The following is a 57,147-nucleotide window of genomic DNA, read 5'->3' as shown; positions in this document are numbered from 1 at the left end:
AAACGCCCGTCGCTGGTACCACCGGTGGTGGAGAGTTCGGTGGTGATGCCTGTCTCGGAGGCGATGGCCTGCTGCACGGCGCCCACCAGTTCACCGGGCGTGGTGAGGAAGGGCTGGCCGCCCAGCGTCCAGCGCAGGTCATATTCGAGGCCGTGGCGGTCAAGCACGGCGTGCACGCGCTGCTGCAGCCCCTCTGCCGTCGATTCGGTCGAGAAGCGGAAGTTGAAGTCGATCACCACCTCGCCCGGGATCACGTTGGTGGCGCCGGTGCCGCCATGGATGTTGCTGATCTGCCAACTAGTGGGCGGAAAGAACGCATTGCCGTTGTCCCACATAGTGGAGGCCAGTTCTGCCAGAGCGGGCAGGGCCTGGTGGATGGGGTTGCGGGCCAGTTGTGGGTAGGCGATGTGGCCTTGGACACCGCGTACGCTGAGCTTGCCACTCAAGGTGCCACGACGTCCATTCTTGATCATGTCACCGGTTTTCTCGACCGAGGTCGGTTCGCCCACGATGCAGTAATCAAGCTTTTCGCCACGTGCCTGGAGCTGCTCGACCACGACCTTGGTGCCGTCAACGGAAGGACCTTCCTCGTCACTGGTCAGCAAAAAGGCCAGCTCGATCAGCGGTGCGGGCGTGGCGGCCAGGAACTCTTCCACCGCGACCACAAAGGCTGCGATGGAGGTCTTCATGTCGCTCGCACCCCGGCCATAGAGCTTGCCGTCCTTATGGGTGGGCACGAACGGGTCGCTGCTCCACTGGGCCAGCGGGCCAGTGGGGACGACATCGGTATGGCCTGCGAATACCACTGTTTTGATAGCGGATGAGGCATGATTCACTAGCGCTACCGGTCGCTTTGCCCACAAATTGCTGACACGGAAGTCTGTGGGGCCACTGTCCAGTCGTTCGCACACAAACCCGAGCGGAGCGAGCCGTGTGGCCAGCAGATCCAGGCAGCCGGCGTCCTCCGGCGTGATGGAGGGCAGGGAGATGAGCTGTTCAGCCAGGTGCAGGGTTCGGGACATGGGATGGGGTCAGGGAATGGAGACAGGCAGCCGGGCTGCGATCATGGGTACAGGCATTGGCGCTGCGTGGCCCAGGCCAGAGCCGCCAAGCAAGGGATGCCAAGCACCGAGCGCGTCGTTCCCCTGAGGGAGGGCTCCGCAGGCCGCTCAAGGGGCGTCACATCACGCCGCCGGCTTGACGTCCAGCACGATCTCGGTGAACGACGGTGTATCGTCGGGTGCATCGCGTGCTTCTTTCTGGGCCTTGGCGGCGTTGGCGGCCAGGGAAAAGTCGTTTTGCAGGCGCCACATCAGGTTGGTGGGCGAATCGGCGTAGGCCATGCCTTCCTTGCGGTCGATCTGCGCATCCATGATGAGGCGGGCCAGCGCTTCTTCAAAGGTCTGCGATCCTTCGGCCATGGATTTTTCCATGGCCTCACGGACGCCCGAGAAGTCCCCTTTTTCGATGAGATCGGACACCAGCTTGGTGTTGAGCATGACTTCAACTGCCGGCACCCGGCCGCCGTCGGTCTTGCGCACCAGACGCTGGGAAACCACGGCTTTGAGTGCCGATGCCAAGTCGCCCAGCATGGTGGGTCGTACTTCGACGGGGTAGAACGACAAGATGCGGTTGAGCGCGTGGTAGCTGTTGTTGCCGTGCAGCGTGGCCAGGCACAGGTGACCCGACTGCGCATAGGCGATGGCGGCCGACATGGTTTCGCGGTCGCGGATTTCGCCGATCAGGATCACGTCGGGCGCCTGGCGCAGCGCGTTTTTCAGGGCCGTCTGCAGGGACTGGGTGTCGCTGCCGATCTCGCGCTGGTTGACGATGGATTTCTTGTTCTTGAACTGGTATTCGACCGGGTCCTCGATGGTGAGGATGTGGCCTGTCAGCGCCTCGTTGCGGGTGTCGATCATCGACGCCAGCGAAGTGCTCTTGCCGGAACCCGTGGCACCCACCATCAGGATCAGTCCGCGTTTTTCCAAGATGAGTTCGCGCATCACCGGAGGCAGGCCCAAGGAATCGAACTCGGGAATCTGCTGGGAGATGAAGCGGATCACCACCGCATAGCTGCCACGCTGGCGCATGGCGCTGACCCGGAAGCGACCCACGCCGCTGAGCGGCACACCCATGTTGAGTTCGCCGGTTTCTTCCAGCTCTTCGATACGGTCCGGGGGGACCACTTCGGACAGCAGGTTGCGCGGCGCATCGGGCGGCAGTATCTGGTTGTTGATGGGCACGCACTCGCCGTTGATCTTGATCAGCGCAGGCGCGTTGGCCGACAGATAGACGTCGGAGGCCTTTTTCTCTGCCATCAGGCGAAGAATTCGTTCCATCGTGCTCATGGTGTTTCCCTCTTGTTGTCAGTCTCTGTCGGTGGGGCGAACGGCCCGGGCCGTCCGCAGATCCCCGTCAATCAGTCGCGCAGCAGGTCGTTGATGCTGGTCTTGGAGCGCGTTTGCGCATCGACTTGCTTGACGATGATGGCAGCGTACATGCTGTAGGGCGTGCCGTTGGCGGCCGTCTTGGGCAGGTTGCCGCTGACCACCACCGAGCCCGAGGGCACGCGGCCGTAGCTGATTTCGCCGGTAGCACGGTTGAAGATCGGGGTGCTCTGGCCCAGGTAGACACCCATGCCCAGTACGGAGTTTTCTTCGACCACTACGCCTTCGACCACCTCGGAGCGGGCGCCGATGAAGCAGTTGTCTTCAATGATGGTGGGGCCGGCCTGCAGAGGCTCCAGCACACCGCCAATGCCCACGCCACCCGACAGGTGCACGTTGGAGCCAATCTGTGCGCACGAACCCACGGTGGCCCAGGTGTCGACCATGGTGCCTTCGCCCACGTAGGCGCCGATGTTCACGTACGACGGCATCAGGATCGCGCCCTTGGCGATGAAGCTGCCACGGCGGGCCACGGCGGGTGGCACCACGCGCACGCCGGTGGCTTTCATTTCTTCTTCGGACAGGTGGGCAAACTTGGTCTGCACCTTGTCGTAAAAGCCCAGGTCGCCAGCCTTGACGACCTCGTTGTCCTTGAGGCGGAACGACAGCAGCACGGCTTTCTTGATCCACTGGTGCACTGTCCACTGGCCCACGCCTTCGCGGGTGGCCACGCGCAGCTTGCCATTGTTCAGCTCGGCAATCACATGCTCGACGGCGTCCTGGATCTCCTTGGGGGCGGCGGCGGGCGAGAGGCTGGCGCGGTTTTCCCAGGCGTTGTCGATGAGGGTTTGGAGTTGTTGTGTCATGTTGTTGTCGATCAGATCAGGCAGTACGGGATTGGATGAATTGCACGATGCGCAGCGCAGCTTCCACGCATTCTTCGGCTTCGGCCACTAGGGCCATGCGCACGCGCTGGGCGCCAGGGTTGCTCCCCTGGGCCTCGCGGGCCAGGTAGCTGCCGGGCAGCACCGTGACATTGTATTGAGCCAGCAGGGCGCGCGCGAACTCGGCATCGTCCATCCCCAGGGCTTCCGGTACTTTGGCCCACAGGTAAAAACCGGCATCCGGCAGGGCGACTTCCATCACGCCAGCCAGCAGCGGTGTGACCTGGGCAAACTTCTTGCGGTACAGCGCCCGGTTGTCTACCACGTGCTTTTCATCACCCCAGGCAGCGATGCTGGCGGCCTGCACGATGGGGCTCATGGCGCTGCCGTGGTAGGTGCGGTAGAGCAAGAACGACTTGATCAGCGCTGCGTCGCCAGCCACGAAGCCGCTGCGCATGCCGGGCACATTGCTGCGTTTGGACAGACTGGTGAAGGAGATCAGGTTCTTGAAGTCGCCGCGCCCCAGCTGCGCCGCAGCCTGCAGGCCGCCCAGGGGCGGCTCGTCGCGGAAATAGATCTCGCTGTAGCACTCGTCCGAGGCAATCACAAAACCGTAGCGGTCGCTCAGCTCAAACAGCTTCTTCCACTCGCTGAGCGGCATCACGGCGCCCGTGGGGTTGCCAGGGGAGCAGACGAAGAGCAGCTGGGTGCGTTGCCACACAGCCTCGGGCACTGCGTCCCAGTTCACCGCAAAGTTGCGGCCGGGGTCGCTGGCCGCGTAGTACGGCTGGGCTCCTGCCAGCAAGGCGGCACCTTCATAGATTTGATAAAACGGATTGGGGCAGACGACCAGCGGCTGGCCTTGCGAGGGATCGATGATGGTCTGCGCAAATGCAAACAGTGCCTCACGCGAACCGTTGACGGGCAGCACCTGGGTGCCCGGGTCCAGGGTCAGCGCATAGCGCTGTTGTATCCACTGGGTGAAGGCCTCGCGCAGCTTGGGTTCGCCTGCGGTGGCAGGGTAGCTGGCCAGTCCGCCCAGGTTGTTACTGAGTGCATCTTTAATGAACTGCGGTGTAGGATGGCGCGGCTCACCCATGCCCAGGCTGATGGGGCTGTAAGCCGCCGGGAGTGTGACTCCCGCAAAGAGTTGCCGCAGCCGCTCGAAGGGGTAAGGCTGGAGTTGGGAGAGCAGGGGATTCATGGAGCGACATTATGGGCGAAGGGCATACGCCCACGGCACGGAGCAGGGTGTCGCGCCGTCCATGGCGAGGGGCGGGGCCAGGTGCGGAGTCAAGCACTGTTTACCCCATGCCGAGTTGTCAATCCGACGTAAGAGCGGGCACATAGCATGGCCCACATTCAAAAACGATAACGGAGACAAGATGTCTGGATTCCTACCGCTGCGCCCCGGGCTCTGGTGGATGCGCAGGTGGCACCTGCCGGGCAAACTGGTGACGCTGGGCGTGGTGATGGCTGGCGCCCTGGCGATGGCCGCCTTGGATGCTCCGTGGTGGGCGGTGGCATTGGCAGCCGCCGTGGTTCTGTATGCACTGTGCGCGTTGTATGCGGGTCTGGCATCCGACCTGCAAGGCTTGTCGCATGCGATGGAGCAGACCACACGCGGTGACTTGTGTGCCAGGGCGGGTGTGTATGGACGGGACGAGGTCGGGTCCATGGCCCAGTCGCTGGACCGCATGGTGCTCGCACTGTCGGCCATGGTGGCCGATATCCGCAGCAATGCCGCATTGGTGGCCCATGCGGGACAAAGCCTGGCGCAAGGTAACCGGTCGCTGGCCGATCGCACCGAACAGCAGGCGGCCAACCTGGAGCAGACGGCTGCCAGCGTGGAGCAGCTGTCGTCGGCCGTGCAGAGCAACGCACAGACCGCGCGCAGCGCCGATGCCCGCGCCGCAGAAGTACGCAAGGCAGCCGACACCGGCGCCGAGGCCATGGCCCGCGCCGTGCAGTCGGTGGAGGCCATCCAGCAAAGCGCGCGCCGCATGACCGAGATCATTGGTGTCATCGACAGCATTGCGTTTCAGACCAACATCCTGGCCCTGAACGCTGCGGTGGAGGCCGCCCGTGCGGGTGAGCAGGGCCGTGGCTTTGCCGTGGTGGCGGGCGAGGTGCGCACGCTGGCCAAGCGCTCGGGTGATGCGGCGCGGGAGATCCGCGAGCTGATCGGCGCCTCGGTCAACCAGGTGGAGGCCAGCGCCGGGTTGATCCGATCGGCGGGCGAGGGCATTGCCAACATGGCCAGCGGTATCCGCAGTGTGGCGGCGAGCATGACCGAGATCTCCGGCTCCAGCGCCGAGCAAAGCACGGGACTGAGCGAAGTCAGCTCCGCCGTGCAGCAGCTCGATCAGATCACGCAGCACAACGCCCAGATGGTGGGCCACGCGGTCTCGCAGGCCGAGGCACTGGAGCACCGCGCGTCCACCCTGTCGCAAGCGGTGGCGGCGTTTCGCCTGCAGCAGGGCACAGCCGATGAGGCAGTGGCCTTGGTGAACAAGGCGGTGGCGCTGCACAAGACCAGTTCGCGCGATCAATTCCTGCGCAGCGTCACCGACAAGACCCAGCCCTACCATGACCGTGACATGTATGTGTTTGTGCTGGACGCCGGGGGGACCTATCTGGCCTTTGGCGGCAACCCGGCCAAGGTGGGCACGCGGGTACAAGACATCCCCGGCATTGCCGGCGACCGGCTGGTGAGCGACATCGTGACCCAGGCCGACCGCGCCCCGGGGTGGGTGGAGTACGACATCAACAACCCGGCCACCGGCGCGGTGCAAACCAAGATGTCCTACGTGAGCCGGGTGGGGGACTGGTACGTGGGCTGCGGCGTGTACAAGTCGCTGGCCGCGCGGTAACCCGCAGACAGGCGGTTGCTGGTCCAGCGGACCAGGTGCCGTTCTCAGCGCGCTCCCTTTTCACGCAGTTGCCGTGCGCGCTCCATGGCGGCGGCAATGGCCGCCTTGCGTGCCTCCATGCCCTCGGCGGCCACCGCAGCGGCGGCTGGGCTGTGGGTGGCGGCCGATGTCGAATCGGCCTGCGCTCCGGAGCCTTCGTCCTCTACATCCTCCAGCGGCACCCGCTGACGGTGTTGCTGATACCGCTGTTTGGCTTGGACCGCGAGCGCATCAGACCACGCAGCCCATCCGGTGGCCATGCCGCTGGCGTTGTCGAGCTGGATGCAATCTACCGGGCAGACCGGGATGCACATCTCGCACCCTGTGCAGTAAGGCTCGATGACGGTGTGCATTTTCTTGTTGGAGCCCACGATGGCGTCGGTGGGGCAGGCCATGATGCACAAGGTGCAGCCAATGCACCACGCCTCGTCGATGAAGGCCACGCTGCGCGGTGCCTCCACCCCATGGTCGGCGCTCAAGGGCGCCACGGCATGGCCCGTGATGGCGGCCAGGCGGGCCACGCCCTCAGCACCGCCCGGAGGGCACTGGGTGATGGCCGCCTCCCCCTGGGCGATGGCCTGCGCATAGCTGGCGCAGTCTGGATAGCCGCAGCGTGTGCACTGCGTCTGGGGCAGGGCGGCATCAATCCGCGCTGCCAAGTCGGTGAGGGCAGCGTGGGATGGGGTCGTGCTGGCGGAGGCGGGGTGGCTCAAGCCTTGCGCGCCTTGCTCTTGCTGCCGCTGCGGGTGGATGGCGCCGCTGTGGCGCTGGTCTGGGCCGTGGCCAGATCAGCGGTGGGCGCCTGCGCTGCACCTGTGGGCGCCGCCGCGGGCTGCACCCAGCGGGTGGCCACAGCGGTGGCCGCCACGGGCTTGGCCGCAGCGCGGGCTGGGGCAGGCTTGGCTGCTGCTGTAGGCGCCTTGGTCGGCTTGATCACCTTGGTGGCGGCGGGTTTGGCTGCCGGAGCGGGCTTGCTGGCCACCTTGGCAGGGGCTGGTGCAGGGCTGGCGAGCTTGGGGGCCGGTGTGGGGGCTGTGGCCACAGTGGCGGGCTTGGCAGGCAATTCGTGTTCCAGGATGAATGCGCGCACCTTGGGGTACACGATGTCGCGCCAGCGGCGGCCGCTGAAGATACCGTAGTGGCCTGCGCCCTTGGCTTCCAGGTGGCGCTGCTCCTTGCGTACGATGCCGCTGCACAGGTCGTGGGCCGCTTCGGTCTGGCCCGAGCCAGAGATGTCGTCCAGCTCGCCTTCCACCGTGAAGAGGGCTGTGGTCTTGATGTCTTGCGGACGCACGCGCTCCAGCTTGCCGGCGGGTGAGCGCACATCCCAGGTGCCGTTCACCAGCTTGTAATCCTGGAACACGGTCTGGATGGTTTCGAGGTAGTAGTCCGCATCCATGTCCAGCACGGCGTTGTACTCGTCGTAGAACTTGCGGTGCGCCTCGGCACTTGCGTCGTCGCCCTTGATCAGGTCCTTGAAATAATCGTAGTGGCTGGTCGCATGGCGGTCCGGGTTCATGGCCACAAAACCGGTGTACTGCAAAAACCCCGGGTACACGCGGCGGCCCGCGCCGGGAAATTTCTCCGGCACGCGGTAGATCACGTTGTTCTCAAACCACTCGTAGCTGCGGTTGGTCGCCAGATTGTTCACTGCCGTGGGCGACTTGCGAGCGTCGATCGGGCCACCCATCATGGTCATCGTCAGGGGCGTTTTCTCGCCGCGGCTGGCCATCAGCGAAACGGCTGCCAGCACGGGCACCGTGGGTTGGCACACACTGATCACGTGGCAGTTGCCGTAGATGCCTTGCAGATGGCGGATGAAGTCCTGCACGTAGTTGACGTAGTCGTCGAGGTGGAACTCCCCCTCCGACAGCGGCACCAGGCGGGCGTTCTTCCAGTCGGTGATGTAGACCTTGTGGTCCTTAAGCATGGTGCGCACTGTGTCGCGCAGCAGCGTGGCGTAATGACCGGACAGCGGTGCCACGATCAGCACCACGGGCTGGCCCTTGAGCTTGGTCAGCGTGGCAGGGTCGTCCGAAAAGCGCTTGAAGCGGCGCAGCTCGCAAAACGGCTTGTCGACCTCAATGCGTTCATGGATGGCGACACCGATACCGTCCACGTCGACCGTGTGGATGTCGAAGGCGGGCTTTTCGTAGTCCTTGCCCAGGCGGTAGAGCAGGTCGTAACCGGCAGCCATGCGCTGTGCTGCTGAGGTTTGGCTCAGCGGCGAGACGGGGTTGCTGAACAACTTGGAAGCCGCCTGCGCAAAATCTGTGAAGGGCTCCATCAAGGAGCGCTGGGTTTCGTAGAGGTGGTACAGCATGGGGCGAAACTCCGTTTTGTTGCAGTGCAATATAGCAGCACTTGGTAACAAGCGCATGGAGTAAAACCACCAATGTCCAGTCGCCTATGCGACAAATTGACGTGGCCCCAGGGGCGGCGCGCCGGTTCGGCGACGAAGGCTGCGCAGCTATCAAAAATGATAGCAACTCAGGCAATTAGCACTAGCGCTTGCGCCGATTTTCGCCTCAACCCTGCACTTTGGGCTCCGCGTTGTCGCTCAGCCAGGCCTCGAACGACTCGCGGGCCGAGTTGCGCAGTGCGGGGCGGAACGCCGTCTTGTTACTCAGATACAGGCAGTGCCGGATCACGGTGTACGGGTTGAAGCTGCCCTGCGGGTTTTGCTCTTCAAAGTGCTGCTTGTAGCGTTTGACCACTCCGATCGTCTCGCGCATGAGACTGTTGAAGCGCGCACGTGTCATGCCGGCTGACCAGGCCTGGATGTCGTCCACAAACCCATCGACCTTGGACGGCTCGAATTCGAAGTCCTTGAAAAAATGCGTGGCGATCTTCAAGAACGTGAACGCGTTCAGTTCGCTGCTGGTGGCGGCTGCGCGGGTGGGAGCCTGCAAATCGGCGGCGACATCGGTTGCGGGTTCGGCGGTTTCGTCGGGGGCCTGCAGCAACTCGGCCGCCGTGGCATCGCGGATCTGTCGGAACTCGCGGTCGGCCAGCTCGAACAGGGCGGACAGCACGTTGATGCGCCGCTTGAGCTGGCCCGGGATGGATTTTTTGTACTTAATCTTGTGGTCCAGCACGCTCCACGAGTCCTGGATGATGGTGCGCACCTGCAGCTCGAAGGGCCACTCGGCATAGGCCGCGTGCTCCGGCAGGTCGCGTTCGGCCACGCTCAGCCGCAAGTCCAGGTGCAGCCCTTTGTAGCCAAAGGACGCCTCGGTGCTTTCCACCGCCGAGACCTTGTCGGTCACGTCGATCACCGCAAAATGGGCGCGCACGATCTGGGCAATCTTCTCCAGCTCGTCTTCATACAGGCACACCACCCGCACGCCAATCAGGTCGGTGATGTAAGCCTTTATGTCGTACGGGGTGTTGCTCTCTTCCAGCGCCGGACGGTATTTGCGCACGAACTTGCGCACGCACTCGTCCACATCCTTCACGCGGCCCTCCACCTTGGTGATGTCCACGCCGCCCGCCTGGGTCACCACCGCCGCCACCCGCGCGGTCAGCGCTGCACAGGCGTCTTCCAGCGCAACCGCCTGCGCGGTATACCAGCTGCGAAATTGGGATTCCTCCAGGTCGAAATCGAGCGATGCCATGCCAGGCCTTTGTGATGGGTATTGCCAGGGTTGATACGGGAAGTGGGTGCGGGCGCATAGCCCTTGGCCCAGCGGTGCGAGCATAAACGGCATGTTGGGAGCCGGCCTGTGCAGTTTGCGCGCAAATGCCCCTTTTCGGCGCAGGACAGATGCTCATAATGGGGCGGCACCGCCGGTGCACGATGCCGGTGCATCGAAGTCACACCATCCACCATGACACCCCACCCAGCCCCTGACAACGATGACCTCGCCGCGCCAGGGCAGGCGACATGGGGGTCTGAAGGGGTTGCGGGCACCAGCAACCACCGCTGGTTGCCCGTGGTGCTGCCCCCACTGATCGCGCTGCTGACCTTGGGGCTGACCTTCCTGTACTGGCAGAGCGAAGAAAAGAACACGAGGACCAAGCGCGAGCAGAACTTTGAGGTGGCGGCCGACCAGATTGCTTACAACCTCAAGGACCGCATGGCGACCTACGAGGTGGTGTTGCGCGGCGTCAAGGGCTACTTTGAGGGCTCGGAGCGCATCGACCGCGAGGAGTTTCAGGCCTATGTGAGCGCGCTGCAGCTGCAGGCAACCCGTCCCGGGCTGCAGGGGGTGTCGCTGATTCTGCAGTTTCCTGGCAAGGCGCTCGCTGCCCATCTGGAGGACATGCGCCAGCGCGGTTTTGACCAGTATGCAGTGCGCCCGCCCGGCGAGCGCGAGTGGCTGGCACCCATCACCCACATCGAGCCGCTGGAGGGCCCCAACCTCAAGGCGCTGGGACTGGATGTGTTGACCATTCCCCCTGCCAAGGAGGCGCTGGACCGGGCCCGTGACACCGGAGCGCTGGCGTTGTCCGGGCGACTGACCCTGATGCAAAACGCTGCCCCTGGGCTGGTCATGTACATGCCCCTCTACCGCGCCGACGCTGACAACAGCAAGGTGGAAGGGCGTCGGCAGGGACTGGCGGGCTGGGTGTCCGCTCCGTTTCGCATGGAGGACGTGATCCATGGCATGTCCCGGGAGTTTGACGCGGACATCGGCCTGCAGATCACCGACAGCACCCCGGGCGCGGGTGCGGCATCCCCCGGCACCGGACCAGGAGATGCCGGTGCCGTAGCGGGCGCGCTGCTGTTCAGCAACCTGAAGGCACCGGTCCTGGGCGCTGGCGCCCCGGCGTTGCTGGCGCGGCGCGAGCTGGAGCTGGGCGGGCGCCGCTGGACCTTGCACATGGCCCCACTACCGGGCTTTGCGCAGCGCTTTCAGGACGATGGGCACCACCCGGTGGCCCTGCTGGGCACGGTACTGAGCCTGATCCTTGCATGGTTTACCTGGCTGCTGGCCACGGGGCGCGAGCGTGCCGTGGCACTGGCGCGGGACATGACGGCCGAACTGCGCGCCACCCGGGATGACCTGGAGAGCACGCTCAGCGCCATTCCTGATTTGTTGTTCGAACTGGGGCTGGACGGCTGCATCCACCACTACCGGTCGGCACGATCGGGAGAGCTGGCTGTGCCGCCAGAGATGTTTCTGGGCCGCCTGCTGCGCGATGTGGTCCCCCCCGAAGCCGCTGCCGGCTGCCATGCGGCGCTGCAAGCGGCCCACAAGACCGGGTACTCTTCAGGCCACCAGTTCCGGCTGGAGCTGGGCGGGGTGACCCACTGGTTTGAGTTGTCGATTGCGCGCAAGGAGAGCGCCGCCCCGGGCGACGAACCCCGGTTCATCGCGCTGTCGCGCGACATCACCGAACGCAAGCAGGCCGAGGCGCGGTCGCACCAGCTGGCGTACTTTGACGCGCTCACCGGCCTGCCCAACCGGCGCATGCTGCTGGACCGCATGGAACATGCGCTGGCCAACGCTCTGAAGGCCGCGCAGGTGGGGGCGGTGCTCTACATCGACCTCGACAACTTCAAGCAGATCAACGATGCACGGGGCCACACGGTGGGCGACATGCTGCTCATGCAGGTGGCCCAGCGGCTCACGCAGCTGCAACGCCCGGGCGACACCGTGGCGCGCCTGGGCGGCGACGAGTTTGTGGTGCTGGTCCACAACGTGGCGTCGGACATGGAGTCCGCCGGGCGCGCTGCGCTGCTGGTGGCCGAAGAAATGCGCACAGCACTGGAAGCGCCTTACACCATCGACACCCACCTCTACAGCACCACCGGCAGCATCGGCATCACGCTCTTCCCCAAGCGGGGCGAGGGTGTGGAAGACCTTCTGCGGGAGGCCGACACGGCCATGTACCGCGCCAAGGACCTGGGTCGCAACCGCATCCGCTTTTACGAAGCCGCGATGCAGGCCGACGTGCAGGAGCGCCTGGCGCTGGAGCAGGACCTGAAAAAAGCGCAAACCCTGGGCCAGTTGGCCGCCTTTGTGCAAAACCAGGTGGACGCTGCGGGCAACGTCGTGGGCGGCGAGCTGCTGATGCGCTGGGACCACCCCGTGCGCGGCAACGTCCCGCCCAGCCGCTTCATCCCCATCGCCGAGGCCTCGGGCCTCATCCTGCGCATGGGCGACTGGATGATCCAGCAGGCCTGTGAGACCCTGGCACGCTTGCAGGTGGCAGGGCACGCGCTATCGCTGTCCGTCAACGTGAGCGAGCGGCAGTTCCGCCAGGACGACTTTGTGGAGCGCGTGCGCCACATCCTGGCCCACACCGGCGCCAACCCGGCCCATCTGATCCTGGAGGTGACGGAAAGCCTGCTCATCGAAGACCTGGACGACACCATCGCCCGCATGACCGAGATCGTGCAGCTGGGCGTGCGTTTCTCCATCGACGACTTTGGCACCGGCTATTCGAGTCTGGCCTACCTCAAGCGGCTCCCGCTCTACGAGCTCAAGATCGACAAGAGCTTTGTGGACGACACGCCCGACGACCCCAATGACACGGCCATCGTGCAGTCCATCATCTCGGTGGCCCGCCATCTCAACCTGCGCGTGGTGGCCGAGGGGGTGGAGACACGCGCCCAGGCCGACTTTCTGGTCGAAAGCCAGTGCGAGTGCCTGCAGGGCTACCTCTTCGGGCGGCCCGAGCCGCTGGCGGCCTGGGTGGAGCGGCTGACTAAGTAGTCACGGAGTCCAGTGTTGCGGGCTCAGCGCTGGGCTCCGACGCTCCACTGGCATAGGCCTGCATTGCCAGCGCGTGCACTTCCCGCGCGGGGCGGTCCTTGAGCAGATGGTTGCTCCACACCTGGCGCCAGATGCGAGCGCCGGGCAGGCTGTGGCGCAGGCCCAGCATGTGGCGGGCGATGTGGGGCCAGGGGGTGCCGTGCTGTGCGGCCTCGCGCTCCATGTATTCCACCATCGCCAGCTCCACTTCCTCGCGGGTCAGGGGGCAGGGGGCGCCGCCGTAGTAGAGCTGGTCCCAGCGCGCCAGCCACCAGGGGTTGTGGTACGCCTCGCGGCCGATCATCACGCCGTCCAGGTGTTGCAGCTGCTCCTGCACCACCGCGTCGGCGGTGATACCGCCGTTGATGGCGATGGTGAAATGCGGAAACTCGGCCTTGAGGCGGTGGACCACCTCGTAGCGCAGCGGCGGGATGTCGCGGTTTTCCTTGGGGGAGAGGCCCTGCAGCCACGCGTTGCGCGCATGCACGATGAACACGGTGCACCCGGCCTCGGCCACGGTGCCGACGAAGTCGCGCACAAAGCCGTAGTCCTCCACCTTGTCGATGCCGATGCGGTGCTTGACGGTGACGGGCACGCTAACCACGTCCTTCATGGCCTTGACGCCGTCAGCCACCAGCTGGGGGGCCTTCATCAGGCTGGCGCCAAAGGCACCGCGCTGCACGCGGTCGCTGGGGCAACCGCAGTTCAGGTTGATTTCGTCGTAGCCCCATTCCTCACCCAGCCTGGCAGCCTGGGCGAGCTTGTCGGGCTCGTTGCCGCCCAGCTGCAGGGCTACGGGGTGCTCTTCGGCGTTGAAGCGCAGGTGGCGCTCGGTGCCGCCATACAGGATGCCGCCCGCGTTCACCATCTCGGTGTACAGCAGGGTCTGGCGCGTCAGCAGCCGGTGAAAGTAACGGCAGTGGCGGTCAGTCCAGTCCATCATGGGGGCGACGGACATGCGCCAGGGGCTCAGGGTGGTTTCCACGGGCAAACAGCGAAGGCGGGGAGGGGAATGTTCTGCAGCAGAACGCCCTCTGGTCGGGGGCGCTGCGGGGCTGCAGGTGCGAAACCAGCATTATCCCACTGGCTGCGTGATGGGCACCAGCGGAGGGTTTTGGGTCAAAAAGGGCGCAGGTGCTAGTGCCGATTGTTCTGGGTGCTATCAATATAGGAGTGCTGGAGGTCGCGGGTGTCGGCCCGTAGGGTGCCCGTGCCAGGTCGCCAACGCATCCACACTCGTTCTATCCCAGGTCCTGCAACCCGTATTTCCGCACGATCGCGGCCCGCTGGCGCGGGTCGATGTTGATGTGGGCGGCGTCGCGCCCCACCTGGGCCAGCAGGCGCGGGTCCATCACGCGGCGCCACAGGGGCGGCACATAGGCCAGCGTGAACATGCCGAAGTAGCCGATGGGCAGCTGCGGCACATCGTCAAAGTGCCGCAGCGACTGGTAGCGGCGCAGCGGGTGCGCGTGGTGGTCGGAGTGCCGCTGCAGATGGAACAGGGCCCAGTTGGAGAATACGTGGTTGCTGTTCCACGAATGCTGGGGGCGGCAGGGTTCGTAGCGGCCGCTGGCGTCCTTTTGCCGCAGCAGCCCGTAGTGCTCGACATAGTTGGCCGAGGTGAGCTGAAAGTTGGCCCAGAACGATGCCACCAGCAAAAACGGCAGGAGGACCACGCCCAGCCAGAGTGCCAGACCCGCCCAAAGCAGCGCCGTGATGAGCGCTGGCTGCAGGATCTCGTTGTGCCACGACAGCAACGGCAGGTGCTGGCGGGCCAGGCGGTCTTTTTCCAGCGCCCAGGCGCGGCGTGCGGCGCCGGGCATCTCGCGCAGCACAAAGCGGTAGATGGACTCGCCCATGCGCGACGAGGCCGGGTCGGGCGGGGTGGCCACATCGCGGTGGTGGCCCCGGTTGTGTTCGATGAAGAAGTGCCCATACGCCGTGGGCGCCAGCACCAGCTTGGCCAGCCAGCGCTCCAGCGGCGTGTTCTTGTGGCCCAGCTCGTGCCCCAGATTGATGCAGAACCCGCCCACCGTGCCCGTGGTCAGCACCATCGCCAGCACGCCATGCCAGGGCAGGGGCTGCGTGGCCACCCACCAGGCGCTGAAGATGAAGGCCGCCCAAAGCACCGGCACCAGCAGGAAGGTGATGCGGCGGTAGTAGCGGTCGTCTTCGAGCGCAGGCACAGCGGATTCGGGCGGGTTGCTCTGGTCCACGCCCAGCATCCCGTCGAGTAACGGGGCGACGAGGTAGAAAAACGCCACCGGCGCCCACAGCACCAGCGGTTCGCCGGTCCATGCCATCAGTGCCGGGCCTACGCCCACGGTGCAGGGCACCACCAGGGACAGCAGCCATGCGTACCGCTTGCGGTCGCGGTAGGGCGGGGTGGTGGGCAATAGGGTTGGCAGCATGGGGCGGCAGCGACAACGCGGACCTGCTGGCGGTGCATTCTGGACCGGTGGAGATCCAACGCCAGTTTTATTTGGCATGGTGCCTTTACTCCGGCACTTGGAGCAAAAATGGCTGGTAGCGCTAGTGATGTTTGCCCTGAGTGCTACGAAATTGGGAGTAATCTGCAGGGGCGCATGCAAGCGGCGGCGGCTCCACTTTGCCTTGCGTCAAGGCGGGACATTGGCACCATCAGCGATACTCGCGGCGCTCTCGATGCCTGTGGAGCCAAGCGCCCACTGCCTGTGTCAGCGCCCCGGGCTCCGTTCTGTCACCCGTTTTCCCATGCACCACACCATTTTTGACACGCCGGTTGTCAACACGCTCCTGCGCGCTTTTTCCCGCTTCACCCTGCGCATCACCGGCTGGAAGGTCGAGGGCGCCTTGCCAGCCCATGCCGCCAAAAGCGTGCTGATCGCCGCACCCCACACCAGCAACTGGGACTTGCCGTACACGCTGATGCTGGCGTTCTCGCTGCGCCTGCGCGTGTACTGGATGGGCAAGCACAGCCTGTTCAAGGCGCCGTTTGGCGGGGTGATGCGCTGGCTGGGGGGCATCCCGGTGGACCGCAGCCAGGCCAACAACCTGGTCGCCAGCTCGGCCCAGGCCATGCGCGATGCCGACGGACCCATGCAGCTCATCGTGCCGCCCGAGGGCACGCGGGGCAAGACGCGGCACTGGAAGACAGGCTTTTACTTCATCGCCCAGCAGGCGGGCGTGCCCATCGTGCTCGCGTTTGTGGACTATGGCCGCAAGGTCGGCGGCCTGGGCCCGGTGTTCGAGCCCACGGGCGATGTGGATCGTGACATGGCGCGCATCAAGGCGTTTTATGCGCCGATCCGGGGCAAGAACCCGACGCAGTTCGAGGCCTGATTCACTGGTTGTAAAAATAGCCACTATCGCCTGATAGATAAGCGCTGGTAGCTTCAGTATCCATAGCATTCAGCGTTTGATTTTGAGCGCGCTGGTGGCTATTGGCGCACCGTCCCCCGTCCCGAATCGCGCAGCGAGTCGTGAGAAGGGGTAAGCGGCGTAAGCCGCTCAGGGGGATGTCACCCTACCTGTCGTCGGTCGATCTTGCGGCTGAGCACGATGCTGGTCTGCGTCTGGTGTACGCCCTCCAGCTGGCCGACCTTGTCGAGCAGGGTGTCGAGCTGCTCGTGGCTGGCGCAGCGCAAGAACACCAGGTAGTCAAACGGCCCGCTCACGGCCGACACCTCTTCGACCTCGGCCATGGCCTCCAGCGCGCGCAGCACGGCGGGTGCTGCCTTGGGCAGCACGCTGATGCTGCACCAGGCCCGCACGGTGGTGGCGTCTAGCCGCGTACCCAGCCGCACCCCGTAGCCAGCCACCACACCCGAACGCTCCAGCCGCGCGATCCGCGCCACCACGGTCGTGCGGGCCAGGCCGAGCTTGCGCGCCAGCGTAGCCGTGCCCTCGCGCGCATTGGCCTGCAGCAGGCTGAGCAGTTGCCGGTCGGTGTCATCCAGGGCCTGGGTCATGCGCATTTCCTCAAAAAGTCATAACGCCCATCATATTCGCCGTTATGGCAAATCAAAGAACAGCTTTCGACGTTTTGAGCGCTACACATTGACAGCGCTGTTGCCTAGCATCAAGGCATCCACAACACCTCTCCGCCATGTGCGGCGAGCACTACCGGGAGCACTGCCATGACCACCTTCGACATTTCCTCGCACTCCACCTCCCGCCGCCCCATCACCATCCTGGGGGCGGGCCACATCGGCTTTGCCATGGCGCTCTTGCTGCAGCGGTCGGGCGACTACGACATCCTGGTGGTGGACCGCGACCCGGTGCGGCTGGCCGAGGTGGCAACTCTGGGTATTTCCACCCGATTGACCACAGATGACGCGAGCCTGCAGGCCGCCATCGACGGCCGCTTCGCCGTGCTGAACGCATTGCCGTTCCATCGCGCCGTGCCCGTGGCCACGTTGTGCGCACGCGCAGGTGTGCATTACTTTGACCTGACCGAGGACGTGGCCAGCACCCAGGCCATCCGCACCCTCGCCGCCAACGCCCGCAGCGTGCTCATGCCGCAATGTGGCCTCGCCCCGGGCTTCATCGGCATCGTGGGCAATGACCTGGCCCGGCGTTTTGACACGCTGCACACGCTGCGCATGCGCGTGGGGGCGCTGCCCCGCTACCCACAGGGTGCCCTGCGCTACAACCTGACCTGGAGCACCGAGGGGCTCATCAACGAGTACTGCAACCCCTGCGAAGCCATTGTGGACGGCGTGCGCACCACGGTGCCCGCGCTGGAGGGGCTGGAAACCTTTGCGCTGGACGGCGTGGAGTACGAGGCCTTCAACACCTCGGGTGGCCTAGGCACGCTGACGGAAACCTTGGCGGGCAAGGCGCGGCAGGTGGACTACCAGTCCATCCGCTACCCGGGCCACAACGCCATCCTCAAGCTGTTGCTCAATGACCTGCGCCTGCGGGACCGGCGCGATCTGCTCAAGGACATTCTGGAAACCGCCATCCCCACCACGGACCAGGACGTGATCGTGGTGTTTGCCACCGCATCAGGCCTCAAGGGCGGGCGGCTGGTGCAGGACTCGTACTCGGCCCGTATCGTGGGCACGCTGGTGGCTGGGCACCCGCTGAGCGCCATCCAGCTCACCACGGCCGCAGGCATCTGCACGACGCTGGACCTGGTGGCGCAAGGCAAGTTGCCGCAGCAGGGCTTTGTCGGGCAGGAGTCCGTGGCGCTTGCGGACTTTCTGGCCAACCGCTTTGGTTCCGCCTACGCCCGGGAGGGCGAGCTGGTGCTTTGAGGGAGCCTGGGCAAGCCGGGGTTCAGCGCCCCGGCTTCTGGTACATGCCCTCAATGGCCTCGGCAAAGTGCGCCATCAGGTTGTTGCGCTTGAGCTTGAGCGTGGGCGTCATGAAGGTGTTTTCAATCGTCCAAGGCGTGAGCGTCAGGTGCACCGTGCGCGGCACGGCATAGCGGGCAAAGCTGGCGGTGTTCTTTTCGATGCGCGCCAGCACAGCACGGTGCACGCTGGGGTAGTTCAGGCTGTCAGCGGCCTGGGGGTTCAGGCCCAGGTCGGCCGCCAGGCGCTGCCACTCGCCAAGGTTCAGCACGGCCACACAGGCGATGAAGGGGCGGTTTTCGCCCACCACAAAGGCCTGCTCCAGCAGCGGGTCGGCCAGCAGGGCCAGCTCCAGGTCGCCCGGCGGGATCTTTTCGCCGGTGGATGTGACGATGATTTCCTTGATGCGGCCCTTGATGTAGATGCGGCCATTCACGATGTCGGCCTGGTCGCCGGTGCCCAGCCAGCCGTCGGTGCTCAGGATGCGTGCGGTGTCTTCGGGGCGCTTCCAGTAGCCCTTCATCACGATGGGGCCGCGCACCTGCAGCTCGTGGTTGTCGCCGATACGCACTTCCACGCCGGGCAGGGCCTTGCCCACGCAGGCGGGGTCGTTGTCGTCCAGTGCGTTGACCGACACCACCGGTGCGGTCTCGGTCATACCGTAGCCTTGGATCAGCGGCAGCCCCAGGCCCAGAAAACACTTGGCAATGGTGGGCGACAGCGGCGCGCCGCCGCTCACCGCCACGCGCACGCGGCCGCCAAACTGGGCCAGCAAAGGCTTGGCCACCAGGGCCTGCAGCACCGTCCAGGGCAGGGCGGTCATCCAGCCTGCGGCCTGACTGCTGGCGTCCGGTGTAGGGGCAGCCAGCCCTTGGGCTGCACAAAACCGGGCCCAGCCCTTGTTCTGCGCGGCTTCGTACAGCTGCATCTTCCAGGGCGTGGGCGAGAGTTTTTCGAGCAGCTTGGCGTGGATGCGCTCGTAGATGCGCGGCACCGACACCAGCACGGTGGGGCGTATGGTTTTCAGGTCTTCCGCCAGCTGGGCCACCGAGCGGGCATAGGCCACGCAACTGCCCGCTGCAATCGGCAGATAGTAGCCGCCCGTGCGCTCAAAGGTGTGCGACAGAGGCAGGAACGACAGGAACACGTCGTCCACTGTGGGTGCAATGCGCTCCAGCACGGCCTTCACGTCGCTGACCACGTTGCGGTGGGTCAGCATCACGCCCTTGGGTTTGCCGGTGGTGCCGGAGGTGTAGACGATGGCCGCCAGGTCATCGGCCTGCGGGCCTGTGGCCGCGGTGGACGCGTCCGTTTGTGCCGCACCCGTCAGCCATTGCGCGAGCGAGCCCACGGCCGGGCTGTCGCCCGACGCCGGGGTGGCCTTGAACGCGTCGTCGTCATCAGTGATCACCACGGCGCGCAGGGCCGGGAAGGGCGTGCCCACGGCGCGGATCTTTTCCCATTGCTCGGCCTGGCTCACGATCAGCATCGATGCCTCGCAGTCCGCCAGGATGTAGGCGATGCTGCCGGGGTTGTCGATGGCGTGCAGAGGCACGGGCACGCCGCCGACGGCCAGCGTGGCCTGGTCTGCGCACATGGCATTGAGGCCGTTGGGCAGCAAGATGGCCACGCGGGCCGCAGGCGGCAGCTGCATGGCGGCGAGGGCCTGGGCCCAGGCTTTCACGCGTTCTGCGGTCTGCGCCCACGTCAGGCTTTGCCAAGCCTTGCGGTTCGTGTCATATGCGCGAAAGGCGTCGGCCTGGGGAGTTTGGCCGACCCGGTAAGCCAGTAGTTGGGGCAGCGTGTGAACGTCGGAAATTCGGGTGGGGGCGGTGGCTGAGGTCATCTGACTGGTGCATGGTGCCCGCTGAGGGGCTTCAGTGGGGCGTCCGCATGCCGGAGCGCCTCACTGGGAGATTCTGGGCCCTGATCAGGGCAAACCCGAAGATGATAGCCAGCACAGGAGCTTGCGGCACCCATCCGGTGGCGTGCTTTGTGAGAAATGGTGCATTCCTAAAGATGGAATGCCGAGGCGGGCACTGCGTGCGGCCGCCACATGGCGCGTCGAGGGCTGCAGGCACCATGGGCACAATACGCGCCATTCCATAGCCACGCGAACGCCGCACCAGCAAACCCCATGGACCCTGTCACCATTTTTTTCATTGCCACCCTCATGATGCTGGCAAACGGTGGGGTTCTGGGCCTGATGCACAAGGACTTGCCGTTGCCCATGCGGCCCGCTGCGGCCAGCTGGCGCGTTGCCACACTGCTGTTTGCCGGTGGCTCCATCCTGTTTGCCGCGCAGGGGCTGAACCCGCCCGCCTACACCCTGGCCCTGGCCAATGCGCTGGTGATGTTCGGATTCACGGGTTATCTGCGTGCATTGCGGCAGTTTTATGGCCTCAAGGACAAGCTGTGGATCATGGTGCCCGCCGCTCTTGGCACGGCGGCCGTGTTCTGGCTGACCTTGGGTACGGCTGACGTGGGCGGGCGCATTCTGACCGTGTCGGTGGTCTGGTCGGTGCTGATGGTGCACTGCATTGTGGTGCTGGTTTCGCAGGAGCGCCGCGACGGCGCCCGCAGCCGACGCGTGATGGCTGGCCTGTTCACGGCCGTTGCCTTGTTTGTGCTGTTCCGTGCGGGCTACTTCGTGTTGATGGGTGTGAACCCGGCCTTCAATGTGCTGGGGGCGGGAGCCTGGATGAACATTGCCACCCCTATGGTGGCCGCCACTTTGCCCGTGATTGGCACCACAGCGTTCTTGCTGATGTGCTCGGAGCGCATCCGCCGCCAGTGGGAGCGCGCAGCGTCCACCGACTACCTGACCGGCCTGCCCAACCGCCGCACGCTGGTGGAGATGGGGCTGCAGCGTTTTGAGCAGGCCCGCACCAGCCCGGCGTCCGGCGGGTTCGGGGTGGCGATTGTGGATATAGACCACTTCAAGCGCATCAACGACGAGCACGGCCACGAGATGGGCGATGTGGCCCTCAAGCATGTGGCGATGCGGCTGCGGTCGGCCTGCCGGGGGGCCGAGTTGCCGGCTCGGCAAGGTGGGGAAGAGTTTGTGGTGCTGTTCGACAACCTGGAGCTGCACGACGCCCCTGCCGCTGGCGAGCGGTTGCGCCAGGCCGTCGCCCAGGCGCCGTTCACGGCGGGTGACCTGGTGTTGCCGTTGACGGTGTCGATAGGCTTGGCGGTGCTTCGCGCTGACGACGCTCACTTTGATAGCTTGCTGCGTCGCGCAGATGAGGCGCTTTATGCGGCCAAGGCGGCCGGGCGTAACCGGGTGGAAGTCGCTCTCTGAAGGCCCAATCGAGCCCGATGCCCACTGAGTCCGGTATCTGGTTACCAGCCTGTTCCGGTGCCAAGAATCAGGTCGCCGCTTCCAGCCCCTGCGCAAAGTGCGCCTGCATAGCCTTGACCGTGGCCTTGGCGTCACGCGCCACCATCGCGGCCAGGATGGCGCGATGCTCGCCCAGCGAATCTTCAATACGCCCTTGCTTGAACAGCGAGTTGTGGCGGTTGAGCTTCATCACCTTGCGCAGGTCAGCCACCATCTGGCTGCGCCAGCGGTTGTCGGCCATCTCCAGCAGGTGCATGTGAAAGCGTTCGTTGACGGCAAAGAATTTTTCGCGATCAGCCACGGCGGCTTCCAGCTCGGCGTGCAGGTCCTGCAGCGTTTTCAACTGCGCCTCGGTGGCATGTTCGGCCACCACACCGGCGGCGTCGCTCTCGAGCAGGCTGAGCAGGTGGTACACGTCGCGCAGGTCTTTTTCGCTCATCTCCGTCACATAGGCGCCACGGCGCACCTTCATCGTGACCAAGCCTTCAGCGGCCAGCACCTTCAGCGCCTCGCGCAGGGGCGTGCGGCTGATGCCGAATTCCTCGGCAATCTTCAGTTCGTCAATCCAGCTGCCCGGCTCCAGTTCGCGCCGGAAGATGCGCTGGCGCAATTGCTCGGCCACTTCTTCGTAGAGCGCGCGGGGAGTGAGGGTGAGGGCAGACATGGGGTGGATTGTAAGCTGGGCGGAATATTTTGAATCAATAATTATGAATGATGTAAACTCGCCGCCACACCACTGCACCTGTGCGGTCACCGCCTGTGCGCTGTGTTGGACGCCCCAACGCCATCTTCGGAGTAGCTTTTGCCATGAGTGACAACCCCACCAACAACGCCCCAGAGTTCGCCGCGTCATCGCTGGAAGCCTGGGCCAAGGCCGCAGCCAAGTCGGCGCCGGGGGGCGATGTCAGCGCCCTCAACTGGGTCACGCCCGATGGCATCACCGTCAAGCCGCTGTACACCGCCGAAGACACGGCCAGCCTGCCGTACGCCAACACGCTGCCCGGTTTTGAGCCCTACCTGCGCGGCCCCCAGGCCACCATGTACGCCGTGCGGCCCTGGACGATCCGCCAGTACGCAGGTTTTTCGACCGCCGAAGAATCCAACGCCTTCTACCGCAAGGCCCTGGCCGCGGGCGGGCAGGGCGTGAGTGTGGCGTTCGACCTGGCCACCCACCGGGGTTACGACAGCGACCACCCCCGCGTGACGGGCGATGTGGGCAAGGCCGGGGTGGCAATCGACTCGGTCGAGGACATGAAGATCCTGTTCGACCAGATCCCGCTGGACAAGGTCAGCGTATCGATGACCATGAACGGCGCGGTGTTGCCCGTGCTGGCGGGCTATGTGGTGGCGGCAGAAGAGCAGGGCGTCTCGCAAGACAAGCTCTCCGGAACCATTCAGAACGACATTCTGAAAGAGTTCATGGTGCGCAACACCTACATCTACCCGCCCAAGCCGTCGATGAAGATCATTGGCGACATCATCGAGTACACGGCCAAGAACATGCCGAAGTTCAACTCGATCTCGATCAGCGGCTACCACATGCAGGAAGCCGGGGCCAACCAGGGGCTGGAGCTGGCCTTCACCCTGGCCGACGGCAAGGAGTATGTGAAGACTGCCATCGCCAAGGGCATGGACGTGGACGAGTTCGCCGGGCGCCTGTCGTTCTTCTGGGCGATTGGCATGAACTTCTATCTCGAAGTCGCCAAGATGCGCGCCGCGCGCCTGTTGTGGTGCCGCATCATGAAGGCCACGGGGGCCAAGAACCCCAAGAGCCTCATGCTGCGCACGCACTGCCAGACCTCGGGCTGGAGCCTCACCGAGCAGGACCCCTACAACAACGTGGTGCGCACCACCATCGAGGCCATGGCGGCCGTGTTTGGCGGCACCCAAAGCCTGCACACCAACAGCTTTGACGAAGCCATTGCGCTGCCCACCGAGTTCAGCGCCCGCATTGCGCGCAACACGCAGCTCATCATCCAGGAAGAGACCCATATCACCAACGTGATCGACCCCTGGGCCGGCAGCTACATGATGGAGAAGCTGACCCAGGACATGGCCGACGCCGCCTGGAAGATCATCGAAGAGGTCGAGGCCATGGGGGGCATGACCCAGGCCGTGGACAGCGGCTGGGCGAAGCTCAAGATCGAAGCTGCTGCCGCCGAGAAGCAGGCGCGCATCGACAGTGGCAAGGACGTGATCGTGGGCGTCAACAAGTACAAGCTGACCAAGGAAGACCCGGTCGACATCCTGCAGATCGACAACATGAAGGTGCGTGACGGCCAGATCGCTCGCCTGCAAAAGATCCGTGCAACGCGCGATGCCGCCAAGGTGCAGGCAGCGCTGGATGCGTTGACCGCCGCCGCAGAGAGTGGCGAGGGCAACCTGCTCGATTTGTCCATCCAGGCTGTACGTCTGCGTGCCACCGTTGGCGAGATCAGCGATGCGCTGGAGAAGGTTTTTGGGCGCCACCGCGCCGATACGCAAAAGGTGACCGGTGTGTACGCAGCTGCCTATGACTCGGCCGAAGGCTGGGACAAACTCAAGACCGAAATCAACGCCTTTGCCGAAGAACAAGGCCGCCGCCCCCGCGTGATGATCGCCAAACTGGGCCAGGACGGCCACGACCGGGGCGCCAAGGTGGTGGCCACCGCCTTTGCGGACCTGGGCTTTGACGTGGACATGGGCCCGCTGTTCCAGACCCCCGAGGAATGCGCCCGCCAGGCCATTGAAAACGACGTGCACGCCGTGGGCGTGAGCACGCTGGCTGCAGGCCACAAGACACTGGTGCCCGCCATCATTCAGTCGCTCAAGGACCAGGGTGCGGACGACATCATCGTGTTCGTCGGTGGGGTGATCCCCGCGCAGGACTACGACTTCTTGTACGAGTCGGGTGTCAAAGGCGTGTACGGCCCCGGCACACCCATTCCCGCCAGCGCCAAGGATGTGCTGGAGCAGATTCGCAAGGCGGTGGCGTGACACCTGCGGCGCTTTTGGACGGGGTGGTGCAGGGCACGGCGGCGGTGCAACGCAGGGCCATGTCCAAGGCCATCACCCTGCTCGAATCCACCCGGGCCGACCACCGCGCAAAGGCCGACGAGCTGCTGACCCAGCTGCTCCCGCACACCGGCAAGGCCTTCCGCCTGGGCATCAGCGGCGTGCCAGGCGTGGGCAAGTCCACCTTCATCGAAGCCCTGGGCCTGTACTTGATCGGCCAGGGCCACCGCGTGGCTGTGCTCACCATCGACCCGTCCAGCACCGTCTCGGGCGGCTCCATCCTGGGCGACAAGACGCGCATGGAACACCTGTCGGTGCACGAGAAGGCCTACATCCGCCCCAGCCCCAGCAGCGGCACTTTGGGCGGAGTCGCAGAGAAGACCCGCGAAGCCATGCTGGTCTGCGAGGCGGCGGGCTACGACGTGGTCATTGTCGAGACCGTGGGCGTGGGCCAGAGCGAGATTGCGGTGGCGGGCATGACGGACATGTTTGTGCTGATGCAGCTGCCCAACGCGGGCGATGACCTGCAGGCCATCAAGAAGGGCGTGATGGAGATTGCCGATCTGGTGGTCATCAACAAGGCCGACATCGACAAGAACGCCGCCACGCGGGCCGAGGCGCAAATCACATCGAGCCTGCGCCTGCTCAGCCAACACGGCAACCCCGAGAACGCGCACCACGACGAAACGCTGTGGCACCCCAAGGTCGTGCAGATCAGCGCGCTGCTGGGGCAGGGCGTAGACAGCTTCTGGGCCGCCGTCACGCAGTTCCGCCAGCTGCAATCCGCCAACGGCCGCCTGGCCAAGCGGCGCGAGAAGCAGGCGCTGTCCTGGATGTGGGAGCGCATCGACGCGGGCCTCAAGCTCGCTTTTCGCCAGCACCCGCAGGTGTGCGAGCTGCTGCCCCAGATGCAGGCCGATGTGGCCGCGGGGCGCATTGCAGCATCCACTGCAGCACGAAATCTGCTCCAAGCGCAATCTAATCATGCGCTGGCAGCTATCAAATAAATAGTAGACACCAACCCATTCACCAAAGGACGACCATGCAAGACATCCTGGATCAACTGGAGAAGAAGCGTGCGCTGGCACGCCTGGGCGGCGGGCAAAAGCGCATTGATGCGCAGCACGCCAAGGGCAAGCTCACGGCGCGCGAGCGTATCGAGCTGCTGCTGGACGACGGCACGTTCGAGGAATGGGACATGTTCGTCGAGCACCGCTGCACCGACTTCGGCATGGAGGACAACAAGATCCCCGGTGACGGCGTGGTGACGGGCTACGGGATGATCAACGGCCGCCTGGTGTTCGTGTTCAGCCAGGACTTCACCGTGTTCGGCGGCGCACTCAGCGAAACCCATGCCGAGAAGATCTGCAAGGTGATGGACCAGGCCATGAAGGTCGGCGCACCGGTCATCGGCCTCAATGACTCGGGCGGCGCGCGCATCCAGGAAGGTGTGGCGTCCCTCGGTGGCTATGCCGACGTGTTCCAGAAGAACGTGCTGGCCAGCGGCGTGATTCCGCAGATCAGCATGATCATGGGCCCCAGCGCCGGTGGCGCCGTGTACTCGCCCGCCATGACGGACTTCATCTTCATGGTCAAGGATTCGAGCTACATGTTCGTGACCGGCCCCGAGGTGGTCAAGACCGTGACGCACGAAGAAGTCACCGCCGAGGAATTGGGCGGCGCCGTGACCCACACCACCAAGAGCGGTGTGGCCGACATGGCGTTTGAGAACGACGTGGAGGCGCTGATGATGCTGCGCCGCCTGTACAACTACCTGCCGCTCAACAACCGGGAGAAAGCACCGGTGCGCCCCAGCAACGACCCGGCCGACCGCATGGACCTGAGCCTGGACACCCTGGTGCCCGAGAACCCCAACAAGCCCTACGACATGAAGGAGCTGATCCTCAAGACGGTGGACGACGGGGACTTCTTCGAGCTGCAGCCCGAATACGCCAAGAACATCCTCATTGGCTTTGCCCGCATGGAAGGCCAGACCGTGGGCATCGTGGCCAACCAGCCGCTGGTGCTGGCGGGCTGCCTGGACATCAAGTCGAGCATCAAGGCCGCGCGTTTTGTGCGCTTCTGCGATGCGTTCAACATCCCTGTGGTCACTTTTGTGGACGTGCCCGGCTTCATGCCCGGCACCAGCCAGGAGTACGGCGGCATCATCAAGCACGGTGCCAAGCTGCTGTACGCCTATGCCGAGTGCACCGTGCCCAAGATCACCGTCATCACCCGCAAGGCCTACGGTGGCGCGTACGACGTGATGAGCTCCAAGCACCTGCGCGGCGACGTGAACCTGGCCTGGCCCAACGCCGAGATCGCGGTGATGGGCGCCAAGGGCGCGGTGGAGATCATCTTCCGCGAAGATAAGAACGACCCCGTGAAGCTGGCTGCGCGTGAGGCCGAGTACAAGCAGCGTTTTGCCAATCCGTTTGTGGCCGGTGCACGCGGCTTTATCGACGACGTGATCCTGCCGCACGAGACACGCAAGCGCATCTGCCGGTCGCTGGTGATGCTGCGTGACAAAAAGCTGGAAAACCCATGGCGCAAGCACGGCAACATCCCACTGTGAGCGGACAAGGAGCATAAGAACATGTTTACGAAAATCCTGATCGCCAACCGTGGCGAAATCGCCTGCCGCGTCATCGCTACTGCCCGCAAGATGGGCATCAAGACTGTGGCCGTCTACTCCGACGCCGACAAGGAAGCCCGCCACGTCAAGCTGGCCGACGAGGCCGTGCACATTGGTGCGGCGCCCAGCCGCGAGTCCTACCTGCTGGCCGACAAGATCATTGCGGCCTGCAAGCAGACCGGCGCGCAAGCGGTGCACCCCGGCTATGGCTTCCTGTCCGAGAACGAAGCCTTTGCCAAGCGCTGCGAAGACGAGGGCATTGCCTTCATCGGCCCCAAGGCGCATTCGATTGCGGCCATGGGCGACAAGATCGCGTCCAAGAAGCTGGCCAACGAGGCCAAGGTCAACACCATCCCTGGCTACAACGACGCCATCGCGGGCCCTGAGCAGGCGGTGGAGATCGCCAAGGGCATTGGCTACCCCGTGATGATCAAGGCCTCGGCCGGCGGCGGCGGCAAGGGCCTGCGCGTGGCGTTCAACGACAAGGAAGCGTTTGAGGGTTTTGCCAGCTGCCAGAACGAAGCCCGCAACAGCTTTGGCGACGACCGCATCTTCATTGAGAAGTTCGTGCAGGAGCCGCGCCACATCGAGATCCAGGTGCTGGGCGATTCGCACGGCAACGTGATCTATCTGAACGAGCGCGAGTGCTCCATCCAGCGCCGCCACCAGAAGGTGATTGAAGAGGCGCCGTCGCCTTTCATCAGCGACGCCACCCGCAAGGCCATGGGCGAGCAGGCGGTGCAACTGGCCAAGGCCGTGAAGTACCAGAGCGCGGGCACGGTGGAGTTCGTGGTCGGCAAGGACCAGGACTTCTACTTCCTGGAGATGAACACCCGCCTGCAGGTGGAGCACCCGGTGACGGAGTGCATCACCGGCCTCGACCTGGTGGAGCTGATGATCCGCGTGGCGGCGGGCGAGAAGCTGCCCCTCACGCAAGCCGATGTGAAGCGCGATGGCTGGGCCATTGAGTGCCGCATCAACGCCGAAGACCCGTTCCGCAACTTCCTGCCGTCCACCGGCCGCCTGGTGCGCTTTCAGCCGCCGGAGGAGTCGATGTTCCAGTCCGATACGACCAAAAAATTGGGCGTGCGGGTGGATACGGGCGTGTACGAGGGTGGCGAGATCCCCATGTACTACGACTCGATGATCGCCAAGCTCATCGTGCACGGCACGGACCGCAACGATGCGATTGCCAAGATGCGCGCGGCGCTCAACGGGTTTGTGATTCGCGGCATCAGCAGCAACATCCCGTTCCAGGCGGCGTTGCTGGCGCACCCCAAGTTCGTGACGGGCGACTTCAACACCGGCTTCATTGCCGAGAACTACGGCAAGGGCTTCCACGCCGAAGACGTGCCGCACAGCGACCCGCTGTTCCTGGTGGCGCTGGCCGCGTTCATGAACCGCCGCTACCGTGCACGCGCCTCCGGCATCAGCGGCCAGCTGGCCGGCCACGAGGTGAAGGTGGGCGAGCAGTTTGTGGTGGTCACGCTGGGCGCCGAAGGGCAGAACCAGCACCACGAGGTGACGGTGTCCGACTTTGAAGACAAATCGGGCTCCAGCGCAATCAGCGTGGGCGGAAATAGCTATCAGATCAGTAGCACCGCCACGCTGGGCCAGATCCGCGTGCAAGGCGCATGCAACGGCCAGGGCTTCACGGCCCAGGTGGAACGCGGTGTGGGCAAGAACCCGCTGGCGCTGCGCATTGCGCACAACGGCACGCAGATCGACGCGCTGGTGCTGTCGCCGCTGGGCGCGCGGCTGCACCAGCTGATGCCCTTCAAGGCGCCGCCAGATCTGTCCAAGTTCCTGCTCTCTCCCATGCCCGGCCTGCTGGTCGATGTGGCGGTGCAGCCCGGCCAGAAGGTGCAGGCGGGTGAAAAGCTGGCGGTGATCGAGGCCATGAAGATGGAGAACATCCTCTTTGCCGCGCAAGATGGCGTGGTGGGCAAGATCACGGCGGGCAAGGGTGAATCGCTGGCGGTGGACCAGGTGATCCTGGAATTCCAGTGATCCCAAGGGTCCCACAAACCATCCAGAGGGGCCTTGCGCCCCTTTTTTAGTCTTTTTGGCCACTAGCGATAGGAGAATATGCGCTGGCAGCTATCAAATCAGGAGTAATCATGAGCACAACCCCACGCCCCTTCAAGGTCCTGGGTATCCAGCAGGTGGCCATTGGCGGCACCGACAAGCAGCGGATGAAGACGCTGTGGGTGGACATGCTGGGCCTCGAACAGACCGGCACTTTCCAGAGCGAGCGCGAGAATGTCGATGAAGACATCCTGGCCATGGGCAAAGGCGCCTTCAAGGTGGAGGTGGACATCATGCAGCCGCTGGACATCGACAAGAAGCCCGCCGTGCACACCACGCCGCTCAACCACATCGGCCTGTGGATCGATGACTTGCCCAAGGCGGTGGAATGGCTCACGGCCAAAGGCGTGCGCTTTGCGCCCGGCGGCATCCGCAAGGGGGCGGCGGGCTACGACATCACGTTTTTGCACCCCAAGAGCAATGACGAGTTTCCAATTGCGGGCGAAGGCGTGTTGATCGAACTGGTGCAGGCACCGGCGGACGTGATTGCCGCGCTGGGCTGAACCCCACCAGCGCAGCCCGCTGTCGCCCCCCATGGTTTCGCTCCAACGTACGTTGTTGGCCGGCGCCAAGGTGAGCGCCCTGCTGGTCCTCGCACTGGCAGGGCAGGGCGGTGGGGCTGCAGGTGGCACGGGTGCCTATCCGCTCGACTGGGGCCGGGCGGGAGAAACCCTGCAGTACCGGTCCTGCGGCTGCGCGGACCGCTGCTGGGTGGCGGAAGTGAAACACCAGCGGTCCCGCAAGACCCTGGCCTCCCTGCGATGTGACTGCGAGCGCCTGTTCGGTCGCGTCGGCAGTCGCGGCGCTGAGGTGGAGCACAGTCCGAGCTGTTCTGCCATCGACGACGCAGACAACAAGCCCCGCGCCATCCGCGAGGCGCTGGAGCAGATGCTGGGGCGCTGTAAAGCGCGGCGTCCATGACCTGGGGCGTCATGGTCACCGGGCCCGGCGGGGGCTACAACGGCGGCACCTTGTCTTTGGTGTCGCCTGCCCATGCAAAAAATTGCTTCTCTGGCCTTGCTGCTCGCGGGTGCCATTCACCTGATTCCGTTGATCGGCGTGCTCGGCGCAGAGCACTTGGCCAGACTCTACGGCGTGGCCCCTTCCGATCCGGACACGCTCATCCTGCTGCGGCACCGCGCTGTGCTGTTCGGCATCGTGGGTGGGCTCTGCCTGATGGCGGCGTTCAAGCCCGGCTACCAGTGGTTGGGCTTGCTTGTTGGCGCGGTCAGCACCCTTTCTTTCCTGCTGCTTGCATGGGTCACCGGCGGCTTCAATGCGCATTTGCAGCGCGTGGTGGTGGCGGATGGCCTGGCCCTGGCGTGCCTGGTGGCGGGCGCTGGGGCCTTGACCTGGTCTGGCCGGGGTGTAACGAGCGGCTAACTTTCATGAACGTCGGAGCCTGCGAGGTGGCAAGGTCTGCAAGATAGAAGCCAAAGCCGCCGGTTGTCAGCGCGTTACTTTGGCGGTTTTGGCCGTGGTTTCAACATGCTCTCTAAAGTGGTCAACAGTCGGCTTTTTTGCCGTTCTCGCACAGTGAGATGGCGGCTGTTGAGCACGGGGACATAGTGGCACCTTTTGTGACCATGTTGAGAGCAGTTGTGCCGAAATCTCCTTCAAAATCATGGTGATAGCGATGCAGGGCGGTGCTCCGGAAGACTCTGGAGTGGCGCCTTGTGTGATCACTGACGCAATGCCTGGTGCTTGCAGCAGCAGGCTCTTGAAAGGACCCCACCCATGGCCAACGCAACCCTCTCCGCCCCGCAGCCCATCCAGGTCCATCGCCCCGTCCCTGCGCCGGTCGTGCAGGGAGAATGGTCGGTGGAGGCCATCCAGGCGCTGCTCGACAAGCCCCTGATGGACTTGCTGTTTGAGGCACAAACCGTGCACCGCCAGCATTGGCCTGCGGGCGACATCGAGCTGGCCACGCTGCTGTCGGTCAAGACCGGCGGCTGCCCAGAAAACTGCGGCTATTGCCCGCAGGCGGCCGAGTTCGACACCGGGGTAAAGGCCGACAAGCTCATGGAGGTGGATGAGGTGGTGCGCGCCGCCCAGGCCGCCAAGGACGCGGGCGCCACGCGCTTTTGCATGGGTGCCGCCTGGCGTGCGCCCAAAGACCGCGACATTGAAAAAGTCAGCGCCCTGATTGGCGCGGTGAAGGGCCTGGGCCTGCAGACCTGCGCCACGCTGGGCATGCTGGAATCGCACCAGGCAAAAGCATTGAAAGACGCCGGGCTGGACTACTACAACCACAACCTGGACACAGCCCCCGAGTACTACACCGATGTGGTCAGCACCCGCGCCTACCAGGACCGGCTGGACACGCTGCAGCATGTGCGCAGCGCAGGCATCAGCGTGTGCTGCGGCGGCATCGTGGGCATGGGCGAAGCGCCCGTGCACCGTGCGGGCCTGATTGCGCAACTGGCCAACCTGCAGCCGTACCCTGAGTCGGTGCCCATCAACAGCCTGGTGCGGGTGCCTGGAACGCCTTTGGCCGACAGCGAGCCCATCGACCCGCTGGACTTTGTGCGCATGATTGCCGTGGCCCGCATCACCATGCCCAAGGCCCGGGTACGCCTCTCTGCCGGGCGCCAGCAAATGGGTGAAGCGGTGCAGGCGCTGTGCTTCATGGCCGGGGCCAATTCGATCTTTTATGGTGACAAGCTGCTGGTGACTGGCAACCCCGATGTGGATGCCGACGTGCAACTGCTGGCCAAGCTGGGGCTGAACGGCCATCGCACAACGACCACCACCCTGGACGGGCACAGCCACAGCGCTTGATGCCCCCCCGACGCGGCGGCGTGCTTCTGCTGGAGCCCGCTGCGACGTCACCGAATGCCGTGCCTCCGTGCTGCGCTACGGTAAGGCGCGGGACACTGCCATTCAGAGCGGCTCTTCGCGCGAGGTCAGTTCGATGCGCTCCATGGGCAGATCGGCGGCCAAGCGGTCCACCTGGGCCAGCCGTGCAGGCTCGGCATCGGCAAACTGCTGGGCAATGCGCCGGAACTCCTCGGACAGGGTCAGGAAGGCATCGACCATGTCGGGGTCGAAGTGGCTCCCCCGGCCGTCGCGAATGATCTCTACCGCCTGCTCGTGGGAGTACGCGGGCTTGTAGACGCGTTCGGAAATTAGTGCGTCGTACACGTCGGCCACGGCCATGAGCCGTGCTGACAGTGGAATGGTGTTGCCCACCAGACCTTCGGGGTAGCCTGAGCCGTCCCATTTCTCCTGGTGGCTGTAGGCGATCTCCTTGGCATACCGGAAAAACGGGTTGTCCTGTGTGGTCCCCGTCTCGGCCGCGATGATGGCGTCGCGCCCCAGCGTGGTGTGCGTCTTCATGATCTCGAACTCTTCCGGCGTGAGCTTGCCGGGCTTGAGCAGGATGCGGTCGGGAATGCCCACTTTGCCGATGTCGTGCAGCGGGGCGGACTTGAAGATGGTCTCGATGGCGGCGTCGGTCAGCTCGTCCTTGAAGCGCGGGTGGTTCTGCAGGTGGCGGGCCAGCGCTTCCATGTAGTGCTGCGTGCGCCGGATGTGGTTGCCTGTTTCGTTGTCGCGCGTTTCGGCCAGCGAGGCCATGGCGCGGATCGTGGCGTCCTGCAGCTCGGCCATCGCCCGGGTGCGGTTGGCGACCTCCTGTTCCAGAAAGTGGTTGTGCTGGGCCAGGAAGTCGCGCGCGCGCTTGAGCTGCAGGTGGTTGCGCACCCGGGCCATCACGATGGCCGGGTTGATGGGTTTGGTGATGTAGTCCACCGCGCCCAGCTCCAGGCCAATGCTTTCGTCATCGGCCGCGCTCATGGCTGTGAGGAAGATGACAGGGATGTCTTCGGTGTCGGGGTTGAACTGCAGGCGGCGCAGCACCTCGTAGCCGTCCATGTCCGGCATCATGATGTCCAGCAGGATCAGGTCGGGCTTGCTGTCGGCCGCCACGATCTGCAGGGCGCGCTCGCCACTGGGCGCAAGCTTGACCTTGTAGTCGGTGCGCAGGAGGTCGCTCATCAGCGAGAGGTTGTCGGGCGTGTCGTCTACGACCAGCACCGTGCATTTGCCGCTGGGTGCGAATGGGCTATTCATGGACCGGGTCCTCCTTGTTGTCATTGTGCGCCTCGGGGGCCTGGCGCAGTATGGCCAGTGCCTCCACAAAGTCGTAGCTGTCCAGCGACCGCTTCATCTGGCCATACGCCGGCCCGAGCAGGGCCTGCAGGGTGGGGGCGGATTGCCTGAAGATTTCAATGGCGTCGGAATCGTCGTCGGACAGCAGTGCGTCAAGCTGCGCCACCAGTGCACGCGCAGCGGAGGCGTCGATCTGCAGGCCAGGCGCAGCGTCCGCGCCCGCAACCTCCTCTGCGGGCAGGGCCTGCTGCAGCGCCATGACCAGCGCCTGGCAAGCCGCTTCCACGGGCTCCAGCAGTGGCTCTGCCAGCTCGGGCGAGGCCTTCTGGGCGATGGCTTCTTCCGCACGCTGTGCCAGGGCAGCGAGTGCAGTGGCGCCGATGGTGCCGGCCGTGCCTTTGAGCGTGTGCATGGCGCGCTGGGCCTCGTCGTGTAGCCCGGCAGCCAGGGCAGTACGGGTGGCTTGGACCGCCTGCGCTTGCCCCGCCACAAACTTGCGCAGCAGGCCTTCGTAGGCAGGCCGTTTGTCCAGCACACGCCGCAGGCCGGCGGTCGCGTCGAGCCCTGGGATGCGGCGCAGGGCGTCATCGGCGGGAAGCGCGGCTGTGGAGTGGGGCGCTGTGTCGGAGTTGGAAGGGGCGCCAGCTGGCTGCCCCTGAGGGTCTCCGCCTTCGCGGTCAGCCTCGTCCGCACCGGTGGCTCGGGGTGCAATCCATTGCAGCAGGGCAGCAAACAGTTCGTCCGGGTCGATGGGTTTGGCCAGGTGGCCATTCATGCCCGCTTCCAGGCACAGGTCGCGGTCGCGGCTCATGGCGTTGGCCGTCATGGCCACCACGGGCAGCTGGGCCCAGGACGGGTTCTGGCGCAGGTGCCTGGTAGCGGTCAGGCCGTCCATCACGGGCATTTGCATGTCCATCAGCACCAGGTCATAAGGGGCTTGGGCGAGCATGTCCAGCGCCGCCTGTCCGTTCTGGGCCACGTCCACCACCAGGCCGGCGCCGCTCAGCAGCTCGGCGCCCACCTGCTGGTTCAGGTCGTTGTCATCCACCAGCAGCACCCGTGCGCCAGCAATGGCGGAAAGGTGCGCAGCGCGCCGGGGTGTTTGTGTGCCACGCCCGTCGGACGACCGGACCTGCCCGCCCAGCGCCTGCATGGCGGCATCAAAAAGTTGCGAGGGGCTGACGGGTTTGGACAGCATCAGCTGCAGCCCGGCGCGTTCCAGTTCGCTTTGCACATCGTCGCGGCCTGCTGCGGTCACGATGACCGTGAGTGGCGGGTGATGCAGGCGGGCAAGTGCGCGGTGGGTGTCAAACCCGTCCATGCCGGGCATCTTCCAGTCCACGAATGCGATCTCGCAGGGGCGACCAGCCTCTTCGGCGGCGCGGGCCTGGGCCACCGCTTCCTCGCCGGAAGAGGCCGTGGTGACGGCAAAGCTCATGCGGGCCAGCATCTCGCCCAGGATATGCCGGGCCTGCTCGCTGTCGTCCACTACCAAGACATGCCGCCCGCGCAGGTCGGGGGTGGGCAGCAGGGGGGCATGGCTGGGGTTGCCCAGCCCCAGACGGGCGGTAAACCAGAAGGTGCTGCCCACCCCAGGCTGGCTTTGTACTCCTACTTCGCCGCCCATCAAGCCGGCCAGCTTCTTGGAGATGGCCAGCCCCAGCCCGGTGCCACCGTATTTGCGCGTGGTAGATGTGTCGGCCTGTTCGAACGAGCGAAACAGCCGCGACTGCTGCTCGAGAGTCAGGCCGATGCCGGTATCCTGCACCTCAAAGCGCAGCAGGACTCCGGTGTTGTCGCGCGACGTTTCGGTGACGCGCACGATGATTTCGCCCTTGTCGGTGAATTTGACGGCGTTGTTGGCGTAGTTCACCAGGATCTGCCCCAGGCGCAACGGGTCGCCGCGCAGGTCGTCGGGCAGGGCCGGGTCCACATCGAACAGCAGCTCCAGACCCTTGTGCGCGCATTTGTCGCTGACCAGGTTGGCCACGTTGTCCAGCACGCCGCGCAGGTCAAAGTCCACGACCTCCACTTCGAGCTTGCCCGCCTCGATCTTGCTGAAGTCCAGGATGTCGTTGATCAGGCCGAGCAGATGCTGGCCGGAGCGCTGGATCTTTTCGACATAGTCACGCTGGCGCGGTGTGAGGTCGGTGCCCAGGGCCAGGTGGCTCATGCCGATCACCGCGTTCATGGGCGTGCGGATCTCGTGGCTCATGTTGGCCAGGAAATCCGACTTCATCTGCGAGGCGTCCTCCGCACGGGCGCGGGCAATCTCCAGCTCGTCCTCATGCTCGCGCAGGGCTGCGTTGACTTTTTGCAGCTCCACGGTGCGCTCGGCCACGCGCGCCTCCAGCACCTCTTCGTTGCGCTTGAGTGCATCGACCAGCTCGTTCTGCGCTTCCATGGCCTGGGCCGTCGCCTTTTCGCGCTGCAAGAATTGCCGCGCCATGGCAAAAGCGAGCAAAAACGTAAGCAGGGCCTGGAATGCAGTGAGCCCGGTGGTCAGCAAAGTCTGGTGTTTGACCTCGGCGTTGCGCGAGTCGCCCAGCAGGGCCGACACGCGCGACGCACTGAGCGACAGCTCTTGCACCGTTTCACGCAGGCCGTCCAGCTCGGTGCGCAGGCGCCGCATGTTGGTCTGGCTGGAGAGTGCATCCACACTGGCGCCAAAGTAGCTGTCGCCCTCTGCCACAAACCGCTGCAGGGCGGTCAGCGCATTGCTGTAGATGGGCTCGTCCTGCATCAGCGTGCGCGAGGTGCCGCTTTCCAAGGCGCTGAATCGGCTCAGGAACAGGTCATACCGCAGCTCCAGCCGGTCCATGGTGATGCTGGTGGGGTCCAGCTCGAACTGGTGCAGCGCATGGTCCAGCTTTTCATATTCCACATTGAGCTGCAAGAACGACCACAGCGCATTCACATCGCCGCGCCGCATGACGGCCTCCACGCTGCGGTACTGGCTGTACTGCACCGCCGCAATAGCGACATAGGCCAACACCAGCCCGGCAATGATGAGCCGCAGGATGTGTTGGCTGCGCAGCATAGATGGGGCAGGAAGCGGGGAGGGCGGCTACCGGATGTGCAGTGCGTTGAGCTGCCAGGCCGCCCGGTTGTAGTACAGCTCGCTGCGCAGCTCGGCCTTGGTATCAAACGGGTACACGATGAACAGCGGGCCTTTTTCGCGGATGGGCATGGGCCGGTTGTTCATCAGGCGCGCCACGATCACGTCATGCCGCGTGGCGTCGTCTGCCGGAATCTCGGTCTTGTAGTCATTCAGGGCCACGGCGGTGATCTTGGTGCCCTTGGCGCCCACCGCCGCCAGCACATCGCGCAGCAGGGGGCCAGTGAACGTGACAGCGCTGGGGTACCAGGGTGTTTGGGTGGAGAAGCTGTGCTGCGGCAGCTTCTCCAGCATCTTCATGTCGAACTGCGCCTGCTGACCCCGGTTGGTCTGGGTGATGGCGCCGTCGATGGTCAGGACGACGGGACCTGTGGGTGGCTCCAGCGCCTGCAAATTGGTCGTTGCCAGCAACGCCGCACCGACCACCCATGCCGTCCATGCCTTGGACAACGCCAATTTCAACCCATGACGACGATGAGATTGCATGGACACCCCCTCCTGTTTTGGTAACAGTCTCGCGGATAGATGGCCAAAATGTAAACCGATTTATCACCATCGGTTTGACGGATGGCCCGCCGGGGTGTCGAGCGCGCGACGGCGGCGGACGGATGGCAGGGCCGCTGCGTCAGGCTGCGGCGGGTGCGCTGGCGGCGGCCATGGTGTCCCAGGCCTTCAGGGCCTCGGCCGTGTACATGAGTGCCGGGCCGCCGCCCATGTAAACGCACACGGCCAGCATCTCTTCCAGCTCTGCGCGGGTGGCACCGAGCTTTTGCAGTGCCTTGACATGAAAACCGATGCACCCGGAGCAGCGCTGGGTGACGCCGATGGCCAGGGCAATCAGCTCCTTGTGCTTGCTGGTCAACGCCCCTTCCGCCATGGATGCCTGGGCGAGCTGCGCAAAGCCCCGCATGGCGTCGGGCTGCGCCTTGCGAAAGGTGGCCAGGTTTTCGTTGATGCCCTGAATCAGGCCGATGTGGTCAAACGTACTCATTGAATGGTTCCTTGCTTGGGCCGGGGAGGGTGCCGGGCTCTCTCTGTATCTCTGTGTGTGGGCGCCTGCCGGCGATTTATTTCTTCACGGGGCAGGTGTTGATGCCTAGCAGCGTGTAAGCCGGGCAGAAGCGAAACAGTCCGGTGGCCAATGGCACCACGCCCAGCCAACCCCACCAGCCCACCGTGCCAGTGGCAGCCAGCGCAATCAGGACCAGGCCTGCCAAGACGCGCAGTACACGGTCTGCGGTTCCTACGTTGATGTTCATGATGAGTTCCTTGCTCAAAGGTTGCGGCCCGGGAATAGGCCCTGCTTGCACAAGCGCGGTGAAAGCGAAATGCGCTCACCGCCCGGTCAATCGAATGAGGGGGATGCGGGCGCCGCGACGGGCTTGCCCGCAGCCACCCACGCGTCAAAGCCACCGGCGATGGACTGCACCTGCAGGTAGCCCATGTCCTGCATGGCGCGCGCAGCCAGCGCGGCCCGGCCACTGGTCTTGCAGTACAGCACCACCTTGAGGTCGCGTGCGCTGAGTTCGGGCGTGCTGCTGAGCCGGAACTCCAGCACCCCGCGAGAGGCGTGAATCGCGCCGGGGATATGTCCGGCCTGGTACTCGTCGGCCTCCCGCACATCGATCAGCACGTCGGCGGTTCGGATGGCTTCGTCGGCCTGGTTCAGCGGTACCTCTTGCACCAGGGCCTTGGCAGCGGTGACGAGGTCGTGGGCTGTTTTCATGTGTGCGTTCCTGCAGTGCGTATGGCGGTACGGATGTGGCGGTTGTGTCACAGCGCGTTGACAGGAATCTTGAGATAGGTCACGCCATTGGCTTCCGCTGGCGGCATTTCCCCTGCGCGGATGTTGACCTGCACCGAGGGCAGGATGAGCACGGGCATCTCCAGCGTCGCGTCGCGCTGGGTGCGCAGCGCTACAAAGGCGTCTTCGGTCACCCCGTCATGCACGTGGATGTTCTTGGCACGCTGGTCGGCGACGGTGGTTTGCCAGGCCACGGCGCGCCCTGCGGGTGGGTAGTCGTGGCACATGAACAGGCGGGTTTCATCCGGCAGGCTCAGCAGTTTGCGCACCGACTGGTATAGCGTGTGGGCATTGCCCCCGGGAAAGTCGCAGCGCGCTGTGCCCACGTCGGGCATGAAGAGGGTGTCTCCCACAAACACAGCGTCGCCCACCTGGTAGGCCATGCAGGCGGGCGTGTGACCGGGCACTGCCAGCGCCTGGGCCTCCAGCTGGCCGATGTGGAAGACCTCGTTGTCGTGCAGCAGCTGGTCGAACTGGCTGCCATCGGGGTGAAACCCGGGCTCCAGATGAAACACCTTCTTGAATACGTCCTGCACCTGGGTGATGGACGCACCAATGGCGATCTTTCCGCCCAACTTGTCGCGAAGGTAGTGCGCGGCCGACAGGTGGTCCGCGTGGGCATGGGTTTCCAGAATCCATTGCACCGTCAGCCCCTGACTTTGCACAAACTCCACGATCTTGTCGGCAGACCGCGTACGGGTGCGGCCCGACTTCGGGTCGTAGTCCAGCACGGAATCCACCACCGCGCAGTGGCCGCCAGACCGATCAAACACCACATAGCTCACCGTCCAGGTGGAGTCATCAAAGAAGGCTTCTATCTGGGGTTTCATTGAAGGGCTCCGTATTTAATTTCGATGTTAATAGTTTATTGACGTATAGATTGTAAGTCAATAGAATATCAATATCGAATTTGAAAAGGAGTGCGCGACCATGCACGCAGAAGCACAAATGGACCTGGAAACCTTGCGCAGGTCCGCCGACAGCGCTTGTCGCTTGATGAAGGTGTTGTCCAACCCCGACCGCCTGCTGCTGCTATGTCAGCTGACGCAGGGTGAAAAGCGTGTGGGTGAACTGGAAGAGTTGGTGGGCATCTCCCAGCCCACCTTGTCGCAGCAGCTGGGCGTATTGCGCGAGGAGGGCCTCGTCAACACGCGCCGTGACGGCAAAAACATCTATTACGAGATCGCCAGCCCCCAGGCCTTGGCGGTGATGAACGTGCTGTTTGAACAATTTTGTGGCCCCGCCCAGGAGAGCAAGCCATGCTGATCGACTGGACCCATTTCACTCCCTGGGCTGCGCTCGCTGGCGGCGTTTTGCTGGGCCTTGCCTCGGCGCTTTTTGTGCTCCTCAACGGACGCGTTCTGGGCATCAGCGGCATTGTGGGTGGGCTGTTGCGCCCCCGCGCTGGGGACATTGGTTGGCGCTTGGCTTTTGTGCTGGGCATGCTGGTAGCCCCCAGTCTCTATTGGCTGGTAGTCGGCCCCACACAGCCGCGCATTGATGCGAGCTGGGGCATGGTGGTGATCGCTGGCCTGCTGGTGGGTGTCGGTACCCGCTACGGATCGGGCTGCACCAGCGGCCACGGGGTGTGCGGACTCTCGCGCATGTCGCCCCGGTCCCTGGTGGCCACCCTGGCCTTCATGGGCGCTGGGTTTGTCACCGTCTTTCTCATCCGGCACGCGCTGGGCTGACCCAGCCTACATCGGAGCATTGATCGCTATGAAAAATCGCATTACAGAGTTCCTGATGGGTCTGATCTTCGGAATGGGCCTCATCGTCTCGGGCATGACCGACCCTGGCAAGGTGCTGGGCTTTCTGGACCTGGCTGGCTTGTGGGACCCGTCGCTGGCATTCGTAATGGGCGGCGCGATTGCGGTGGGCGTCTTTGCGTTCGCTGCGGCCAAGAAACGCACCACCAGTTTCCTGGGAGGCGCGATGCATCTGCCCACGTCGCGCGACATCGATCGCCGCCTGGTGGTCGGGAGCCTCATCTTTGGTGCGGGCTGGGGCATTGCAGGCTTTTGCCCGGGGCCCGCCATCGTTTCGGCGGGCGCGGGCCAGCCCAAAGCCATCGTGTTTGTGATGGCGATGCTGGCGGGCATGTGGCTGTTTGAACTGGCCGAACGCATGTCCCACCGCGCCCCACCTACCCAGACCGGAGCCCGCTGACATGCCGCTGCAGATCATTGCCCTGACCCCCGACTTCGCAGTGTCGCCCCAGCTGGCCACCACGGACTTTGCCTTTTTGGCCCAGCAGGGCTTCAAGACCATCATCAACAACCGGCCCGACGGGGAGGGCGGTGGCGCACAACCCACCAGCCCTGAAATGGAGCGCGCCGCCACGGTGGCCGGACTTCATTACGTGTACCTGCCTGTTGTGAGCGGTTCCATCACGCCGGAACAGGTAAGGGCCATGCACAAGGTCGTGATCTCCGCCCCCAAGCCCACGTTGGCGTATTGCCGTTCGGGTGCCAGGTCTGCCCAGTTGTTTGGACTGACGCAGACCCTGGATGCCGAGGCGTCCTGATCACCCGGGAGCCATCATGAACTTCATACCCGGCTGGGTCCGCAACTACCAGAAGTCCTGGCTCTCCGGGGACATGGTTGCCGGTGTGATCGTGACGGTGATGCTCATCCCGCAGAGCCTGGCCTACGCGCTGCTGGCGGGCTTGCCCCCCGAGGTCGGCTTGTACGCCAGCATCCTGCCCATCATTGCGTATGCCATGCTGGGGTCCAGCATGACGCTGGCTGTGGGCCCGGTGGCAGTCGCTTCGCTCATGACGGCGAGCGCCCTGCAGCCCCTGGCTGCCGCTGGCTCGCCCGACTACGTGGCGCTGGCCATGTTGCTGTCGCTGCTCTCCGGGGGCATGTTGCTGCTGTTTGGGGTGTTGCGGTTGGGTTTTCTGGCCCACTTTTTGAGTCATCCTGTGATCAGCGGTTTTATCTCTGGCTCGGCCGTGCTCATTGCTGTGGGGCAGGTCAAGCACCTGCTGGGCGTGAAGGCGGGCGGTACCGACGTCTTTGACACCGTGGTGCAGCTCGCGCACGCGGCGCCCGGAACCAACCTGGTCACGCTGGGCATTGGTGCGGGCAGCGTGTTGTTTCTCGTGCTGGCGCGCAAGTCTTTGTCCCCTTGGCTGGTCCGCCTGGGCGCCAGCCCTCGGTTGGCAGACATCGCATCCAAACTGGCGCCGATGCTGGCGGTGATGGTGTCCACTGCCTTGGTGGCCGCCATGCGCTGGGACCAGACGGCAGGGGTCAGCATTGTCGGCACGGTGCCCCAGGGCCTGCCACAGCTTGGGCTGCCGGCAGTTTCTATGGCGTCTGTGGGCTCGCTGTGGCTGCCTGCGCTGCTGATCTCGCTGGTGGGCTTTGTGGAAAGTGTGTCGGTAGCGCAATCGCTGGCGCTCAAGCGGCAGCAGCGCATTCAGCCCAACCGGGAGCTGCTGGGCTTGGGAGCGGCCAATGTCGCCAGTGCGCTGTCGGGCGGTTTCCCCGTCACGGGCGGCTTTGCGCGCTCGGTCGTCAATTTTGCCGCCGGAGCCAACACGCCCCTGGCAGGTGTCATTTCTGCCGTGCTGATGGGTGTGGTGATTGCCGCGCTGACCGGGCTGTTTCACTATCTGCCCCATGCCGTGCTGGCGGCAACCATCATCGTGGCGGTGGTGTCCCTGATTGACGTCGAGACACTGCGCGAGGCCTGGCATTACGACAAGGCGGATGCCATGGCCCTGCTGGCCACCGCAGGGGGAGTGATCGCTTTGGGCGTGGAAGTCGGCATCCTGATGGGGGTGGCGTTGTCGCTGGGCACTTTGGTGTGGCGCAGCAGCCATCCGCACATTGCGGTTGTGGGGCGCGTGCCTGGCACGGAGCATTTCCGCAACGTCGCCCGCCATGCAGTCACTACCGAACCCGGCCTGATTGCCGTGCGGGTCGACGAAAGCCTGTATTTCGCCAATTCGGACGCGTTGCTCGATAAGGTGGAGTCTCTGGTGGCGGCACAGCCTGACACGCACTATGTGCTGTTGGTGTGCTCGGCCATCAACCAGATCGACACCACAGCCTTGGGGGTGCTCACCGACCTGGAGCGCAGCCTGGCCCAGCGCGGCATGGCATTGCTGCTGGCAGAGGTCAAAGGGCCTGTGCTGGACCGCCTGCAGACCACGCCGCTGGGGCTGCGTTTGGAGGGCAGGGTGTTTCTGAGCACCCATGCAGCGTTCCAATTTGCAAACCGCGAGGCGACTGTCTCGCCCAACCCATCGCCATCGCTGGCCCGATAGCGTGCAGCGGGTGGACGGCGACTGACGGCACGGGTGCATTGAGCCCCATCCACAGCCCTTTTGCGCTTGGACTTTGCCTGTGTTCGCCATCGAACAGACCGTGCCCCGCCTGCTGCTTACATTCCGTCTCACATCCCTGCAGGGTGTGACGTAACGGGGGCGCAAGACGCTGCCACTCCACGTCCTGCGCGCAGGGTCCAGCAGTGGTCGGAACAAAAGGCGTTCTATGCACGTGAATCGAGAGAGCCGGCAGCTTGGTCCTGCCGAGCGCAGCGCTGCACCCCAAATTCCCCCGGCGCGGTGGCTGTGGTTTGCGACGGCATTTGCCACCCTGTTGGGCAGCGCCAGTACGTGGGCGGCCCCGATGACGCAGCCTCTTGAATCCATCGAAGCGCTGAGTCAGCGGTGGGTGCCTGGCCCTGTGGCATATGCGGTGCTGTCCACTATGGCGGCGCTGCTGGCCATGATCATCGTGGTGATGATGGTGTATGCCACTCGGCATGGAGTGCTCACACTGAACCGCCTGCTAGGGCACCAGCGCCATCCGTACCTGGACATCGATCAGGCGGACTGGCCGCTGATCACGGTGTTCATCGCTGCCCACAACGAAGAACAGGTGATCGCCGGATGCTTGCAGGCCCTGCTGGACACCAATTACCCGCTCGACCGGCTGAAGGTGGTGCCGGTCAACGACCGGTCTACCGATGGCACGCGCGCCATCATCGATGACTGGGTAGGCCGTTACCCGGGGCGAATCGTGCCGTTTCACCGTACCAAGGGCAAGCCAGGCAAGGCCGCAGCGCTCAAGGACGCCCTGCAGCATGCGCAGGGCGACATTGTGATCATCTTCGATGCCGACTATGTGCCCGGTCGTGGGCTGCTCAAGCAGCTAGTGGCGCCATTTTTCGACCCCGAGGTGGGGGCAGTGATGGGCCGTGTGGTGCCGGTCAATACGGGGGTGAACCTGCTCACACGCATGCTGGATCTGGAGCGAAGCGGCGGCTACCAGGTGGACCAGCAGGCCCGTATGAACCTTCGCCTGGTGCCCCAGTACGGCGGCACCGTGGGTGGCGTGCGCTGCTCGGCTGTGGCTGCGGTGGGCGGCTGGCACGACGATACGCTGGCCGAAGACACGGACATTACCTATCGGCTTTTGCTCAACGGCTGGAAGACTGTTTACACCAATAGGTCCGAGTGCTATGAGGAGGTGCCTCAGGACTGGCAGGTGCGCATCAAGCAGATCAAGCGCTGGGCCAAGGGGCACAACCAAGTGATGGTGCGCTATGGCTTGCGCTTTGCATTCAGTCCCTACCTGAGCTGGCGAGAACGCCTGGACGGGCTGCTGCTTTTGTGTGTTTTTGTGCTGCCGCCGTTGCTGCTGGTGGGTTGGCTGCTGGCGCTGGGCCTGTATTTTTTCAATGCCGGGGACATGCTGACGGGGCTGATCTCCTTGTTTGCGCTCATGGCCTATGGCACGCTGGGTAACTTCGCCGCGTTTTTTGAGATCGCCGTAGCGGTGCTGCTGGACGGCAAACGCAGGCGGTTGCGGCTGCTGCCGCTCAGCTTGCTGGGCTTCGTGATCAGCCTGTTTGCCATATCGTCATCGGTGTGGGGGCAGTTGATGGACAAGCTGCTGCGCCGCGACATGGTGTGGGACAAGACCGTGCGCTACCGGCAACCGAGCGTCGAACAATGAACACCGCCTTGTTCTACCTGGCCTTTGTATTGATCAGCTCGGGATTGATGGTGATTGCCTTTGGTCCCACCTGGCGCGAGTGGCGGCACCCCACCGATACCGAGGCATTGCAGGTGCTGCCGCACTACACCACCGACATCGATCATTTCGCTGACCGGTTCCGCGCGCTGGTGCAGGCCCACCAGGCGCAAGTGCCGGGTCCTTATGCCAACGAGTTTGATTTTGCGCCGGTGTCACTGGAGGGCGTGAACTGGGCCGGCATGCTGCGACCCCTGGTTTGCCTAGGCTCGGTCAAGCCGCAGACAGCGATCCAATGTGCTGCACCGCTGTTCGTGCATGGTGACTTCGAAGCACCGGCCCGCAGCCGCTTTGTGGGCCTGCTGGCGCAGGGCCGTATCCGGCTGGGTGCGGGTAGCGATGTGGGGCAGTGGGCACATGCCGACGCGTCCCTGCATCTGGCCCAGGGCTGTTCGGGGCTGCGGCGCCTGTCTTCATCGACCGCCGTGGAGCTGGAGGCCGATTGCTGTTTTGAGCGGATCCAGGCGCCACACATCCGCTTTGGTGGTGATGCGGCCCTGCAAGCTGAACGCGAGCATGCGCCTTTGATCGAGGCCAGCTTTGATCGGCTGGAGGGTGCGCTTCGCCAGAGCGAGCAGGTGACGCTCGTGCGCGGCGACTGTAAGCTGCCACGCATGCACCGGTATCACGGCTCGCTGGTGGTCACGGGGCGTTTGCTCATTGGGGCTGGCACCGTGATTGAAGGCGACGTGAAAGCCCGTGGAGGCATCGTCATGGGCGACCACGCGCGGGTGCAGGGCTCGCTATGCAGTGAAAAGCAGATCCAGCTCCTGGACCATGCCCAGGTGGCCGGACCCGTGGTGTCCGAATCGGGCATCCTGCTCGGCGCTGGGGTACAGGTGGGCTCGCCGCAGGCCCTCACCACCGTCAGCGCAGAAACCATCATGGCGGAGGCGGGTGCCCGGGCGCATGGCACCGTGTGGGCCCGCCAACTGGGCATTGTGTGGTCGGCGTGAACGCGGCGCACCCGCATTGCATGGCTGGTCGGTGGCCTGCACCCTCGCATTGTTCCATCTGCTAAAGCGCCACAGAGGGCTTCCCCTTGCCACATCCCACCGTTACTCCCCACAGCCGCCAAGACCGCGAGCTGGCTTTTAATGCTGCGCGCGGCCTGTTGGCGCAGGCCCAACAAACCCACAGGCACCAGTTGCCCCACCGCGCTCTCAGCCGCATCCGGCTCAACCCATGGCTGCTTTTGCAAATGGTGGGGCTGCCGGTGGTGTGGTTGTCTCTGATCTACGCATTGCGGGAGCCTCTGCACGGTTTTTGGCGCAGCTACCTGCTCACCTGGGCGCGGTGGCTGCATATGCCGCTGCAGCCAGCGGCAGTGTCATCACGCCAGGACCTGTTGGGGATAAGCTGGTTGCCAGGCGCGGGTGACCTGGGGCTGTCCATCACCACTGGTGCTGCCCTGGCTGCCGTGCTGACTGTGGTGGCCTGGGGGCTGGCACTGCGCCTGCGAGGGCGATGGCTTCCCGCGCAGTATCTAGTGCGGGTGCTGTGCGTGGTGCAGGCGCTGGCGCTGCTGTACTTCTGGTTTGCGCCGATGCCGTTCCCGCACTTGGTGCTGAACCATGTCATGGACCTGCTGGATGCTGGCTATCTGCTCATTCTGGCCATACCGGTGCTGATGGCGCTCGGCTACTACCCGCTGCAAATCAGCTGGCAGGCCAAGGTCGTGCATACCTTGCTTATCTTGTTGTTCTTTGGGGTCATGGTGCCGCAGCAAGCCATGGTGCACCTGCTGGTTCTGCAGCACTTGTCGGTGGTATTCATGCCCGTGCTGTACCTGTGTTTCGGGGCGCTTTTCGACATGATGGTGTTTGTGGCTCTGTATGCATGGGCGGCCAGCACGGCCCCCTTGTCCGCTACACATTAGGGCGCTCATTCCCCTGTCGGGTCTGTTCAGCCGTACCCTCTGCGGCGCTGCCAGGTTCACCTGTCTGTACGCCTGCGTACGCAGTGAAGAAATCGGAGGCATCTTCTGCAAAATAAGTACGCCACCCTTTACCCGGGGGTGTCGGCCTTCCTGGCAGTGCGCTTCTTTTTGCGCTGTTGCTCTCCAGATGTTGAAAGCGGTGTCCGGGCTTGCGTTCGGAGATCGTGCACATGCGGCGTCGTTCATTGCTAGAAAAGGTGCCAGCCTTGGGGGCTGGGTTGCTTTTGTGTTCGGCCAGCTGGGCGTCAGAAGCTCGCGCGCCCATCGATGCTGTAGCGGAGATCAAGGCGTTGCGCATCCTGTCGGGTCCCTATGCCGGTGGCTACGAGCTGGCGCCCAATGGACGCCTGAACTGGTACTTCGCCAACCTGGGATTGTTGCCCTTGGTGCCCATGCTCAGTGTGCCGGATCTGGAAACATACGTCCTCCCGTATCTGAATCTGTACCTAGCCAGCACCGATCCTGTCACCAGCACCATTGCGGATATTGAGTTCCCCTATGGCCGGGCCAACACCTCGGTGGTCAAGAAGGTGCTGGCTGACTCGGACGACGCCTATGCATCCACCTTTCTGTCTCTAGCGTCGCGCTATGTGGCGGCCAGTGGCAATTGGGCCTGGTGGGAGGCGCGCAAAGCGGCCCTCAAAAATATCGCTTACCGCAACCTTGCATTGACTGCCAAGCCTTCGGGGCTGACTGCAGTGTTTCAGGCGCCGCGCAGCCGGACCAACGCCAGCGGCTACCTCATGGACAACTGCGAAGGTTACCGAGGTCTGCGCGACTTTGCGGCGGTGCTGCGGTCGCGCAGCGAACTGTCTGAAGCCAACTACTATGACCTGCTGGCGACCAATACCGCAGAAGGCATTGCGCGCCAGCTCTACAAGGCCCCAGAGCAGTCATTTTTGGCCAGCGACGCCGCGCTGGCACCCAGCGCAGAGTTTTACCCTGGCACCACTTGTCAGGTGTACCCGCAGGCCTTTGGATTGCGCGAGCTGACCGGGCTGTTTGCAGCAGGGTGGAACTGTCTCAACACGCGCTCACCAGGCTGGGAAACCGGGCGCTATGACCCTTTCCCGTGGGCCATCCTCGGGTACGTTGCCGCGCTTCGAGGGCAGGGCAGCCAGGCGCGTACACAACTGGCGGCCATGGAAAAAACCTTTGCGGCCAACCGCAGCCTGGTCACCATCAACGAATTGGGTTTCTATCTGCGCACCAAAGCCGTGTTGGGCGGGAGCACGGCGGCATGAGGGCTGGCTTGCGTAAGCTCCATGTACGCCAGCAGACAGACAGAGATGGCGTCTCCTCCGAGAATTCAAAACGATCCCGTCCTGCTGTCAAGAAGCCGCACATCGACCAATCCCTCGCGAACCGACTGCTGGCCCTTTTGCGGCCTACAGAGCGGTCGCGCCTGCTGTCCGTTGCCGAGTGGGTCGAACTGGAAAGCCAGCAAGTATTGGGGCGAGCGGGTGAACGACTCAGCCATGTGTACTTTCCCACCAACAGCATGATCTCGTTGCTCTCCAACCTGGAGGGCGCGCGGCACTTTGAGGCCGGACAGATCGGCTTTGAGGGCATGTTGGGTGCCAGCGCAGGGCTGGGGGTGACGGCCTCGGCCTTTGATGCGGTGGTTTCGGGGGCAGGCCAGGCATGGCGAATCCAGCTGGATGCCTGGCGCAGCCATTGTTTGGCCAGCCGGACGCTGAGCCTGCTGACCACCCGCTATCTGTATGTCGAGCTATCGCAAATGGGCACGATGGTGGCCTGCGGGCACTTTCATTCGCTGGAGCAGCGTCTGGCGCGGTTTCTGCTGATGAGCGAAACGCGGCTGCGCACCCCCGACATCCAGATGACCCATGAGACGCTGGCGCACCTGCTGGGGGTACGCCGGGCCGGTGTGACGCTGGCGGCCGGCAAGCTGCAAGAGAGCGGCGTAATCCAGTACACGCGCGGGCATATCCTTGTGCTGGACCGGGAGGCATTGCTGGCGCAAAGCTGTGGGTGCTTTGACCAGGATCTGGAGACCTATGAACGGGTCATGTCAGGCGCTGTTGCTTAGACGCTGCAGGCTCGGACAACCTAGGGCAGTTCCCAAAACAGCGACAGCTTGGCGCCGTTGCGGGAATAGTAGGGGTTGCGGTAGCGCTCTAAGCCCGCAGTAATGCCCCACTGTGGGCCCAGCCACTGCCGCAGTGTGAGCTGTGACTGGCGACTGTCAAAGTTGACCAGAGATACCCCATTGCCAATGGCCTGGTAGCCCTCGGCCCCCCAGCCGTGGCGGGCGATGATCTGCGTGTGGTGCGCGCGCCCCCAGGTGGCCGCCACAAACTGCTGATGGGTACGCACGCCACCGGGGGAGCTGTTGTTGAAGCGTATTTCTGCCTGTACCACCCACGGCAGATCGAAATAGTAAGTGGACCCGAGGCTGACGTTGCGGTCGATGTGGCCGTCTGGCGCTCGGTAGTAACCTGCCCCTAGGGTGGCCACCCATTGGCGTGTGGGCAGCATCTTGCGGTTGATGAACCCGTCCACACGGTAGCGCGGCAGGTAAGCAACACCATCGCCTGCGCCCACCGACAGCATGGAGAACCAGTCTTCGTTCCAGGTCATGGTGTCGGACAGCCCGATGAACCGGCCCGACTCTCCAAACCGCCGCATGGTGGCGATTTCCATGCCGAGCAGCTGGTTGTTCACACCCCATTGGCCGCGCACGCCAGCTTCATGCCAGTTGCCATACCCGTTGGTGAGGGTGTGGCGGCTGGTGTAGGCCTCAATGCCCCGGACCGGGGCCGGCAGGTCTGCAACGTCTTGCGCATGGGCTGCAGGTAAGGCATGGGCCAGCAACCCCAGTGCCAGAACAAGGGACGGGACAGGGCGGTGGATGTAGTGGGTGTTCATGGTGACCGTGCGGGGGTGTGACGAGGACTGATGCAGTTAGTTGTGTCCACGGCGGCACTGATGGCCTTGGACTGCAGGATTTGCGCGGCGACTTCGTCCGTCACCGTCCAGTGGGCGCCGTGCCGATGGGGCAGGGCGGTACGAAGCCAACAGCGGGCAGAGGGGATGTCGCGTTGCTGCAGTGCCACCACAGCCACCAGACCCCAGGCAAAGTCGTCCTTCACCTGGGCCAGCCATTCGTTGCGGTGCTCAGCCATCCAGCGGCGGTAATGCGCGGGCGCCCCACCAGGGATCAGCGGAAAACGCACCAACAGCGGAAAGATCTGCGCCACGGCGTCGGGGTAGAAGGCATGTGCGGTCTCACGCTGTCCGGGCTGGGTGGAAACCAGGTAGCGCTTGCGCTGATCGTCCCAGAACACGGCCGCCAGAGTTTTGGTGAAGTTGGGGTGGCGCGCGTTTTGTGCCGCCTTGTGGGTGAGCGGGTAGGCCCACAGCTCCAGGTTGTCCATGAGCAACCCATGTTGGTACACCGGTGAGACCAGGTAAATTCCCTGGTTGGGGTCTACCAACTTGGCCAGCGCCGCACTGGTAGCCATGCGGCTGCGCACCCAACTGGCCTGGCTGCGTTGTGAGGCAGGCATGCTGTCCATGAACGCCAGCCACAGGCCGAGTACAGAGTCGTCGGCATCGGCGGTTTTACATGGGGCCCACACAGGGCCGTTGCGGCAAAAACGGTCAAAGGTCGCGTCGGGCTTTTGCCGCTGTACCAGCCAGGCGCCCCAGGCCTTGGCAGGCGTGGAAATATCCAGCCCATGGCTGTGAGCCAGCAGCAGTGCCTGCAAGGCAAAGTAGGGATCTACCGTGTCGCCCTGGTGCTGCACCGAGATGGCGCCCGAGGTATCGGCATACCCCTCCAGATCGAGCACAGCCGCCGACGTACAAAGTGGTGCTGCAAGAACGAAGCACGCCAGAGCGTTGCCTATCCAGCGCTTCAGGCCAGAGTGGGTCTGTGACAGATGAAGGCACTTGGGAGCTAGAGAGTCTGGTGTCAATGGGTGATCCGTGGCATGGAAAGCCATGGTCAGCGTATAGGCACAGAGCTGTCTGTTCGATACCGTACATAAGGCGGTGAGTTCGATAGCGCACAGACCGTCTCGGTCCAAGGCCCCACCGTCGGTGTTCGCCTTGGCCTGGGGTGCGGGTTATCTGGCGAATCTCATTCAACAGGACTACCCATGACTACGCAAAAAATGTTCGGAACCGACGGCGTGCGCGCCCAAGTGGGTATGGAACCCATGACTCCCCAGACCATCATGCGGCTGGCGCACGCCTGCGGCCAGCTGCTCAGCCGTCAGCACACGGGACTGAACCCGCGACCTGTGGTGGCAGTGGGCACCGACACGCGCGGGTCGGCCCCCATGTTTGAGGCGGCCTTGCAGGCGGGGTTTTCTGCGGCCGGTGTGGACACGGTGATGTGCGGCGAGTTGCCCACACCCGGCGTGGCCTACCTGACGCGCTTGCGCGGCTACCAGGCGGGTGTGGTGGTGAGTGCATCGCACAACCCTTGTGAGGACAACGGGGTAAAGTTCTTTTCGGCCACAGGTGACAAGCTGCCCGACGGCATGGAGGCCGAGATCGAACGCACCATGGCCCAGCCCATGGTCTGTTTGCCATCGTCTCGGTTGGGCCGCGTGTCCCTGCTGCCGGAGGCCTCCGATCTATACATCCAGTTTTGCCGGCAGGCATTGCCGGCAGGTCTGCACCTGCAGGGTATGAAGATCGTCATTGACGCCGCCCATGGCGCCTGCCACCGCATCGCCCCCGAGGTGTTCCGACAGTTGGGCGCGGAGGTGGTTGCGGTGGGCGCCTCGCCTGATGGGCAGAACATCAATGACAACGTGGGCGCCACGTCGCCCAAGCACCTGAGCGAGGCCGTGCTGGCTCACAAAGCAGATGTCGGCGTGGCGCTGGACGGCGATGGAGACCGGTTGGTGATGGTGGACAGCGAGGGCCGCATCTATGCGGGTGACGAGCTGCTGTACGTGCTGGCCGTGGATGCCCAGACCAACGATGGCTTGCAGGGTGGGGTGGTGGGCACGGTGATGAGCAACCAGGGGCTGGAGCAAGCGCTGCTGCGCCGTGGGCTGGACTTTGCAAGGTCTGCCGTGGGTGACCGGCATGTGCTGGAGCTGCTCAAGCAGCGGGGTTGGCGCTTGGGCGGCGAGGGCTCGGGCCACCTGATCGGGCTGGACTGGCACAGCACCGGAGACGGCGTGATGTCAGCCTTGCGGGTGGTTGCTGCCGTGAAGCGCTCGCAGCGCAGCTTGTCGCAGCTGTGCAGCGATCTGCGCATGAACGCTCAGTGCTTGGTCAATGTGCCCGTGACCCGTGGTGCGGGGATGGCCGACAACACCTGGATGCCCCACTTCCAGCTGCGGGCCGAAAAGTTGCTGGGCGACGATGGGCGGGTGCTCCTGCGTGCCTCGGGCACCGAGCCTGTTGTGCGGGTGCTAGTGGAGTGCCGTACTGCACTCAGGGCGCAGCGGATGGCCAGCCGGTTTGCCAAAGAGGTCAGCCAACTGCTGACCGCACCCGCGGCGCTGGATACAGTTACCGCCTGAACGGCCGCCGTCCCCGCACCATCCTGGATGGTGGTAGGGCCGCAAGCGCTGTCAGTCCACCGTGCAGAGCCGGTCTGCAATGTGCTGCGCGGTGTGGCCATCGCCAAACGGGCTGCTTTCCAGCTGCATGCTGCGGTACGCCCCATCGTCGCGCAGCAGGCGTGCCGCCTCAGTCACCATGCGGCGGATGTCTGTGCCAACCAGTACCGCACCACCAGCTTCCACCAGCTCCTGCCGCTCGGTGCTGTCGCGCGCAATCAGCACTGGCCGCCTCAGCGCAGAGGCTTCTTCCTGAATGCCGCCCGAGTCCGTCAGCGTGAAGTAACAGCGTTGCAGCAGGCTGATGAGGGCAGGGTAGTCCATGGGTTCGGTCAGACACACCCGTTTGCGCAGGTCGTCCGGCAATGCGTCGATCACCGGCCTCACCGCCTGACTGACGGCTGGGTTGGGGTGAAGCGGCCAGACCACAACCAGATCGCCATGGGCCGCCAGCAACTGCCCGATGGCAGTGGCGATATTGCGTATGGGGTCGCCCCAGTTCTCTCGGCGGTGGGCGGTCACCAACAGAAGCCGCTGGTTTATTTGCTGATCTAGAAACTCTGCGACCATTGCTGGTACCACTGAAGACAAACCGGACGACAAGACAGAAGGCGCGGACGATGCATTGGTCTGCAGGCGCTCCTGCGTCCAGCGCGCCGCGTCAATCACCGTATTGCCGACGACGGAGATACAGGCGTCTGCGATGCCTTCGCGCAAAAGGTTGTCCCGGGTCCGCGCCGTCGGTGCGAAGTGCCAGTGGGCGAGCCGTGCAATCAGCTCCCGGTTTTTTTCCTCCGGAAACGGCTCGCGTGTGCCTGTGCGCAAACCCGCCTCGATGTGGGCGACCGGCTTGTCGTTGTAGTAGCCGCTCAGCGCTCCGACCAGCGCAGACGTGGTGTCGCCCTGCACCAGCACCACATCGGGCTGGGTTTCGTCCACCAGCCTGTCCACTCCTTCCAGCAACAGCGCCGTGAGGTCGCCCAACCTCGGTGTGCGCCGCTCTAGTGCCAAGCGCAGGTCTGGCCCCATGTCAAAAAATCGGTAAAGCACCTCGGCCACCTCGGCGTGCTGCCCGGTGTGGAGCACCACCACGCGGTGGCCGCGCAGCTTTAGCTCGCGATGCAACGGTGCCATCTTGATGATCTCAGGGCGGGTGCCTAAACACGCAAGGTAAGTGGTCATGGGTTCTTTCAACGCAGCGGCGCTCGCGTTTTGGTGGGAGGCGTTGGAACCAGTCCAGACGGACTTTTCGGAAGGAAGACTTGGGAGAACGCCGCCACAGCAGGTGCCCCCAAAGCCGACGCATGGTGTGGCTCGGGGGCGTGGAGTGTCTGTTCGACACCGCACAGAGTGTGTATTTGGTAGTTAACATAATATACATCGTATCTAGTATCAATGATGTCATTCCAACGAAGCGCCAATGCGCCGTCGGCCCTGCATCCTGCTCAAGCCGCTACCATCACCGCCCATGAACCTTCCCACCCAAGCACCTTCTACATCGTCCATCCACTTCGGTCATCAGGGCCGCGTCTGCATCGTCACGGGTGGCGCCCAAGGCATTGGCGAGGCCTGTGTCCGCCGCTTTGCGGCCGAAGGCGCCAAGCCGGTGATCGTCGACGTGGACGATGCGCGTGGCCAGGCGCTGGCGCAGGAGCTGGGCGCGCTGTATGTGCGCTGCGATGTGGGCGATAAATCGCAAGTGGATGCACTGGTGGCCCAGACCCTGGCGGCCCATGGGCGCATCGACGTTTTGGTGAACAACGCGGGCATCTTTCGCGCGGCAGACTTTCTGGAGGTAACCGAGGCCGACTTTGACGCGGTGCTGCGGGTCAACCTCAAGGGCTCGTTCCTGGTCGGCCAGGCGGTGGCGCGGGCCATGGTGGTATCGGGAGGCGGTTCGATCGTGAACATGAGCTCGGTCAACGGTGTGCTGACCATTCCCAATATCTCCAGCTACAACGTGAGCAAAGGCGGCGTGAACCAGCTCACGCGGGTGATGGCGCTGGCATTGGCCGACAAGAACATCCGCGTGAACGCGGTGGCGCCGGGCACTATCGCCACCGAGCTGGCCGCCAAGGCCGTGCTGACCAGCGATGAGGCCAAGAACAAGATCATGAGCCGCACGCCCATGAAGCGGCTGGGCGAGCCGTCCGAGATTGCCGATGTGGTGGCCTGGCTGGCCAGCGATGCGGCCAGCTATGTGACCGGCGAGATTGTGACCGTGGACGGTGGGCGCATGACGCTCAACTACACCGTGCCGGTCTGACGCACTTCGGGCCACTCCTTTTTTGATAGCTGCCAGCGCATTATTCACTAGGGCTAGCGGCTATTTTCGTCACTTTCAAACCTGTGGCATGCGCTGCAGCAGCCGGGTGGTACTGCGCGGCCAGCCCACCGGACCGAACCAGGCGCCGCCAGCAATCGCCCAGGCGTTGACCAAGCCGTAAAGCACCAGCGCCGCCCCCTGCGCTGCAAACACGGCGGCCAGTCCACCGCCCCAGCGCAGCGCCAGCCAGCCGCCGGTGACGGCCACCGCCAGGCGCACGATGTTGCCGATCACCGGCCAGAGGAGGCGCCCTGCCCCTTGCGAGGCAAAGTACAGCACCAGGCCCAGGCCGAAGAAGCCGTACACGGGGCCGACGGTGCGCAGATACAGCGCACCCGCTTCCAGCATGGCAGGGTCGCTGTTGAACAGGGACAGCCACGCGTTGGGAAAGGCTGCCGCCCACAGGCCAATCGCCTCGGCCATCACAAACGCCATGGCCGCGCCAATCCAGGTGGCGCGCAAGGCGCGCTCGCGCTGGCCAGCGCCGATGCATGTGCCGACCATGGCCACCAGCGGCGCGCCCAGGCCAAACACCAACGGAACCAGCAGGTATTCCAGCCGCGATGCGGTGCCGTAGCCCGCGATGGCCGCTGTGCCAAAACCACCCACCAATGCGGTCGTGACGCCAATCGCCAGATTGGTGGCGACGGTAGACACCGTGCCCACCAGACCCACCCGCAGGATGTCTTTGAACAGCACCCAACGAAACCGGATGTGCGCAAGCGACGGCCGCAGCAGGCTGCGCGGCGACCACAGGTATGCGGCCAGCACTGCGCTGCCGATCAGGTAATACGCCATCAGCGCAATGGCGCCACCGGCAATGCCCAGGCCCGGCATGGGGCCCCAGCCAAAGATGAACAGTGGCGAAAGCGGCACTAGTACAAACGCGCCCAGCACCGTGACGTAGGCTGGCACAGCCATGTTGCCCGTGCCCCGGATCACTGCCGACAGCGTGTTGAACAGCCAGACCAGAAACGCGCCCGCAAACACCCAGTTGGAATAGACCAGTGCCGCATTCAGCGCGCCGCCCGTGCCACCCATGCGGGTGTAGAGCCAGCGCCCTCCTCCCACCACGCACACGGTAAAGACCAGCGAAAACACCGCCGCAATGGCCAGCGCATGCAGCACCAGCGCGTCGGCATCGTCCCGCCGCCGTGCGCCCAGGGCGCGTGCAATGGCCGAGGCAATGCCGCCGCCCATGGCGCCCGCCGAGGTCATCTGCATCAGCATGACGACCGGAAACACCAGCGCCATGCCCGCCAGCGCATCGGTGCCCAGCTGGCCGACAAAGTAGGTCTCAATCAGCCCGACGCCCGCCTGCGCCAGCATCACCAGCACGTTGGGCGCGGCCAGCCGCAGCAAGGTGGGCGCAATGGGCGCCTCCAGCAGCATGCGGGTGCGCGGGTTCAGGGCCTCGGTCACATCAGGCCCCTGCCCCACCGGCTGCAGGCCGGCGTGGCACCACGATGCGCACGGTAGACAGCTGCAACACATCGCCGTGCTGGTTGCGGGTCTCGCTGCGCACCGTGACCATGCCCCGGTCGGGCTTGGACTTGGAGGGCTGGATCTGCACGACTTCGCTCACCACATGCAGCACATCGGTGGCGCGAGTCGGCCGGGGCCAGCTCAGTTCGCCCCCCGCACCGATGATGCCGCCCGCAATTGGCAGCCCACTGGTCACTTGCAGACGCATGGTCACGGCCGCCGTGTGCCAGCCGCTGGCGGCCAGACCGCCAAACAGCGTCTCGCGCGCAGCGGCGTCGTCCAGGTGAAAGGGCTGCGGGTCGAACTGCGCGGCAAAGGTGGTGATCTGCGCTTCGTCCATGGCGTGTTCGCCGCTTTGGAACTGGTCGCCGACAGACAGGTCGTCCAGGTAGAGCGGGGACGTGGGGGCTGTCGAAACGTTGCTGGCAGGGGTCTGCGTCATGTCGATGGCTTTCGTGGAGAGAAGGTAGTTAGTCAGGCCGCCGTGGCGGCGGGGCGCGCCACGCGCGCTTCTCGGATCGGCAGGTTGACCAGCGCTGCTCCTACGGCCAGCACGATGTCGATGTACCAGACCCAGTCATAGCTGCCGGTGGCCTGGAACACGCTGCCGCCCAGGTAGGCACCCAGGAATCCGCCAATCTGGTGCGACAGCATCACGATGCCGAACAGCATTGCCATGTTGGCCGTGCCAAACATCTTGGCGACCAGTCCGGCCGTGGGTGGTACGGTGGACAGGAAGGTGATGCCCATGACGGCGGCGAAGACCAGCACCACGGCCGGCGTCTTGGGAGCAAACAGGAAAATCAGTACCGCCAGACCTCGCGTGGCGTACAGCAGCGACAGCAGCGACTTCATGCGCCAGCGCCCTACCGCCCAGCCCATGGCCAGGCTGCCCACAATGTTGAACAGCCCGATCACCCCCAGCGACCAGCCCCCTACTTCGGGCGCCAACCCGCACGCTGCAATCACGCCGGGCAAGTGCGTGGCCAGGAACGCCACGTGAAAGCCGCACACCAGAAAGCCTGCCGCCAGATACCGGTAGCTCGGTGTGGCCAGGGCCTGGGCAATGGCCTCGCGCGCGGTCAATGCCTTCTGGCCGGATACCGCAGCAGCCTGTGCCGCCAGAGCATTGGAGTTACCCTTAAGCACCCACACCGCCGGCAGCGCCAGCAGCACCAGCACGCCCAGCCACTGCATCGCACTGGCCCAGCCCACGGCGGCGGTCAGGCTGATGGCGATGGGCGCCATCAAAAACTGCCCGAACGAGCCGCCCGCGTTGACGATGCCGCTGGCCAGCCCGCGCTTTTGAACAGGCACCAGCCGGGCAGTGGCCGCCATCAGCACAGACGGCCCAGCCATGCCTGCGCCGCCTGCGGCCAACACGCCAATCGCAAAAATCAACCCGGCCGTGGTGGTCATATACGGCGTGATGAAGGTGCCCAGCGCCACCAGCGCCACACCGATCAGGATCACGCGACCCGTGCCGATGCGGTCGGCCACAGCCCCGGCAAACGGCTGGGTCAGCCCCCA

Annotated in this window: 50 protein-coding genes (2 of these 50 only partly in view); 25 read left to right on the top strand and 25 right to left on the bottom strand. The window is 64.4% G+C overall.

The genetic code is table 11. The features are described from left to right. The 4 genes from dapE to dapC form a co-directional block, all read right to left on the bottom strand. A protein-coding gene (gene dapE, locus ASD75_RS09155) for a succinyl-diaminopimelate desuccinylase (protein WP_056744945.1) crosses the window boundary here: on the bottom strand, window positions 1-1,022 show its 5' portion. It extends 172 nt beyond the left edge of the window; only the first 1,022 of its 1,194 coding nucleotides appear in the window; the start codon lies at window positions 1,020-1,022; its stop codon lies off the left edge, out of view. A gap of 162 nt (window positions 1,023-1,184) precedes the next feature. Next, complete coding sequence (locus ASD75_RS09150) at window positions 1,185-2,348, bottom strand: PilT/PilU family type 4a pilus ATPase (RefSeq protein WP_056744943.1); 1,164 nt, start codon at window positions 2,346-2,348, stop codon at window positions 1,185-1,187. Window positions 2,349-2,419: 71 nt separating this feature from the next. Further along, window positions 2,420-3,253: a 2,3,4,5-tetrahydropyridine-2,6-dicarboxylate N-succinyltransferase gene (gene dapD, locus ASD75_RS09145; RefSeq protein ID WP_056744941.1), complete on the bottom strand. Its 834-nt coding sequence runs from the start codon at window positions 3,251-3,253 to the stop codon at window positions 2,420-2,422. A gap of 16 nt (window positions 3,254-3,269) precedes the next feature. After that, the gene (gene dapC / locus ASD75_RS09140; protein WP_056062643.1) at window positions 3,270-4,475 is read right to left on the bottom strand and encodes a succinyldiaminopimelate transaminase; all 1,206 of its coding nucleotides are present in this window, start codon (window positions 4,473-4,475) and stop codon (window positions 3,270-3,272) included. A 181-nt stretch (window positions 4,476-4,656) separates the two neighbouring features. On the opposite strand from dapC, the gene ASD75_RS09135 reads away from it, so the two are divergent. Further along, window positions 4,657-6,144, top strand: coding sequence for a methyl-accepting chemotaxis protein (locus tag ASD75_RS09135; RefSeq protein WP_056744939.1), 1,488 nt, complete (start codon window positions 4,657-4,659; stop codon window positions 6,142-6,144). 44 nt (window positions 6,145-6,188) lie between these two features. Here the strand turns inward: ASD75_RS09135 and ASD75_RS09130 are convergent, their stop codons facing one another. From ASD75_RS09130 to ASD75_RS09120, 3 genes are all read right to left on the bottom strand, one after another. Continuing rightward, complete coding sequence (locus ASD75_RS09130) at window positions 6,189-6,896, bottom strand: RnfABCDGE type electron transport complex subunit B (RefSeq protein ID WP_056744937.1); 708 nt, start codon at window positions 6,894-6,896, stop codon at window positions 6,189-6,191. Continuing rightward, window positions 6,893-8,506 (bottom strand): polyhydroxyalkanoate depolymerase, encoded by a 1,614-nt coding sequence (locus ASD75_RS09125; RefSeq protein WP_056744935.1) that lies wholly within the window; start codon window positions 8,504-8,506, stop codon window positions 6,893-6,895. The genes ASD75_RS09130 and ASD75_RS09125 overlap by 4 nt, the downstream gene beginning before the upstream one ends. 205 nt (window positions 8,507-8,711) lie before the next feature. Continuing rightward, window positions 8,712-9,800, bottom strand: a complete 1,089-nt coding sequence (locus tag ASD75_RS09120) for a GTP pyrophosphokinase family protein (protein ID WP_056744933.1) — start codon at window positions 9,798-9,800, stop codon at window positions 8,712-8,714. 213 nt (window positions 9,801-10,013) lie between these two features. Between ASD75_RS09120 and ASD75_RS24240 the strand changes: the two genes are divergently transcribed. After that, on the top strand, window positions 10,014-12,848 hold the full coding sequence (locus tag ASD75_RS24240; RefSeq protein WP_056744931.1) for an EAL domain-containing protein: 2,835 nt from the start codon (window positions 10,014-10,016) through the stop codon (window positions 12,846-12,848). On the opposite strand, the gene dusA is transcribed toward ASD75_RS24240, so the two are convergent. After that, window positions 12,841-13,878 carry a tRNA dihydrouridine(20/20a) synthase DusA gene (gene dusA / locus ASD75_RS09110; RefSeq protein WP_156400982.1) on the bottom strand — a complete coding sequence of 346 codons (1,038 nt, stop codon included), beginning with the start codon at window positions 13,876-13,878 and terminating at the stop codon, window positions 12,841-12,843. The two genes, ASD75_RS24240 and dusA, sit on opposite strands and share 8 nt — an antisense overlap. A gap of 250 nt (window positions 13,879-14,128) precedes the next feature. Beyond that, entirely contained in the window at window positions 14,129-15,298 is a 1,170-nt protein-coding gene (locus ASD75_RS09105; RefSeq protein WP_056744929.1) for an alkane 1-monooxygenase, read from the bottom strand. 322 nt (window positions 15,299-15,620) lie between these two features. Here ASD75_RS09105 and ASD75_RS09100 point away from each other — a divergent pair, with 322 nt between their 5' ends. Then, window positions 15,621-16,208, top strand: a complete 588-nt coding sequence (locus ASD75_RS09100; protein WP_056744927.1) for a lysophospholipid acyltransferase family protein — start codon at window positions 15,621-15,623, stop codon at window positions 16,206-16,208. Between the two features lie 179 nt (window positions 16,209-16,387). On the opposite strand, the gene ASD75_RS09095 is transcribed toward ASD75_RS09100, so the two are convergent. Continuing rightward, window positions 16,388-16,837 carry an Lrp/AsnC family transcriptional regulator gene (locus ASD75_RS09095; RefSeq protein WP_056744925.1) on the bottom strand — a complete coding sequence of 150 codons (450 nt, stop codon included), beginning with the start codon at window positions 16,835-16,837 and terminating at the stop codon, window positions 16,388-16,390. 168 nt (window positions 16,838-17,005) lie between these two features. On the opposite strand from ASD75_RS09095, the gene ASD75_RS09090 reads away from it, so the two are divergent. Continuing rightward, the gene (locus ASD75_RS09090; protein ID WP_056744923.1) at window positions 17,006-18,127 is read left to right on the top strand and encodes a saccharopine dehydrogenase family protein; all 1,122 of its coding nucleotides are present in this window, start codon (window positions 17,006-17,008) and stop codon (window positions 18,125-18,127) included. A 22-nt stretch (window positions 18,128-18,149) separates the two neighbouring features. Here ASD75_RS09090 and ASD75_RS09085 read toward each other — a convergent pair whose 3' ends face one another. Beyond that, a complete protein-coding gene (locus tag ASD75_RS09085; RefSeq protein ID WP_056744921.1) occupies window positions 18,150-20,012 on the bottom strand; it encodes a long-chain fatty acid--CoA ligase in 1,863 nt (620 codons plus the stop codon). A gap of 291 nt (window positions 20,013-20,303) precedes the next feature. Between ASD75_RS09085 and ASD75_RS09080 the strand changes: the two genes are divergently transcribed. Then, on the top strand, window positions 20,304-21,470 hold the full coding sequence (locus tag ASD75_RS09080; protein WP_056744919.1) for a GGDEF domain-containing protein: 1,167 nt from the start codon (window positions 20,304-20,306) through the stop codon (window positions 21,468-21,470). A gap of 67 nt (window positions 21,471-21,537) precedes the next feature. On the opposite strand, the gene ASD75_RS09075 is transcribed toward ASD75_RS09080, so the two are convergent. Beyond that, the gene (locus tag ASD75_RS09075) at window positions 21,538-22,173 is read right to left on the bottom strand and encodes a GntR family transcriptional regulator (RefSeq protein ID WP_056744916.1); all 636 of its coding nucleotides are present in this window, start codon (window positions 22,171-22,173) and stop codon (window positions 21,538-21,540) included. 143 nt (window positions 22,174-22,316) lie between these two features. Between ASD75_RS09075 and scpA the strand changes: the two genes are divergently transcribed. The 8 genes from scpA (at window position 22,317) to bioB (ending at window position 32,007) form a co-directional block, all read left to right on the top strand. Continuing rightward, a complete protein-coding gene (gene scpA, locus ASD75_RS09070) occupies window positions 22,317-24,485 on the top strand; it encodes a methylmalonyl-CoA mutase (RefSeq protein ID WP_056744914.1) in 2,169 nt (722 codons plus the stop codon). Next, the gene (gene meaB / locus ASD75_RS09065; protein ID WP_082564951.1) at window positions 24,482-25,510 is read left to right on the top strand and encodes a methylmalonyl Co-A mutase-associated GTPase MeaB; all 1,029 of its coding nucleotides are present in this window, start codon (window positions 24,482-24,484) and stop codon (window positions 25,508-25,510) included. Before scpA ends, meaB begins: the two co-directional genes overlap by 4 nt. Window positions 25,511-25,545: 35 nt before the next feature. Further along, on the top strand, window positions 25,546-27,078 hold the full coding sequence (locus ASD75_RS09060) for an acyl-CoA carboxylase subunit beta (RefSeq protein ID WP_056062687.1): 1,533 nt from the start codon (window positions 25,546-25,548) through the stop codon (window positions 27,076-27,078). 21 nt (window positions 27,079-27,099) lie between these two features. Then, entirely contained in the window at window positions 27,100-29,148 is a 2,049-nt protein-coding gene (locus ASD75_RS09055) for an acetyl/propionyl/methylcrotonyl-CoA carboxylase subunit alpha (RefSeq protein WP_056744912.1), read from the top strand. A 110-nt stretch (window positions 29,149-29,258) separates the two neighbouring features. Beyond that, window positions 29,259-29,729 carry a VOC family protein gene (locus ASD75_RS09050; protein WP_056744910.1) on the top strand — a complete coding sequence of 157 codons (471 nt, stop codon included), beginning with the start codon at window positions 29,259-29,261 and terminating at the stop codon, window positions 29,727-29,729. A gap of 31 nt (window positions 29,730-29,760) precedes the next feature. Beyond that, window positions 29,761-30,147 (top strand): hypothetical protein, encoded by a 387-nt coding sequence (locus ASD75_RS09045; protein ID WP_056745188.1) that lies wholly within the window; start codon window positions 29,761-29,763, stop codon window positions 30,145-30,147. Window positions 30,148-30,219: 72 nt separating this feature from the next. Beyond that, a complete protein-coding gene (locus ASD75_RS09040) occupies window positions 30,220-30,609 on the top strand; it encodes a hypothetical protein (protein WP_056744907.1) in 390 nt (129 codons plus the stop codon). Between the two features lie 354 nt (window positions 30,610-30,963). Next, window positions 30,964-32,007, top strand: coding sequence for a biotin synthase BioB (bioB, locus tag ASD75_RS09035; protein WP_056744905.1), 1,044 nt, complete (start codon window positions 30,964-30,966; stop codon window positions 32,005-32,007). 102 nt (window positions 32,008-32,109) lie between these two features. Here bioB and ASD75_RS09030 read toward each other — a convergent pair whose 3' ends face one another. The 7 genes from ASD75_RS09030 to ASD75_RS09000 form a co-directional block, all read right to left on the bottom strand. Next, window positions 32,110-33,300, bottom strand: coding sequence for a two-component system response regulator (locus ASD75_RS09030; protein WP_056744903.1), 1,191 nt, complete (start codon window positions 33,298-33,300; stop codon window positions 32,110-32,112). Then, complete coding sequence (locus tag ASD75_RS09025; protein ID WP_056744901.1) at window positions 33,293-36,379, bottom strand: response regulator; 3,087 nt, start codon at window positions 36,377-36,379, stop codon at window positions 33,293-33,295. Before ASD75_RS09025 ends, ASD75_RS09030 begins: the two co-directional genes overlap by 8 nt. A gap of 27 nt (window positions 36,380-36,406) precedes the next feature. Continuing rightward, window positions 36,407-36,943 carry a molybdopterin-dependent oxidoreductase gene (locus tag ASD75_RS09020; protein WP_156400981.1) on the bottom strand — a complete coding sequence of 179 codons (537 nt, stop codon included), beginning with the start codon at window positions 36,941-36,943 and terminating at the stop codon, window positions 36,407-36,409. Window positions 36,944-37,082: 139 nt separating this feature from the next. Continuing rightward, window positions 37,083-37,448 (bottom strand): carboxymuconolactone decarboxylase family protein, encoded by a 366-nt coding sequence (locus tag ASD75_RS09015; protein WP_056744898.1) that lies wholly within the window; start codon window positions 37,446-37,448, stop codon window positions 37,083-37,085. A gap of 76 nt (window positions 37,449-37,524) precedes the next feature. Continuing rightward, window positions 37,525-37,716 carry a DUF2892 domain-containing protein gene (locus tag ASD75_RS09010; RefSeq protein WP_056062716.1) on the bottom strand — a complete coding sequence of 64 codons (192 nt, stop codon included), beginning with the start codon at window positions 37,714-37,716 and terminating at the stop codon, window positions 37,525-37,527. 86 nt (window positions 37,717-37,802) lie between these two features. Continuing rightward, entirely contained in the window at window positions 37,803-38,183 is a 381-nt protein-coding gene (locus tag ASD75_RS09005) for a rhodanese-like domain-containing protein (protein WP_056744896.1), read from the bottom strand. Window positions 38,184-38,230: 47 nt separating this feature from the next. Then, on the bottom strand, window positions 38,231-39,091 hold the full coding sequence (locus tag ASD75_RS09000; protein WP_056744894.1) for an MBL fold metallo-hydrolase: 861 nt from the start codon (window positions 39,089-39,091) through the stop codon (window positions 38,231-38,233). A 100-nt stretch (window positions 39,092-39,191) separates the two neighbouring features. Here ASD75_RS09000 and ASD75_RS08995 point away from each other — a divergent pair, with 100 nt between their 5' ends. The 10 genes from ASD75_RS08995 (at window position 39,192) to ASD75_RS08950 (ending at window position 48,307) form a co-directional block, all read left to right on the top strand. Next, window positions 39,192-39,527 carry a helix-turn-helix transcriptional regulator gene (locus ASD75_RS08995; protein ID WP_056062726.1) on the top strand — a complete coding sequence of 112 codons (336 nt, stop codon included), beginning with the start codon at window positions 39,192-39,194 and terminating at the stop codon, window positions 39,525-39,527. Next, a complete protein-coding gene (locus tag ASD75_RS08990; RefSeq protein ID WP_056744892.1) occupies window positions 39,521-39,952 on the top strand; it encodes a YeeE/YedE family protein in 432 nt (143 codons plus the stop codon). Before ASD75_RS08995 ends, ASD75_RS08990 begins: the two co-directional genes overlap by 7 nt. Before the next feature lie 28 nt (window positions 39,953-39,980). Next, entirely contained in the window at window positions 39,981-40,430 is a 450-nt protein-coding gene (locus ASD75_RS08985; protein WP_056744890.1) for a DUF6691 family protein, read from the top strand. 1 nt (window position 40,431) lies between these two features. Beyond that, window positions 40,432-40,788, top strand: a complete 357-nt coding sequence (locus tag ASD75_RS08980; RefSeq protein WP_056744887.1) for a TIGR01244 family sulfur transferase — start codon at window positions 40,432-40,434, stop codon at window positions 40,786-40,788. A gap of 16 nt (window positions 40,789-40,804) precedes the next feature. Further along, window positions 40,805-42,541 carry a SulP family inorganic anion transporter gene (locus ASD75_RS08975; RefSeq protein ID WP_056744885.1) on the top strand — a complete coding sequence of 579 codons (1,737 nt, stop codon included), beginning with the start codon at window positions 40,805-40,807 and terminating at the stop codon, window positions 42,539-42,541. 445 nt (window positions 42,542-42,986) lie between these two features. Continuing rightward, complete coding sequence (locus ASD75_RS08970; protein ID WP_056745184.1) at window positions 42,987-44,237, top strand: glycosyltransferase; 1,251 nt, start codon at window positions 42,987-42,989, stop codon at window positions 44,235-44,237. Next, window positions 44,234-45,271: a polymer-forming cytoskeletal protein gene (locus ASD75_RS08965; protein WP_056744883.1), complete on the top strand. Its 1,038-nt coding sequence runs from the start codon at window positions 44,234-44,236 to the stop codon at window positions 45,269-45,271. Before ASD75_RS08970 ends, ASD75_RS08965 begins: the two co-directional genes overlap by 4 nt. Before the next feature lie 86 nt (window positions 45,272-45,357). Beyond that, window positions 45,358-46,194 carry a hypothetical protein gene (locus tag ASD75_RS08960; RefSeq protein WP_156400980.1) on the top strand — a complete coding sequence of 279 codons (837 nt, stop codon included), beginning with the start codon at window positions 45,358-45,360 and terminating at the stop codon, window positions 46,192-46,194. Window positions 46,195-46,424: 230 nt separating this feature from the next. After that, window positions 46,425-47,498, top strand: coding sequence for a hypothetical protein (locus ASD75_RS08955; protein ID WP_056745183.1), 1,074 nt, complete (start codon window positions 46,425-46,427; stop codon window positions 47,496-47,498). Further along, a complete protein-coding gene (locus tag ASD75_RS08950; protein ID WP_235511583.1) occupies window positions 47,495-48,307 on the top strand; it encodes a Crp/Fnr family transcriptional regulator in 813 nt (270 codons plus the stop codon). The genes ASD75_RS08955 and ASD75_RS08950 overlap by 4 nt, the downstream gene beginning before the upstream one ends. 20 nt (window positions 48,308-48,327) lie before the next feature. Here the strand turns inward: ASD75_RS08950 and ASD75_RS08945 are convergent, their stop codons facing one another. Then, complete coding sequence (locus tag ASD75_RS08945) at window positions 48,328-49,146, bottom strand: YaiO family outer membrane beta-barrel protein (RefSeq protein WP_056744879.1); 819 nt, start codon at window positions 49,144-49,146, stop codon at window positions 48,328-48,330. Next, complete coding sequence (locus ASD75_RS08940) at window positions 49,143-50,072, bottom strand: hypothetical protein (RefSeq protein ID WP_056744877.1); 930 nt, start codon at window positions 50,070-50,072, stop codon at window positions 49,143-49,145. The genes ASD75_RS08945 and ASD75_RS08940 overlap by 4 nt, the downstream gene beginning before the upstream one ends. A gap of 309 nt (window positions 50,073-50,381) precedes the next feature. Here ASD75_RS08940 and glmM point away from each other — a divergent pair, with 309 nt between their 5' ends. Then, window positions 50,382-51,767: a phosphoglucosamine mutase gene (glmM, locus tag ASD75_RS08935; RefSeq protein WP_056744875.1), complete on the top strand. Its 1,386-nt coding sequence runs from the start codon at window positions 50,382-50,384 to the stop codon at window positions 51,765-51,767. A 51-nt stretch (window positions 51,768-51,818) separates the two neighbouring features. Here glmM and wecB read toward each other — a convergent pair whose 3' ends face one another. Then, window positions 51,819-52,988 (bottom strand): non-hydrolyzing UDP-N-acetylglucosamine 2-epimerase, encoded by a 1,170-nt coding sequence (wecB, locus tag ASD75_RS08930; protein WP_056744874.1) that lies wholly within the window; start codon window positions 52,986-52,988, stop codon window positions 51,819-51,821. A 286-nt stretch (window positions 52,989-53,274) separates the two neighbouring features. On the opposite strand from wecB, the gene ASD75_RS08925 reads away from it, so the two are divergent. After that, on the top strand, window positions 53,275-54,072 hold the full coding sequence (locus ASD75_RS08925; RefSeq protein ID WP_056062757.1) for an SDR family NAD(P)-dependent oxidoreductase: 798 nt from the start codon (window positions 53,275-53,277) through the stop codon (window positions 54,070-54,072). 75 nt (window positions 54,073-54,147) lie between these two features. On the opposite strand, the gene ASD75_RS08920 is transcribed toward ASD75_RS08925, so the two are convergent. The 3 genes in view from ASD75_RS08920 to ASD75_RS08910 are tightly spaced (at most 32 nt apart) and all read right to left on the bottom strand, a layout consistent with a single transcriptional unit that may run on beyond the window. Continuing rightward, window positions 54,148-55,524, bottom strand: a complete 1,377-nt coding sequence (locus ASD75_RS08920; RefSeq protein ID WP_056745181.1) for an MATE family efflux transporter — start codon at window positions 55,522-55,524, stop codon at window positions 54,148-54,150. 31 nt (window positions 55,525-55,555) lie between these two features. Next, window positions 55,556-56,059 carry a MaoC family dehydratase gene (locus tag ASD75_RS08915; RefSeq protein ID WP_056744872.1) on the bottom strand — a complete coding sequence of 168 codons (504 nt, stop codon included), beginning with the start codon at window positions 56,057-56,059 and terminating at the stop codon, window positions 55,556-55,558. A 32-nt stretch (window positions 56,060-56,091) separates the two neighbouring features. Then, a protein-coding gene (locus ASD75_RS08910) for an MFS transporter (protein WP_056744870.1) crosses the window boundary here: on the bottom strand, window positions 56,092-57,147 show its 3' portion. It continues 207 nt past the right edge of the window; the window shows 1,056 of its 1,263 coding nt (coding positions 208-1,263); the start codon falls outside the window, past its right edge; it ends in the stop codon at window positions 56,092-56,094.

This window comes from Acidovorax sp. Root568, from assembly GCF_001427445.1.
GTDB lineage: Bacteria > Pseudomonadota > Gammaproteobacteria > Burkholderiales > Burkholderiaceae_C > Acidovorax > Acidovorax delafieldii.
This window is presented reverse-complemented; position numbering and strand designations above follow the sequence as displayed.

Coding starts and splice junctions, on each gene's coding strand:
- ASD75_RS09010 (WP_056062716.1), bottom strand. CDS start 37,716: ATGAACATCAACGTAGGAACCGCAGACCGTGTACTGCGCGTCTTGGCA.
- ASD75_RS09005 (WP_056744896.1), bottom strand. CDS start 38,183: ATGAAAACAGCCCACGACCTCGTCACCGCTGCCAAGGCCCTGGTGCAA.
- ASD75_RS09105 (WP_056744929.1), bottom strand. CDS start 15,298: ATGCTGCCAACCCTATTGCCCACCACCCCGCCCTACCGCGACCGCAAG.
- ASD75_RS08975 (WP_056744885.1), top strand. CDS start 40,805: ATGAACTTCATACCCGGCTGGGTCCGCAACTACCAGAAGTCCTGGCTC.
- ASD75_RS08990 (WP_056744892.1), top strand. CDS start 39,521: ATGCTGATCGACTGGACCCATTTCACTCCCTGGGCTGCGCTCGCTGGC.
- scpA (WP_056744914.1), top strand. CDS start 22,317: ATGAGTGACAACCCCACCAACAACGCCCCAGAGTTCGCCGCGTCATCG.
- ASD75_RS09030 (WP_056744903.1), bottom strand. CDS start 33,300: ATGAATAGCCCATTCGCACCCAGCGGCAAATGCACGGTGCTGGTCGTA.
- bioB (WP_056744905.1), top strand. CDS start 30,964: ATGGCCAACGCAACCCTCTCCGCCCCGCAGCCCATCCAGGTCCATCGC.
- ASD75_RS09050 (WP_056744910.1), top strand. CDS start 29,259: ATGAGCACAACCCCACGCCCCTTCAAGGTCCTGGGTATCCAGCAGGTG.
- ASD75_RS09150 (WP_056744943.1), bottom strand. CDS start 2,348: ATGAGCACGATGGAACGAATTCTTCGCCTGATGGCAGAGAAAAAGGCC.
- ASD75_RS08945 (WP_056744879.1), bottom strand. CDS start 49,146: ATGAACACCCACTACATCCACCGCCCTGTCCCGTCCCTTGTTCTGGCA.
- ASD75_RS09090 (WP_056744923.1), top strand. CDS start 17,006: ATGACCACCTTCGACATTTCCTCGCACTCCACCTCCCGCCGCCCCATC.
- ASD75_RS08920 (WP_056745181.1), bottom strand. CDS start 55,524: ATGCTGCTGGAGGCGCCCATTGCGCCCACCTTGCTGCGGCTGGCCGCG.
- ASD75_RS09000 (WP_056744894.1), bottom strand. CDS start 39,091: ATGAAACCCCAGATAGAAGCCTTCTTTGATGACTCCACCTGGACGGTG.
- ASD75_RS08915 (WP_056744872.1), bottom strand. CDS start 56,059: ATGACGCAGACCCCTGCCAGCAACGTTTCGACAGCCCCCACGTCCCCG.
- ASD75_RS09135 (WP_056744939.1), top strand. CDS start 4,657: ATGTCTGGATTCCTACCGCTGCGCCCCGGGCTCTGGTGGATGCGCAGG.
- ASD75_RS08970 (WP_056745184.1), top strand. CDS start 42,987: ATGGCGGCGCTGCTGGCCATGATCATCGTGGTGATGATGGTGTATGCC.
- glmM (WP_056744875.1), top strand. CDS start 50,382: ATGACTACGCAAAAAATGTTCGGAACCGACGGCGTGCGCGCCCAAGTG.
- ASD75_RS08955 (WP_056745183.1), top strand. CDS start 46,425: ATGCGGCGTCGTTCATTGCTAGAAAAGGTGCCAGCCTTGGGGGCTGGG.
- ASD75_RS09060 (WP_056062687.1), top strand. CDS start 25,546: ATGCAAGACATCCTGGATCAACTGGAGAAGAAGCGTGCGCTGGCACGC.
- ASD75_RS08950 (WP_235511583.1), top strand. CDS start 47,495: ATGAGGGCTGGCTTGCGTAAGCTCCATGTACGCCAGCAGACAGACAGA.
- ASD75_RS09125 (WP_056744935.1), bottom strand. CDS start 8,506: ATGCTGTACCACCTCTACGAAACCCAGCGCTCCTTGATGGAGCCCTTC.
- ASD75_RS08985 (WP_056744890.1), top strand. CDS start 39,981: ATGAAAAATCGCATTACAGAGTTCCTGATGGGTCTGATCTTCGGAATG.
- ASD75_RS09120 (WP_056744933.1), bottom strand. CDS start 9,800: ATGGCATCGCTCGATTTCGACCTGGAGGAATCCCAATTTCGCAGCTGG.
- ASD75_RS09020 (WP_156400981.1), bottom strand. CDS start 36,943: ATGCAATCTCATCGTCGTCATGGGTTGAAATTGGCGTTGTCCAAGGCA.
- ASD75_RS09095 (WP_056744925.1), bottom strand. CDS start 16,837: ATGACCCAGGCCCTGGATGACACCGACCGGCAACTGCTCAGCCTGCTG.
- ASD75_RS09100 (WP_056744927.1), top strand. CDS start 15,621: ATGCACCACACCATTTTTGACACGCCGGTTGTCAACACGCTCCTGCGC.
- ASD75_RS09015 (WP_056744898.1), bottom strand. CDS start 37,448: ATGAGTACGTTTGACCACATCGGCCTGATTCAGGGCATCAACGAAAAC.
- ASD75_RS09055 (WP_056744912.1), top strand. CDS start 27,100: ATGTTTACGAAAATCCTGATCGCCAACCGTGGCGAAATCGCCTGCCGC.
- ASD75_RS09025 (WP_056744901.1), bottom strand. CDS start 36,379: ATGCTGCGCAGCCAACACATCCTGCGGCTCATCATTGCCGGGCTGGTG.
- ASD75_RS09075 (WP_056744916.1), bottom strand. CDS start 22,173: ATGTCTGCCCTCACCCTCACTCCCCGCGCGCTCTACGAAGAAGTGGCC.
- ASD75_RS08925 (WP_056062757.1), top strand. CDS start 53,275: ATGAACCTTCCCACCCAAGCACCTTCTACATCGTCCATCCACTTCGGT.
- ASD75_RS24240 (WP_056744931.1), top strand. CDS start 10,014: ATGACACCCCACCCAGCCCCTGACAACGATGACCTCGCCGCGCCAGGG.
- ASD75_RS08980 (WP_056744887.1), top strand. CDS start 40,432: ATGCCGCTGCAGATCATTGCCCTGACCCCCGACTTCGCAGTGTCGCCC.
- dapC (WP_056062643.1), bottom strand. CDS start 4,475: ATGAATCCCCTGCTCTCCCAACTCCAGCCTTACCCCTTCGAGCGGCTG.
- dapD (WP_056744941.1), bottom strand. CDS start 3,253: ATGACACAACAACTCCAAACCCTCATCGACAACGCCTGGGAAAACCGC.
- ASD75_RS09080 (WP_056744919.1), top strand. CDS start 20,304: ATGGACCCTGTCACCATTTTTTTCATTGCCACCCTCATGATGCTGGCA.
- ASD75_RS09040 (WP_056744907.1), top strand. CDS start 30,220: ATGCAAAAAATTGCTTCTCTGGCCTTGCTGCTCGCGGGTGCCATTCAC.
- ASD75_RS09045 (WP_056745188.1), top strand. CDS start 29,761: ATGGTTTCGCTCCAACGTACGTTGTTGGCCGGCGCCAAGGTGAGCGCC.
- ASD75_RS08995 (WP_056062726.1), top strand. CDS start 39,192: ATGCACGCAGAAGCACAAATGGACCTGGAAACCTTGCGCAGGTCCGCC.
- ASD75_RS08965 (WP_056744883.1), top strand. CDS start 44,234: ATGAACACCGCCTTGTTCTACCTGGCCTTTGTATTGATCAGCTCGGGA.
- wecB (WP_056744874.1), bottom strand. CDS start 52,988: ATGACCACTTACCTTGCGTGTTTAGGCACCCGCCCTGAGATCATCAAG.
- ASD75_RS09085 (WP_056744921.1), bottom strand. CDS start 20,012: ATGACCTCAGCCACCGCCCCCACCCGAATTTCCGACGTTCACACGCTG.